The 53,830-nt window shown below is 72.9% G+C and carries 56 protein-coding genes and 1 riboswitch (1 of these 57 running past the window's edge); of the genes, 25 read left to right on the top strand and 31 right to left on the bottom strand.

Annotated elements, in window-relative coordinates:
• The 5 genes from PSEJ31_RS0114770 to PSEJ31_RS0114750 all read left to right on the top strand — a co-directional run.
• Positions 1-703 carry the 3' portion of a response regulator transcription factor gene (locus PSEJ31_RS0114770; protein WP_026010766.1) on the top strand. The gene continues 14 nt to the left of window position 1, outside the view, so the window shows 703 of its 717 coding nt (coding positions 15-717); its start codon lies off the left edge, out of view; it ends in the stop codon at positions 701-703.
• Between the two features lie 156 nt (positions 704-859).
• The gene (locus tag PSEJ31_RS0114765) at positions 860-2,170 is read left to right on the top strand and encodes a HAMP domain-containing sensor histidine kinase (protein ID WP_019399818.1); all 1,311 of its coding nucleotides are present in this window, start codon (positions 860-862) and stop codon (positions 2,168-2,170) included.
• 75 nt (positions 2,171-2,245) lie between these two features.
• Positions 2,246-3,769 (top strand): efflux RND transporter periplasmic adaptor subunit, encoded by a 1,524-nt coding sequence (locus PSEJ31_RS0114760; RefSeq protein ID WP_028915897.1) that lies wholly within the window; start codon positions 2,246-2,248, stop codon positions 3,767-3,769.
• On the top strand, positions 3,766-4,503 hold the full coding sequence (locus PSEJ31_RS0114755) for an ABC transporter ATP-binding protein (RefSeq protein WP_028915896.1): 738 nt from the start codon (positions 3,766-3,768) through the stop codon (positions 4,501-4,503). The genes PSEJ31_RS0114760 and PSEJ31_RS0114755 overlap by 4 nt, the downstream gene beginning before the upstream one ends.
• Positions 4,500-5,732 carry an ABC transporter permease gene (locus PSEJ31_RS0114750; RefSeq protein WP_019399821.1) on the top strand — a complete coding sequence of 411 codons (1,233 nt, stop codon included), beginning with the start codon at positions 4,500-4,502 and terminating at the stop codon, positions 5,730-5,732. Before PSEJ31_RS0114755 ends, PSEJ31_RS0114750 begins: the two co-directional genes overlap by 4 nt.
• 259 nt (positions 5,733-5,991) lie before the next feature.
• Here PSEJ31_RS0114750 and PSEJ31_RS0114745 read toward each other — a convergent pair whose 3' ends face one another.
• Positions 5,992-6,873 carry a hypothetical protein gene (locus tag PSEJ31_RS0114745; protein ID WP_019399822.1) on the bottom strand — a complete coding sequence of 294 codons (882 nt, stop codon included), beginning with the start codon at positions 6,871-6,873 and terminating at the stop codon, positions 5,992-5,994.
• A 137-nt stretch (positions 6,874-7,010) separates the two neighbouring features.
• Positions 7,011-7,934 carry an Hsp33 family molecular chaperone HslO gene (locus PSEJ31_RS0114740; protein WP_019399823.1) on the bottom strand — a complete coding sequence of 308 codons (924 nt, stop codon included), beginning with the start codon at positions 7,932-7,934 and terminating at the stop codon, positions 7,011-7,013.
• Between the two features lie 107 nt (positions 7,935-8,041).
• Between PSEJ31_RS0114740 and mtgA the strand changes: the two genes are divergently transcribed.
• The 3 genes from mtgA to PSEJ31_RS0114725 are packed head-to-tail and all read left to right on the top strand — an operon-like array spanning position 8,042 to position 10,219.
• A complete protein-coding gene (gene mtgA / locus PSEJ31_RS0114735) occupies positions 8,042-8,773 on the top strand; it encodes a monofunctional biosynthetic peptidoglycan transglycosylase (protein ID WP_026010770.1) in 732 nt (243 codons plus the stop codon).
• Between the two features lie 32 nt (positions 8,774-8,805).
• Complete coding sequence (locus PSEJ31_RS0114730) at positions 8,806-9,831, top strand: glycosyltransferase family 2 protein (RefSeq protein ID WP_028915895.1); 1,026 nt, start codon at positions 8,806-8,808, stop codon at positions 9,829-9,831.
• Positions 9,791-10,219, top strand: coding sequence for a CBS domain-containing protein (locus PSEJ31_RS0114725; RefSeq protein ID WP_028915894.1), 429 nt, complete (start codon positions 9,791-9,793; stop codon positions 10,217-10,219). The genes PSEJ31_RS0114730 and PSEJ31_RS0114725 overlap by 41 nt, the downstream gene beginning before the upstream one ends.
• A gap of 10 nt (positions 10,220-10,229) precedes the next feature.
• Here the strand turns inward: PSEJ31_RS0114725 and PSEJ31_RS0114720 are convergent, their stop codons facing one another.
• The 4 genes from PSEJ31_RS0114720 to PSEJ31_RS0114705 form a co-directional block, all read right to left on the bottom strand.
• Positions 10,230-12,200, bottom strand: coding sequence for an AsmA family protein (locus tag PSEJ31_RS0114720; RefSeq protein WP_028915893.1), 1,971 nt, complete (start codon positions 12,198-12,200; stop codon positions 10,230-10,232).
• 58 nt (positions 12,201-12,258) lie between these two features.
• Entirely contained in the window at positions 12,259-12,945 is a 687-nt protein-coding gene (locus tag PSEJ31_RS0114715) for a hemolysin III family protein (protein WP_037035345.1), read from the bottom strand.
• Between the two features lie 96 nt (positions 12,946-13,041).
• Positions 13,042-14,646: a peptide chain release factor 3 gene (locus PSEJ31_RS0114710; RefSeq protein WP_028915891.1), complete on the bottom strand. Its 1,605-nt coding sequence runs from the start codon at positions 14,644-14,646 to the stop codon at positions 13,042-13,044.
• 103 nt (positions 14,647-14,749) lie between these two features.
• Positions 14,750-14,965, bottom strand: a complete 216-nt coding sequence (locus PSEJ31_RS0114705; protein WP_028915890.1) for a hypothetical protein — start codon at positions 14,963-14,965, stop codon at positions 14,750-14,752.
• Positions 14,966-14,994: 29 nt separating this feature from the next.
• On the opposite strand from PSEJ31_RS0114705, the gene PSEJ31_RS0114700 reads away from it, so the two are divergent.
• Positions 14,995-15,432 carry a hypothetical protein gene (locus PSEJ31_RS0114700; protein WP_028915889.1) on the top strand — a complete coding sequence of 146 codons (438 nt, stop codon included), beginning with the start codon at positions 14,995-14,997 and terminating at the stop codon, positions 15,430-15,432.
• Here the strand turns inward: PSEJ31_RS0114700 and PSEJ31_RS0114695 are convergent.
• From PSEJ31_RS0114695 to PSEJ31_RS0114685, 3 genes are all read right to left on the bottom strand, one after another.
• A complete protein-coding gene (locus PSEJ31_RS0114695) occupies positions 15,413-16,315 on the bottom strand; it encodes an ABC transporter ATP-binding protein (protein WP_028915888.1) in 903 nt (300 codons plus the stop codon). The genes PSEJ31_RS0114700 and PSEJ31_RS0114695 overlap by 20 nt on opposite strands.
• Complete coding sequence (locus PSEJ31_RS0114690; protein ID WP_019399831.1) at positions 16,312-16,704, bottom strand: GntR family transcriptional regulator; 393 nt, start codon at positions 16,702-16,704, stop codon at positions 16,312-16,314. The genes PSEJ31_RS0114695 and PSEJ31_RS0114690 overlap by 4 nt, the downstream gene beginning before the upstream one ends.
• A gap of 99 nt (positions 16,705-16,803) precedes the next feature.
• The gene (locus PSEJ31_RS0114685; protein WP_232211036.1) at positions 16,804-17,739 is read right to left on the bottom strand and encodes a M23 family metallopeptidase; all 936 of its coding nucleotides are present in this window, start codon (positions 17,737-17,739) and stop codon (positions 16,804-16,806) included.
• A gap of 167 nt (positions 17,740-17,906) precedes the next feature.
• Positions 17,907-18,026: riboswitch (SAM riboswitch) on the top strand.
• A gap of 75 nt (positions 18,027-18,101) precedes the next feature.
• Between PSEJ31_RS0114685 and PSEJ31_RS0114680 the strand changes: the two genes are divergently transcribed.
• From PSEJ31_RS0114680 to PSEJ31_RS0114670, 3 genes are read left to right on the top strand one after another with little or no spacing between them, the layout of a single operon-like run.
• Positions 18,102-19,100, top strand: a complete 999-nt coding sequence (locus PSEJ31_RS0114680) for a homoserine O-succinyltransferase (protein WP_019399833.1) — start codon at positions 18,102-18,104, stop codon at positions 19,098-19,100.
• The gene (locus tag PSEJ31_RS0114675) at positions 19,097-20,317 is read left to right on the top strand and encodes an O-succinylhomoserine (thiol)-lyase (protein WP_028915886.1); all 1,221 of its coding nucleotides are present in this window, start codon (positions 19,097-19,099) and stop codon (positions 20,315-20,317) included. Before PSEJ31_RS0114680 ends, PSEJ31_RS0114675 begins: the two co-directional genes overlap by 4 nt.
• Positions 20,314-21,402 carry a homoserine dehydrogenase gene (locus PSEJ31_RS0114670; protein WP_028915885.1) on the top strand — a complete coding sequence of 363 codons (1,089 nt, stop codon included), beginning with the start codon at positions 20,314-20,316 and terminating at the stop codon, positions 21,400-21,402. The genes PSEJ31_RS0114675 and PSEJ31_RS0114670 overlap by 4 nt, the downstream gene beginning before the upstream one ends.
• 15 nt (positions 21,403-21,417) lie before the next feature.
• Here the strand turns inward: PSEJ31_RS0114670 and PSEJ31_RS0114665 are convergent, their stop codons facing one another.
• The gene (locus PSEJ31_RS0114665; RefSeq protein WP_019399836.1) at positions 21,418-22,800 is read right to left on the bottom strand and encodes an L-serine ammonia-lyase; all 1,383 of its coding nucleotides are present in this window, start codon (positions 22,798-22,800) and stop codon (positions 21,418-21,420) included.
• A gap of 114 nt (positions 22,801-22,914) precedes the next feature.
• On the opposite strand from PSEJ31_RS0114665, the gene PSEJ31_RS0114660 reads away from it, so the two are divergent.
• Complete coding sequence (locus PSEJ31_RS0114660; RefSeq protein ID WP_019399837.1) at positions 22,915-23,139, top strand: glutaredoxin family protein; 225 nt, start codon at positions 22,915-22,917, stop codon at positions 23,137-23,139.
• 19 nt (positions 23,140-23,158) lie between these two features.
• On the opposite strand, the gene PSEJ31_RS0114655 is transcribed toward PSEJ31_RS0114660, so the two are convergent.
• Genes PSEJ31_RS0114655 through PSEJ31_RS16215 form a run of 3 tightly spaced genes read right to left on the bottom strand, consistent with a single transcriptional unit; the run spans position 23,159 to position 25,022 of the window.
• On the bottom strand, positions 23,159-23,719 hold the full coding sequence (locus tag PSEJ31_RS0114655; protein WP_037035379.1) for a YceI family protein: 561 nt from the start codon (positions 23,717-23,719) through the stop codon (positions 23,159-23,161).
• Between the two features lie 5 nt (positions 23,720-23,724).
• The gene (locus PSEJ31_RS0114650; protein WP_028915883.1) at positions 23,725-24,303 is read right to left on the bottom strand and encodes a cytochrome b; all 579 of its coding nucleotides are present in this window, start codon (positions 24,301-24,303) and stop codon (positions 23,725-23,727) included.
• A complete protein-coding gene (locus tag PSEJ31_RS16215; RefSeq protein WP_051403776.1) occupies positions 24,300-25,022 on the bottom strand; it encodes a YceI family protein in 723 nt (240 codons plus the stop codon). Before PSEJ31_RS16215 ends, PSEJ31_RS0114650 begins: the two co-directional genes overlap by 4 nt.
• A gap of 93 nt (positions 25,023-25,115) precedes the next feature.
• Between PSEJ31_RS16215 and PSEJ31_RS0114640 the strand changes: the two genes are divergently transcribed.
• Together PSEJ31_RS0114640 and PSEJ31_RS0114635 are read left to right on the top strand one after the other, a co-directional pair.
• Positions 25,116-28,676 carry a hybrid sensor histidine kinase/response regulator gene (locus PSEJ31_RS0114640; RefSeq protein WP_028915882.1) on the top strand — a complete coding sequence of 1,187 codons (3,561 nt, stop codon included), beginning with the start codon at positions 25,116-25,118 and terminating at the stop codon, positions 28,674-28,676.
• 3 nt (positions 28,677-28,679) lie between these two features.
• Entirely contained in the window at positions 28,680-29,615 is a 936-nt protein-coding gene (locus PSEJ31_RS0114635; protein WP_125076071.1) for a hypothetical protein, read from the top strand.
• 6 nt (positions 29,616-29,621) lie between these two features.
• Here the strand turns inward: PSEJ31_RS0114635 and hemE are convergent, their stop codons facing one another.
• From hemE to PSEJ31_RS0114595, 8 genes are all read right to left on the bottom strand, one after another.
• Entirely contained in the window at positions 29,622-30,686 is a 1,065-nt protein-coding gene (hemE, locus tag PSEJ31_RS0114630; protein WP_028915880.1) for a uroporphyrinogen decarboxylase, read from the bottom strand.
• Between the two features lie 44 nt (positions 30,687-30,730).
• Positions 30,731-30,991, bottom strand: a complete 261-nt coding sequence (locus PSEJ31_RS0114625; RefSeq protein ID WP_019399844.1) for a WGR domain-containing protein — start codon at positions 30,989-30,991, stop codon at positions 30,731-30,733.
• Between the two features lie 57 nt (positions 30,992-31,048).
• Entirely contained in the window at positions 31,049-32,155 is a 1,107-nt protein-coding gene (aroB, locus tag PSEJ31_RS0114620) for a 3-dehydroquinate synthase (protein WP_028915879.1), read from the bottom strand.
• Entirely contained in the window at positions 32,152-32,694 is a 543-nt protein-coding gene (locus tag PSEJ31_RS0114615; protein ID WP_028915878.1) for a shikimate kinase, read from the bottom strand. The genes aroB and PSEJ31_RS0114615 overlap by 4 nt, the downstream gene beginning before the upstream one ends.
• Before the next feature lie 53 nt (positions 32,695-32,747).
• The gene (locus tag PSEJ31_RS17060; protein WP_125165057.1) at positions 32,748-32,945 is read right to left on the bottom strand and encodes a hypothetical protein; all 198 of its coding nucleotides are present in this window, start codon (positions 32,943-32,945) and stop codon (positions 32,748-32,750) included.
• Positions 32,946-33,261: 316 nt separating this feature from the next.
• Entirely contained in the window at positions 33,262-33,900 is a 639-nt protein-coding gene (locus PSEJ31_RS0114605; RefSeq protein WP_028915877.1) for a response regulator, read from the bottom strand.
• Between the two features lie 32 nt (positions 33,901-33,932).
• Positions 33,933-36,278: a PAS domain-containing sensor histidine kinase gene (locus PSEJ31_RS16385; RefSeq protein ID WP_028915876.1), complete on the bottom strand. Its 2,346-nt coding sequence runs from the start codon at positions 36,276-36,278 to the stop codon at positions 33,933-33,935.
• 295 nt (positions 36,279-36,573) lie between these two features.
• Positions 36,574-37,398 (bottom strand): kinase, encoded by an 825-nt coding sequence (locus tag PSEJ31_RS0114595; protein ID WP_028915875.1) that lies wholly within the window; start codon positions 37,396-37,398, stop codon positions 36,574-36,576.
• 39 nt (positions 37,399-37,437) lie between these two features.
• On the opposite strand from PSEJ31_RS0114595, the gene pdxH reads away from it, so the two are divergent.
• From pdxH to PSEJ31_RS0114580, 3 genes are read left to right on the top strand one after another with little or no spacing between them, the layout of a single operon-like run.
• Entirely contained in the window at positions 37,438-38,040 is a 603-nt protein-coding gene (gene pdxH, locus PSEJ31_RS0114590) for a pyridoxamine 5'-phosphate oxidase (RefSeq protein ID WP_028915874.1), read from the top strand.
• Positions 38,037-38,489, top strand: coding sequence for an aminoglycoside 6'-N-acetyltransferase (aac(6'), locus tag PSEJ31_RS0114585; protein ID WP_028915873.1), 453 nt, complete (start codon positions 38,037-38,039; stop codon positions 38,487-38,489). Before pdxH ends, aac(6') begins: the two co-directional genes overlap by 4 nt.
• Positions 38,489-39,286, top strand: coding sequence for a helical backbone metal receptor (locus tag PSEJ31_RS0114580; RefSeq protein ID WP_019399853.1), 798 nt, complete (start codon positions 38,489-38,491; stop codon positions 39,284-39,286). Before aac(6') ends, PSEJ31_RS0114580 begins: the two co-directional genes overlap by 1 nt.
• A 3-nt stretch (positions 39,287-39,289) precedes the next feature.
• On the opposite strand, the gene PSEJ31_RS0114575 is transcribed toward PSEJ31_RS0114580, so the two are convergent.
• Positions 39,290-39,880: a class I SAM-dependent methyltransferase gene (locus PSEJ31_RS0114575; protein ID WP_028915872.1), complete on the bottom strand. Its 591-nt coding sequence runs from the start codon at positions 39,878-39,880 to the stop codon at positions 39,290-39,292.
• A gap of 259 nt (positions 39,881-40,139) precedes the next feature.
• Between PSEJ31_RS0114575 and PSEJ31_RS0114570 the strand changes: the two genes are divergently transcribed.
• A complete protein-coding gene (locus PSEJ31_RS0114570) occupies positions 40,140-40,595 on the top strand; it encodes a CopD family protein (protein ID WP_028915871.1) in 456 nt (151 codons plus the stop codon).
• 72 nt (positions 40,596-40,667) lie between these two features.
• On the opposite strand, the gene PSEJ31_RS0114565 is transcribed toward PSEJ31_RS0114570, so the two are convergent.
• Positions 40,668-42,362: an alkaline phosphatase gene (locus tag PSEJ31_RS0114565; RefSeq protein ID WP_019399855.1), complete on the bottom strand. Its 1,695-nt coding sequence runs from the start codon at positions 42,360-42,362 to the stop codon at positions 40,668-40,670.
• 201 nt (positions 42,363-42,563) lie between these two features.
• Here PSEJ31_RS0114565 and PSEJ31_RS0114560 point away from each other — a divergent pair, with 201 nt between their 5' ends.
• A complete protein-coding gene (locus PSEJ31_RS0114560) occupies positions 42,564-43,838 on the top strand; it encodes a dicarboxylate/amino acid:cation symporter (protein ID WP_028915870.1) in 1,275 nt (424 codons plus the stop codon).
• A 141-nt stretch (positions 43,839-43,979) separates the two neighbouring features.
• On the opposite strand, the gene PSEJ31_RS0114555 is transcribed toward PSEJ31_RS0114560, so the two are convergent.
• Together PSEJ31_RS0114555 and PSEJ31_RS0114550 are read right to left on the bottom strand one after the other, a co-directional pair.
• The gene (locus PSEJ31_RS0114555; RefSeq protein ID WP_019399857.1) at positions 43,980-44,756 is read right to left on the bottom strand and encodes a C40 family peptidase; all 777 of its coding nucleotides are present in this window, start codon (positions 44,754-44,756) and stop codon (positions 43,980-43,982) included.
• Between the two features lie 105 nt (positions 44,757-44,861).
• The gene (locus PSEJ31_RS0114550) at positions 44,862-45,452 is read right to left on the bottom strand and encodes a C40 family peptidase (protein WP_186828164.1); all 591 of its coding nucleotides are present in this window, start codon (positions 45,450-45,452) and stop codon (positions 44,862-44,864) included.
• 43 nt (positions 45,453-45,495) lie between these two features.
• On the opposite strand from PSEJ31_RS0114550, the gene PSEJ31_RS0114545 reads away from it, so the two are divergent.
• Complete coding sequence (locus PSEJ31_RS0114545; RefSeq protein WP_028915868.1) at positions 45,496-45,975, top strand: peptidylprolyl isomerase; 480 nt, start codon at positions 45,496-45,498, stop codon at positions 45,973-45,975.
• 65 nt (positions 45,976-46,040) lie between these two features.
• Here PSEJ31_RS0114545 and PSEJ31_RS0114540 read toward each other — a convergent pair whose 3' ends face one another.
• Genes PSEJ31_RS0114540 through PSEJ31_RS0114515 form a run of 6 tightly spaced genes read right to left on the bottom strand, consistent with a single transcriptional unit; the run spans position 46,041 to position 50,805 of the window.
• Positions 46,041-46,706 (bottom strand): ribonuclease HII, encoded by a 666-nt coding sequence (locus PSEJ31_RS0114540; protein ID WP_232211041.1) that lies wholly within the window; start codon positions 46,704-46,706, stop codon positions 46,041-46,043.
• Between the two features lie 32 nt (positions 46,707-46,738).
• The gene (lpxB, locus tag PSEJ31_RS0114535) at positions 46,739-47,941 is read right to left on the bottom strand and encodes a lipid-A-disaccharide synthase (protein ID WP_232207945.1); all 1,203 of its coding nucleotides are present in this window, start codon (positions 47,939-47,941) and stop codon (positions 46,739-46,741) included.
• Between the two features lie 5 nt (positions 47,942-47,946).
• Positions 47,947-48,735 carry an acyl-ACP--UDP-N-acetylglucosamine O-acyltransferase gene (gene lpxA, locus PSEJ31_RS0114530; RefSeq protein ID WP_028915866.1) on the bottom strand — a complete coding sequence of 263 codons (789 nt, stop codon included), beginning with the start codon at positions 48,733-48,735 and terminating at the stop codon, positions 47,947-47,949.
• Positions 48,736-48,748: 13 nt separating this feature from the next.
• Positions 48,749-49,207, bottom strand: coding sequence for a 3-hydroxyacyl-ACP dehydratase FabZ (gene fabZ / locus PSEJ31_RS0114525; protein WP_019399863.1), 459 nt, complete (start codon positions 49,205-49,207; stop codon positions 48,749-48,751).
• Entirely contained in the window at positions 49,204-50,229 is a 1,026-nt protein-coding gene (lpxD, locus tag PSEJ31_RS0114520) for a UDP-3-O-(3-hydroxymyristoyl)glucosamine N-acyltransferase (RefSeq protein WP_028915865.1), read from the bottom strand. Before lpxD ends, fabZ begins: the two co-directional genes overlap by 4 nt.
• Positions 50,230-50,277: 48 nt before the next feature.
• Positions 50,278-50,805, bottom strand: a complete 528-nt coding sequence (locus PSEJ31_RS0114515) for a Smr/MutS family protein (protein ID WP_019399865.1) — start codon at positions 50,803-50,805, stop codon at positions 50,278-50,280.
• 90 nt (positions 50,806-50,895) lie between these two features.
• Between PSEJ31_RS0114515 and surE the strand changes: the two genes are divergently transcribed.
• Genes surE through PSEJ31_RS0114495 form a run of 4 tightly spaced genes read left to right on the top strand, consistent with a single transcriptional unit; the run spans position 50,896 to position 53,798 of the window.
• Positions 50,896-51,690, top strand: a complete 795-nt coding sequence (surE, locus tag PSEJ31_RS0114510; RefSeq protein ID WP_019399866.1) for a 5'/3'-nucleotidase SurE — start codon at positions 50,896-50,898, stop codon at positions 51,688-51,690.
• Positions 51,687-52,376 (top strand): protein-L-isoaspartate(D-aspartate) O-methyltransferase, encoded by a 690-nt coding sequence (locus tag PSEJ31_RS0114505; RefSeq protein ID WP_028915864.1) that lies wholly within the window; start codon positions 51,687-51,689, stop codon positions 52,374-52,376. The genes surE and PSEJ31_RS0114505 overlap by 4 nt, the downstream gene beginning before the upstream one ends.
• A gap of 4 nt (positions 52,377-52,380) precedes the next feature.
• Entirely contained in the window at positions 52,381-52,995 is a 615-nt protein-coding gene (locus tag PSEJ31_RS0114500; protein ID WP_019399868.1) for a YqaA family protein, read from the top strand.
• Between the two features lie 56 nt (positions 52,996-53,051).
• Entirely contained in the window at positions 53,052-53,798 is a 747-nt protein-coding gene (locus tag PSEJ31_RS0114495) for a peptidoglycan DD-metalloendopeptidase family protein (RefSeq protein WP_232211040.1), read from the top strand.
• Positions 53,799-53,830: the final 32 nt, after the last annotated feature.

The raw sequence follows: 53,830 nt of genomic DNA, 5'->3' as shown, positions 1-53,830 counted from the left end.
AGAAACCTCAGGGCTGGTGCTGGTCGTCGAGGACAACCGCAACATCTCCGAGATGATCGGGGAATACCTGGAAAGCCGTGGCTTCGAAGTCGACTACGCCGCCGACGGACTGGACGGCTACCGGCTGGCGGCCGAGAACAGCTACGACGCGGTGGTGCTTGACCTGATGCTGCCGCGCCTGGACGGCATCGAGGTCTGCCGCCGGCTGCGCAGCGATGCGCGCAAGTCGACGCCGGTGCTGATGCTGACCGCGCGCGACACCCTGGACGACAAGCTCACCGGCCTCGGCCACGGCGCCGACGACTACCTCACCAAGCCGTTCGCGATCCAGGAGCTGGAGGCGCGCCTGCGCGCGCTGATCCGGCGCGAGCGCCGCCAGGTGGGCTCGGAGGTGCTGACCGTGGCCGACCTGGTGCTGGATCCGGTCAGCATGCGCGTGACCCGCGGCGGCGTGGAGCTGCAGCTGTCGCCGATCGGCCTGAAGCTGCTGACCATCCTGATGCGCGAGTCGCCCAGGGTCGTCAGCCGCCAGGAGATCGAGCGCGAGATCTGGGGCAACAGCCTGCCCGATTCGGACACCCTGCGCAGCCACCTGTATAACCTGCGCAAGGTGATCGACAAGCCGTTCGACCGCCCGCTGCTGCATACCGTGCAGAGCGCCGGGTACCGGGTGGCGGACATCGCGCAGCCGGTCACCGCGTGACCAGGTAGCCGAAGGGGAAACAGGGGGAATGGAACGCAAGACGGCGGCCGGCTGTCCGGCCGCCTTGGCCACGGGGGCGCGGGTCCCGGTCCACCCACTCACGGAACGGCGATGCGCGCGGGCCTACACTCGCGCCGTCCCGTGTTGAATGCCCCCATGCCCCACGGCCTTTCCCGCAAGATCCGTATCGCCTTCATCCTGCAGGTGGTGATGGCGAGCCTGGCGATCGTGATCGCCTTCTTCGTGGTCGGCACGCTGTTCAAGTACAGCTTCATCCGCAGTTCGCTGCAGGAGGAGGCCCGCCACTACTGGGAACTGCGCGAATCCGCGGCCGCACAGCCGCCGCCCAATACCTTCTCGCTGCGCGCCTACCTGGTCGAGCCGGGTGGCTCGGCCGAAGCGTTGCCGGCCTACCTGCGCGGGCTCGCCCCGGGCTTCCACGAGCTCAAGTCCGAAGGCCAGATGGTCTGGGTCGAGCGCAAGCCGCAGGGCACGTTGTACGTCGCCTTCCTGCGCGAGCAGGCCAACCGCCTGGCCTGGTGGTTCGCGGTGCTGCCGGCGATGCTGGCGCTGTTCGCGATCTACGGCGCGACCTGGCTTACCTACAAATCGTCCAAGCGCCTGGTCTCGCCGGTGGCCTGGCTGGCGCGCCAGGTCTCGCGCTGGGATCCGCGGCGGCCGGACATCGCCGCGCTGGCGCCGGACCGGCTGCCGGCAGACATGCAGGGCGAGGCGCGGCAGCTGGCCGGGGCGCTGCACGCGCTGGGCGAGCGGGTCGAGGCGCAGCTGACCCGCGAGCGCAACTTCACCCGCGACGCCAGCCATGAGCTGCGCACCCCGCTGACCGTGATCCGGGTGGCCAGCGACATGGCCCTGGCCGACGAGACCCTGGAGCCGCGCCTGGCGCGCAGCCTGCGCCGGATCCAGCGCGCCGGGCGCGACATGGAGGCGGTGGTCGATGCCTTCCTGATCCTGGCCCGCGAGCCGGACGTGGTCCCGCAGAGCGAGTGGTTCGACGTGTGCGAGGTGGTCCACGAGGAGGCGCTCAAGGCGCGCATGCTGCTGGGCGACAAGCCGGTGGAGTTGCAGGTGGCCTGCGAGGGCGCGCCGCGCATCTACGCCCCGCCGCGGGTGCTGCACGTGGTGCTCGGCAACCTGCTGCGCAACGCCTGCAGCTATACCGACCGCGGCCTGGTCGAAGTCACCGTACACGAGGGCCTGGTACAGGTGCGCGACACCGGCATCGGCATGTCGGCCGAGGCCCTGGCGCGGGCGTTCGAGCCGTTCTACCGCGCCCGCCCCGAGTACCCGGTCGGCACCGGCCTGGGCCTGTCGATCGTGCGCCGGCTGTGCGAGCGCTTCGGCTGGACCATCGAGCTGGAGAGCACCCTGGACAGCGGCACCACTGCCCGGGTCCGCTTCAGCAGCCAGCCGCCACCGGGCACCGACCCGTACCTGCAGGGCTGAACGTTTCCCACCGGCGGGCGTCAACCGATCCCCGGGTCGTGCGTTAACCGGGGTAGTCCTCCCATCCATGCGCCCATGAGCCGAACCTCGCGTCCGAATTCCCGTCCCCGCTGGCTGCCGTTGGCCGGCGGCGTGCTCGTCCTGGCCCTCCTCGGAGGCGCTGCCTGGTACTGGGGGGGCGCGAGCCGCGACGCCGAAGCGGCGTGGCGCACCGCGCCGGTGGAGCGCGGCAACATCCGCGTGGCCATCTCCTCAACCGGCACCCTCAGCGCCACCTCGACCGTGACCGTGGGCAGCCAGATTTCCGGCCAGGTGCTGGAGGTGCTGGTCGACTACAACGACCGGGTGACCGAGGGCCAGGTGCTGGCCCGGATCGACCCGAAGACCTACGAGGCGCAGATCGCCCAGGGCAATGCCCAGGTCGCCAGCGCCCAGGCCAGCCTGCGCCAGGCCCAGGCCGCCCTGGCCAACGCCGAGGCCGACTACCAGCGCAAGGCCGCCCTGGTCGAGCGCCAGCTGATCGCGCGCAGCGACGTGGACCTGGCCAAGGCGGCGCTGGACCAGGCCCGGGCCCAGGTCGCCTCGGCCCAGGCCCAGATCCGGCAGCAGGCCGCCTCCACCGAGACCACCCGGGTCAACCTGGAGCGCACCGTGATCCGCTCGCCGGTCAATGGCGTGGTCCTGACCCGCAGCATCGAGCCCGGCCAGACCGTGGCCGCCAGCCTGCAGGCCCCGGAGCTGTTCACCATCGCCGAGGACCTGTCGAAGATGAAGATCGAGCTGTCGGTGGACGAGGCCGACATCGGCCAGGTCAAGCCCGGCCAGCGCGTGAGCTTCACCGTCGACGCCTTCCCCGACCGCCAGTTCCGTGGCGAGGTGCAGCAGGTGCGCCTGGCGGCGACCACCAACAACAACGTGGTGACCTACCCGGTGGTGGTGAGCGTGGACAACAGCGACGGCACCCTGCTGCCGGGCCTGACCGTCAACGCCGAGATCGAAGTCAGCCGCCGCGACGACGTGCTCAAGGTGTCCAACGCCGCGCTGCGCTACAAGCCGGCCGACCAGCCCGCCGCCGCCGCGGCCCCGGGACGCGGCCCGCGCGGCGCCGGCATGCTCGAGGACCTGGCAGCGTTCGTGGCCGGCATGGACCTGGCCCCGGCGCAGAAGAGCGCGTTCGAGGCCGACCTGGCCGCCGCGCGCCAGCGCCAGGAGGAAATGCGCAAAGCGATGGAGGCCTCGCGCCAGGCCACGCCGCAGCAGCGCCCGGGCGCCGGCGGCCCGCCGATGATGATGATGGGCGGCGCCCGCCAGCAGCAGGCCAACGCCGGCGGGCAGATGCGCCAGCGCATGCTCGAGCGCTTCCAGCAGGATTTCGCCGGCTTCTTCGCCACCCTGCAGCCCGCCCAGCGCGAGGCCGTGGAACGCGAACTGGCCAACCTCGCCGGCGCGCGCCGCGCCACCGTGTACCGCCTGGAGGGCGGCAAGCCGGTGCCGGTGATGGTGCGCCTGGGCGCCAGCGACGGCAGCATCACCGAGATCTCAGGCAACGTCACGGAAGGCGACCTGCTGGTCACCGGCGAACGGGCGGCGGCGCGATGAACGCCGTGAGCGCGAGCGCGGCCGCCGCCCCGGCGGCCACGCCGGTGATCCAGACCCGGGGCCTGCGCAAGGTGTACTCGCCCGGCACCGAAGCCGAGGTCGCGGCCCTGCGCGACGTGGACCTGGTGGTGATGCCCGGCGAGTTCCTGGCGATCATGGGACCGTCGGGCTCGGGCAAGTCCACGCTGATGAACCTGATCGGCTGCCTGGACACGCCCAGCGGCGGCCAGTACCTGTGCGACGGGGTGGACGTGTCCACCCTGGACGCGGAGGAACTGGCGACCCTGCGCCGGGAGAAGATCGGCTTCGTGTTCCAGGGCTTCCACCTGCTGCCGCGCATGACCGCGCTGGAGAACGTGGCCATGCCGCTGGGCTATGCCCGCGTGCCTGTGGCCGAACGCCACGAGCGGGCGCGCGCGGCGCTCGAGGCGGTGGGCCTGGGTACGCGCGTGGACCATCGTCCCAACGAGTTGTCCGGCGGCCAGCAGCAGCGCGTGGCGATCGCCCGCGCGCTGATCAACAACCCGCCGCTGCTGCTGGCCGACGAGCCCACCGGCGCGCTGGACAGCCGCACCGGCGAGGAAATCCTGGCCCTGTTCAAGCGCCTGCGCGACGAAGGCCACACCGTGGTCCTGATCACCCACGACGCGCACGTCGCCCGCCATGCCGACCGCATCTGCGTGATGCGCGACGGCCAGCTGCACGAGGCCACGCACGAGGAGGTGGGCCCATGACCTTCATGGACATCCTGCGCACCGCGGTCTTCGCGCTGCGCGGCAACTGGATGCGCAGCGCGCTGACCTCGCTGGGCGTGATCATCGGCATCGCCGCGGTGATCGTGATGGTGTCGGTCGGGCAGGGCACCCAGGCGGAGATCGAGCGCCAGCTCGCCGGCCTGGGCGCGCAGAAGCTGGACATCGGCCCGCAGGTGCAGCGCGCCATGGGCGGCGTGCGCATGAGCGCCAGCAGCTTCTACACCCTCACCGAGGGCGATGCCGAGGCGATCCGCGAGGAGATCCCCGAGGTGCAGCTGGTCTCCGCCTCGCTGCGCGGCAGCAGCCAGATCGTGTACGCGGAGAACAACTGGTCCACCAGCTGGCAGGGCATCCAGCCGGACTTCCTGCAGATCAACGGCTGGCAGGTCGCCAGCGGCAGCGCGTTCGAGCCGCAGCACTTCAACGGCGACAAGGTGGTGCTGCTGGGCGAGACCGTGCGCCGCGAGCTGTTCGGCGCCGGCACCGGCATCGGCGAGACGGTGCGCATCGGCCGCACCAACTTCACCGTGGTCGGCACCCTCAGGCCCAAGGGCATGAGCGGCTTCGGCCGCGACCAGGACGACGTGGTGATGGTGCCGCTGGAGACCGCGCGCCGCCGCCTGATGGGCGCCATGGGCCTGCCGCCAGGCGCGGTGATGGACATCTCGCTGACCGTGGCCCATGCCGACGACCTGGCCTACGTGCAGGGCGAGGTGGAGTCGCTGCTGCGCCAGCGCCACCGCATCGACCCGGGCGCGGCCGACGACTTCCAGGTGCGCAACGTGTCGCAGCTGGTGGCCACCCGCAACGAGACCACCCGGCAGATGTCCTGGCTGCTTGGCGCGGTGGCGACGATCTCGCTGGTCGTCGGCGGCATCGGCATCATGAACATCATGCTGGTGTCGGTGACCGAGCGGATCAAGGAAATCGGCCTGCGCCTGGCGGTGGGCGCCGGTCCTTCGGACGTGCGCCGGCAGTTCCTGGCCGAGGCCATGCTGCTGTCGCTGGGCGGCGGCCTGCTGGGCATCCTGTTCGGCATCGCCGGCGCGTTGCTGGTCGGGCACTTCAACACCGACCTGCCGATCCAGCTCAACGGCAAGGTGATCACCCTGGCCGCGGCGTTCTCGGTGGCCACCGGGCTGTTCTTCGGCTACTACCCGGCACGCAAGGCCTCGCAGCTGGACCCGATCGAGGCGCTGCGGCAGTAACCCGGAACGCAGTCCACAGCCGGCCATCGCAGCGCGATGGCCGGCTTCTTCCGTGAGGCGACCGGCGGACGCCGGGGCAGGGGCACGCATCGGCATGCGGATGCGCGCCGGGCACCCCGGACGTGCGTGCGGCAGGTCCGCAGCCGATCGCGCACGCGGACGTGCCGGTCATCCGGACAGGGAAGGAATGGATCGATGGTTGCGTGCGCCGGGAGCCTGCGCGCCGCGCCGCCGTGGCGCCAACTGCCCGCTCAGCAGGTCACAGGCCCTGCTCGTAGCGCACGTAGGGGACGGTGCCTTCCTCGGCGTCGAGGTTGGACGGGGCGAACGGGTTCTTGCCGCGGGTGACCACGTTCTCGGCGCCGACGGTGAGCTGGCCGCTCCATGGCGTGCGCCAGGTCAGGCCCAGGCCCAGGCCTTCCCACTTGTTGCCCGGCTGGCCGTTGACCTCGACCACGCGGCCGATGATGTTGGCGCTGAACGGGCCGTAGCCGCCGCCCACGCTCAGCGACTTGCTGTCCCAGCGATGGGCCAGGCCCGGCGCTTCGGTTACCGGTACCAGACGCGCGCGCGCATAAGTGCCGGCGATGGAGACGTAGGCCTCGCTGCCGATGTCCTTCTGGCCGAACACCTGCAGGTCGTTCTGCTCGAGCTTGCCGGCACCGGCCAGCGGGGTGCCGGAGGCTTCGGCCGACAGCCAGCCCGGCAGGGAGGCATCGCGCACGGTCCCGGCGGCCACGCCGAGGCGGTTGCCCTGGCGGCCGACGCTGGCGCTGGCCGACAGGCGGCGGCCACTGGCCTCGTGGTCGTTGCCCAGGGAGGCCAGCAGGCAGCTGCTGGCGAGGCTGTTCACGCTGGTGCCGCTGGTATTGCTGCACAGCAGGCCCAGCGAGTCGCCGGCGCCGAGGCCGAAGGCCGCGTCCAGCGACTCGCTGCCGAAGCGCCAGGTCGAACCCGGCGAACCGGGGCGGTTGCCACGCGCCGGCTCCAGCAGCAGCAGGGCCTCGACCTTGCCGCTGCCCTTGTTCCACACCGGCAGCACGGCCTGCTCGGAACCCGCCCGCACCTGGCCATGCGCGCCCGCCGCCGCGATCAGCGCGGACAGGGCAAGGGCCAGCAGGGGCGGACGGCGCAGGGACATGGCTTCCTTTCAGACCAGCGGACGGCACGGGAGTTCCCGTGCGGTCAGAGCCTGCATCGTATGGGCTTTACGAATGATTAACAAGCGCCGTTCCTCCCCGTGGACAGCCAGCTCGTCGGTGGAGCGGCGCCATGCCCTTACTGCAGGCGCTCCGGCGCCGGTGCGTTGGGCTGCGCCGGCGACCCAAACAATACCCCAATCCGGTCCAGGGGGAAGTGGTACTCGCGGCCGCAGAATTCGCAGCGGACGTCGACCTGGCCGGTGGCCGCGGCGGCCGCCCGGAACTCCTCCTCGCCCAGGCTGCGCAGCATGCCCTCCACCCGCTCCACCGAGCAGGAGCAGCCGAAGGCGACCGCGTGCTCCTCCAGCAGCTGGGGGTCTTCCTCGTGGAACAGGCGGTGCACCAGCAGCCGCGGCGGGGTCGCCAGCAGCTCGGCCTCGCCCAGGGTCTCGAACAGGGCGCCGACGCGGTTCCAGGCGTCGGCGTCGCCTTCCTCGCCGGGCAGCTTCTGCAGCATCAGGCCGGCGGCGTGCTCGCCGTCGGCGGCCAGCAGCAGGCGGGTGGGCAGCTGCTCGGACTGGCGGAAGTAGTCCTCGAAGGCCTCGGCCAGGGACTCGGCGCCGCCCAGGGCCACCAGGCTCTGGTAGCGCAGCGGTTCGCGCGGGTCCAGCCCGGGGTTCTCCACGGTGACTGCCAGCAGCGCGTCCTCGCCCAGCTGCGAGGGCGCGCGCGGGGCGTCGGCCCCATCCTCCAGGCGGGCGATGCCGCGCACGGTGCCGGCGGCGGTGCACTCGGCGAACAGTGAGCGCAGCGGGCCGCTGGCGCGCAGCTGCACCGACAGCCGGCCGTCGACCTTCACATGGCTGGTGAACAGCGCCGCGGCGGCCACCGCCTCGCCCAGCAGCGCGGTGGCGCCGGACGGGTAGGCGGCATGGGACAGCAGTTCGCGCCAGCTGCCGGCCAGGCGCACGTAGACGCCGCGAACGCCGGCGGCCGGCAGGAGGAAGCGGCCGCGCAGGTCGCCGGCGGCGGGGACGGGGGAGGGGCTGTTGGTATCCATCGCCACACAATGCGGCCGGCGGCCGCGGTTTCCAAGCGGTGCTGGACGCTCACGCCGGAGCCGCTACCATCGCGCCGCGCATCCACCGCGTCACCGGAACCGCCGCCATCGCCGAGCCCGCCTCCAATCCGCCCCGCCGCAGGCGCCGTCGCTGGCTGCGCGTGCTGCTGTGGCTGCCGGTGCTGTTCGTGGCCGCGACCACGGCCCAGGTGGCGCTGCTGCGCTTCATCGACCCGCCGGCCTCGGCCTTCATGCTGGCCCGCCAGGCCGAGGCCTGGCGCGCGGGCGAACGGGACTTCCGGGTGGCCTACGACTGGCGCGACCTGGAGCACATCGCCCCGGCGCTGCCGATGTCGGTGATCGCGGCCGAGGACCAGAACTTCGCCCGCCACCGGGGCTTCGACCTGGACGCGATCGAGAAGGCGATGGAGAACAACGCGCGCGGCCGCCGGGTGCGCGGCGCCAGCACCATCAGCCAGCAGGTGGCCAAGAACCTGTTCCTGTGGCAGGGCCGCAGCTGGGTGCGCAAGGGCCTGGAGGCCTGGTACACGGTGCTGATCGAGGCGCTGTGGCCCAAGCGCCGGATCCTGGAGGTCTACGTCAACATCGCCGAGTTCGGCGATGGCATCTACGGCGCCCAGGCCGCCGCGCGCAGCTACTGGCGCAAGGACGCCTCGCGCCTGTCGCCAGGCGAGTGCGCGCGCCTGGCCGCGGTGCTGCCCTCGCCGCGCCGCTACAACGCCGTGCGCCCCGGCCCCTACGTGCAGCGGCGCGCGGCGTGGATCCAGCGCCAGGTGCGCCAGCTCGGCGGCCCCGCCTACCTGGAACGGCTGGACTGAGCCACGCCGCGCGGGCCTGTACGATGGGCAGGATGGACAACCAGCGGCATGACCTGTTGACCGTGGTGGTGGCGTGCTTCAACGAAGCCGACTCGCTGCCGTTGCTGCACCCGCGCATCCGCCGTGCCCTGGACGGGCTGGAGGGCGTGGCCAGCCGCATCCTGTACGTGGACGACGGCAGCCGCGACGCCACCTGGCAGCGGCTGCAGGAGATCGCCGCCGCCGACCCGGAGGTGGCGCTGCTGCGGCTGTCGCGCAACTTCGGCAAGGAGATCGCGCTGACCGCCGGGCTGGACCAGGTCACCGAGGGCGCGGCCATGATCCTCGACGCCGACGGCCAGGATCCGCCGGAGCTGATCCCCGAGTTCGTCGCGCGCTGGCGCGAGGGCTACGACGACGTCTACGGCACCCGGGTCGCGCGCGAGGGCGACAGCTGGCTGCGGCGCGGCACCGCCGCCGCGTTCTACCGCGTGATCGGGCGCCTGTCGCACACCCCGGTGCCGGCCGACACCGGCGACTATCGCCTGCTGTCGCCGCGCGTGCTGGCCGCGCTGCGCCAGCTGCGCGAACGCCACCGCTTCATGAAGGGGCTGTTCGGCTGGGTCGGCTATCGCCGCGTGGCCCTGCCGTACCGGCGCGGCGCGCGCGTGGCCGGGCGCAGCAAGTTCGGGCTGTGGCGGCTGTGGAACTTCGCCCTGGAAGGCATCACCAGCTTCTCCACCGCGCCGCTGCGGATCGCCACCTACCTGGGCCTGCTCACCGCGCTGGTGGCGTTCTTCGCCGGGATCGTGGTGGTGTTCAAGACCCTGGTGTGGGGCGACCGGGTGGCCGGCTGGCCGACGATGATGGTGGTGATCCTGTTCCTCGGCGGCGTGCAGCTGATCGCGCTGGGCACCATCGGCGAGTACCTGGGCCGGCTGTACGAGGAGGCCAAGCAACGGCCGCTGTACCTGGTCGACGCCTGGCACGCGCCGGCGGGAGTATCCTCGGCCCCACAGTCCGCGGACGGAGGCGCCCATGCGCACGGTACGTCAACTGCTGGCGGAGAAGCCGGCTGAGGTATTCGCCGTAACCCCCGACGCGCCGGTGATCGAGGCGGTGCGGCTGATGGCGGAGAAGTCGATCGGCGCGGTGCTGGTGATGCGTGGCGACGAGCTGGCCGGGATCCTTTCCGAGCGCGACTACGCGCGCAAGATCGTGCTGCAGGGCCGTTCCTCGGCCGATACCCCGGTCAGCGCGATCATGACCGGCGACGTGGTCACGGTCAGGCCCGACACCCCGGTGCCGGCCTGCATGCAGCTGGTTACCGAGCGCCGCATCCGCCATCTGCCGGTGGTCGAGCAGGGCCGGGTGACCGGGGTGATCTCGATCGGCGACCTGGTCAAGGCGGTGATCGCCGACCAGCAGGTCGAACTGGAGCAGCTGCAGCGCTACATCGCAGGCTGAGCGCGCGGCTTCAGCGCGCGTACTTGCCGCCGCAGTCGCTGTCCTCGCCCGGGCCGGTCTCGAAGGTCGCCAGCAGCGCGGCCGGCGGGGTGATGCTGCCCAGCGCCAGGGCGATCGCGCCGCGCACGCCCAGCGCCTTCATGTCCGGGCGGAAGGAGGGATCCTTGAGCGTGCCGCCCAGCCGCAGCGGCGAGCGCAGGCTGAGGATGCTGCGGTCCTTGGGGCGCGGGCGCAGCAGCAGGTCCAGGCTTTCGTCCTTCAGGCTGATCGTGCCCTCGCCGACGATGATCGTGTCGGTGCTGTCGAACGCCAGCGCGCGCGAGGTCATCAGCCCGTCGTCCACGGCGAAGTCGGCGAAGGCGCAGCGGATCGGCACCTGGCGGTCGTCGGTGAGCAGGAACTTAAGCGATTCGGCGATGTCCAGCCCGGCCAGTTCCATCACCAGGTTGCTGACCCGGCCGCGGCCCATGCCCACGGCGACGTCGCCGTCCGCTTGCGCCAGCAGCGCAGCCACCGAGTTGCCGGCGCCGGCCAGCCGCACCTCGCCGCCGATGCGCCCGGCCGTGCCTTGCGCCAGTTCGGCATTGGCGAACAGCTTCGGCAGTTCCAGCCCGCGCAGGCTGGTCTGGAGGCGGGTGCGGATCGGTGCCTTGCGCGCGTCCATGCGGATGTCCGCGCGCACCTTGCCGCCGGCCACGCCGAAATCCAGCGGCTGCAGCCGCAACAGGCCGCCCTGCAGCACCAGGTGCGCGTCCATGTCCTCGATCATCGGCAGGCTGGGGGCGTGGATTGCCTGCGCGCGCCAGCGCACGTCCGCGTCCATGGCGTTGAGCTTGGCCAGGTCGTAGGGCTTGTCGGGGAACAGGCGCGGGCTGGCGGCGCGGCGTGCGGCTTCGGCCGCCTGCTCGGGGTTGGCGGTCTCGTCGCCGCCCGCGGACGGCGGCGCGCCGAGGAAGCCGGCCAGGTCGTCGAAATCAAGCTTGCGCGAGAGCAGCTGCGCGGTGAACAGCGGGCGCTCGCCGGAGGCGTCGATCCGCACGTCGCCGGACAGGTCGCTGTCGCCTACCGTGCCCTTGAAGCCCTCGTAGCGCCACAGCTCGCCGTCGCGGCGCAGGCGACCGTCCAGTGCGTACGGCGGCGAGGGCGGCAGGGCCAGGCCCAGCAGCGGGTACAGTTCCTCCAGGTCGGCGCCGGAGAGCTTCATGCGCAGGTCGAACGTACGGAAGCGGAACGGGTTGGTGAGCGTGCCGCTGGCACTGGCCCGGGTGCGGCCGGCGCGGGCGTCCAGGTCGATCCGGTAGGGGGTGTCGCTGTCGGCCAGTTCCAGCGGCGAGGCGGCCTGGCCCTGCAGCCGGAACGCGGCGCCGCGCCAGTGGCCCTTGCCGGCGACCGCGACCGGCGCCTGGCCGCGGTCGCCGCCTTCAACGCTGTCCAGGGTGATGTCGATGTCCGTGCGCGCGGCCGCGTCGGCAAAGCGCAGGCGGCCGTCCTCGATCCACAGCCGCTCCAGCCGCCAGCGCGGATCCGGATCGGGTTCGTCGTCGCCGTCGCCGAGCTCCCAGTTGCCGCCTTCGCCGTCCGGATCCGTTTCCAGCAGGATGTCCGGGCGCACCGCCCGGATCTCCTTCATCCGCAGGCGCAGCGCCAGCAGCGGCCAGGGCGCGATGTCGACTTCCACCCGTTCGGCCGCGGCCATGCGCGGCTGCTTGGACCAGGCCGCGTTGGACAGGCTCAGCCGGTCGGCGGAAACGGTGATGGTGCGGCCCAGGTCCACGTCCAGGTCGCCGCCGATGCGGAACTCGCGTCCGGTCGCCGCGCCCACCGCGCGCTCGAGCGGGCGCTTGAACCAGTTCCAGTCGAACAGCAGCACCAGCACCAGCAATGCCAGTGCCAGCGCGCCCAGCACGTAGCCGGCCGTGCGCGAGGGCCGCCAGCGGCGCAGGCGGGCGAAGCGCGACGGTGGGGGAGGCGCGCGTTCCATGCGGCCAGTATCGGCGCGCGCCGTGCACGGCACGCGAACGCGGGGGCCGCGCGGGACCTCAGAGCGCGTGCAGGCGCGGCGACAGCACCTGGGCGCTGACGGCGACGAAGTGGCAGACGCTGCCGGCGATCACGAACAGGTGCCAGATCGCATGCGAGTAGGGGATCGACTCGCGGTGGTAGAAGACCGTGCCCAGGGTGTAGGCGACGCCGCCGCCCAGCAGCCAGCCCAGGGTCCAGCCGTCGAGCGAGGACAGCATCGGCTTGGCCGCCACGACCACCAGCCAGCCCATGGCGATGTAGATCGCGGTGGACAGGCGCTTGAAGCGGCCGGTGAAGAACAGCTTGAACACCACCCCGGCCACGGCCAGGGTCCAGATCGCGGCGAACAGGCTCCAGCCCCACGGGCCGCGCAGCCCGATCAGGGTGAAGGGCGTGTAGGTGCCGGCAATCAGCAGGTAGATCGCGCAGTGGTCGAACACCTTCAGCCGGCCCTTGGCCACCGGGTGCTGGATCGCGTGGTAGAGGGTGGAGGCGGTGTACAGCAGCAGCAGCGCCAACCCGAACACGATCGCGCTGGCCAGCTGCCAGCCGTCGCCGTAGATTGCCGCCAGCGTGATCAGCACCGCGCCGGCGGCCAGGGCCGCGGCGGCGCCGAGCCCGTGGGTCAGCGCATTGGCGATCTCGTCGCGCAGCGACGTCGCGTCCTGGTTGGAGTCTGGCGCAGGCGAAGGGGCGACCGGCATGGCGCGCACGTTATAGCAAACGCAGCGCGTTTTGCACCCGTACGGTAAGGCGCGCCATCGAACGGCGGCCGGGAAGGCCGGCCGCCGTTGCCGTGGTCAGTCCACGCTCACGCTGTGCGCATGCTCGCGGGTGGCCAGGAAGCGCACCGAGGGCGCGCGTTCCTGCGCCAGCTGCAGGTTGACCCGGGTCGGGGCCAGGTAGACCAGCTCGCCGGCCGCGTCGATCGCCAGATTCATGGCGTTCTTCTCGCGGAACTCCTCCAGCTTCTTCGCGTCGTCGCACTGGATCCAGCGCGCGGTGGCCACGCCGACCTGCTCGAAGCTGGCGTCCACGCCGTACTCGTCCTTGAGGCGGTAGGCGACCACGTCGAACTGCAGCACGCCGACCGCGCCGAGGATCAGGTCGTTGCTCATCAGCGGACGGAAGAACTGGGTCGCGCCTTCCTCGGAAAGCTGGGCCAGGCCCTTCTGCAGCTGCTTGAGCTTGAGCGGGTCCTTCAGCCGCGCGCGGCGGAACAGCTCCGGGGCGAAGTTGGGGATGCCGGTGAACGACAGCGCCTCGCCCTCGGTGAAGGTGTCGCCGATGGAGATGGTGCCGTGGTTGTGGATGCCGATCACGTCGCCCGGCCAGGCCTCGGCGGCGATCTCGCGGTCGGAGGCCATGAAGGTCAGGGCGTTGGCCAGCTTCACTTCCTTGCCGCTGCGCACGTGGAAGGCCTTCATGCCGGCGGTGAAGCGGCCCGAGCACACGCGCATGAACGCGACGCGGTCGCGGTGCTGCGGGTCCATGTTGGCCTGGATCTTGAACACGAAGCCGGTCAGCTTCTCCTCCTGCGGGGCGACCTCGCGGCCGGTGGTGGCGCGCGGCTGCGGCGGCGGCGCGTGCTCGACGAAGAAGTCCAGCAGCGGCTGCACGCCGAAGTTGTTCACGCCCGAGCCGAAGAACACCGGGGTCTGTTCGCCGCGCAGGTACTTGTCCTTGTCGAACGGATCGGCCGCGCCCTGCACCAGCTCCAGCTCCTCGCGCAGGCTGGCGAGCATGTCCGCGCCGATCTTCTCCTCCAGGCCCGGTGCATCCAGCGACGGGAAGATGGTGGAGTCCTGGCGGGTGAAGTTGCGGCCCGGCTCGTACAGGTGGACCTCGCCGCTGACGAGGTGGACCACGCCCTTCAGGCGCTGGCCCATGCCGATCGGCCAGGTCACCGGCGCGCACTTGATGCCCAGCACGGTCTCGATCTCGTCGAGCAGCTCGATCGGGTCCTTGCCCTCGCGGTCGAGCTTGTTGACGAAGGTCATGATCGGCGTGTCGCGCAGGCGGCACACCTCCATCAGCTTGATCGTGCGTTCCTCCACGCCCTTGGCCACGTCGATCACCATCAGCGCCGAGTCCACCGCGGTGAGCACGCGGTAGGTGTCCTCGCCGAAGTCGGCGTGGCCGGGGGTGTCGAGCAGGTTGACGATGCGGCCCTCGTAGGGGAACTGCATCACCGAGGAGGTCACCGAGATGCCGCGCTCCTTCTCCAGCGCCATCCAGTCGGAGGTGGCGTGGCGGGCGGCCTTGCGGCCCTTGACCGAGCCGGCCATCTGGATCGCGCCCCCGAACAGCAGCAGCTTTTCGGTCAGCGTGGTCTTGCCGGCGTCGGGGTGCGAAATGATCGCGAAGGTGCGCCGGCGCGCGGCTTCGGTTGGGACATCGGACATGGGGGATGGCGCCGGGAGGCGCAGGGTCGGGCAGGAAGCCGGCAATTATACGGGCCGCCGCCGTCGCGGGCCGGGCGTCGCCGCCAGGCACGCGCGGACGGGTTCAGTTGCCCAGCCAGGGATGCGGCAGGGCGCGCAGGCGGCGGATGCCGAGCGCCTGCAGGACCAGGCCGGCGACCAGCGCGGCGGCGCAGAGCGGCGGTAGCCAGCGGATCGGCCCGGCCACCTCGTTGGCCACCAGCATGACCGGCTCGCCGAGGAGCAGCAGGATCGACAGCACCAGGACCGACCAGCGGCCGGCGTGGCTGTGCAGCGCCACCAGGGTCCAGCCCCATCGCCCACGGCGGCATGCTGGCCCACAGCAACCCGGTCGCCACGCCGATCGCCAGGATCGACGCGGCCATCGCGAAGCCGCCGCCGCTTGCCAGCGCCAGCACCGCGGCCGGCGGCAGCACTGCCAGCGCCATCATGGCCACGCCGGTGGCGATCGCATGGCGCAGCGCGTGCGGCAGGCGCAGCCGCGACGCCGCCACGGCCTGGGCGACCAGGCGGCCGCCGGCCAGGAACGACCAGAACGCGGTCAGGCACGCGGCCAGCATGACGGGCACCAGGAGCGCCCGGGGCGAGGGATCGCCCAGCAGCGCCAGCACCAGGCCGATGGCGCTGGCCGCGGCGATGATGGCCCAGGTCCAGCCGCCGGTGGCCACGGCGCTGCGCATCGGGCCGGGCACGCGCAAGACGGTGCGGGGGGTGATCGGGGCGGCGCTCATCCGGCCACCTCGATGAACAGGTCTTCCAGGCCCAGGCGGTCGACGCGCACGCCTTCCACCAGCAGCAGGTCCTGCCAGCCCTTGCGGCCGGCCACGACCAGCTGCAGCTCGCCGCCGGCGGTCTGGCGGCGCACCAGCTCGCCCGGGAGCGCGGCCGGCACGCGTGCGGCCGCGGCGGCCGGCACGTGGATGCGCACGACTTCGTCCTTGACCTCGTCCAGGGCGCGGTCGAGCAGCAGCCGGCCCTCCTGCAGGAAGGCCACCCGCGAGGCGACGCGTTCCAGGTCGCTGACGATGTGGCTGGAGAACAGCACCGTGGTGCCCGAGTCCATGGCCTGGGTCACCAGCTCGCGCAGCAGTTCGCGGCGCGCCCCCGGGTCCAGCGCCGAGGCCGGCTCTTCCAGCACCAGCAGCCACGGGCGCGGGGCCAGGGCACGCGCCATCGCCAGGCGCTGCGCCTGGCCGGGCGAGAGCTTGCCGATCGGCCGCGACGGGTCGATGTCCCAGCGGCGCAACAGGCCCGCGGCGTGCGCCGGATCCCAGTCCGGATACAGCTGCGACAGGTAGTCGAACAGCTGCCCGACCTTCATCCACGAGAACGCCTGCGGCTGCTGCGGCACGTAGCCCAGGCGCGCCTTGCGCACCTCGTCCAGGGCCAGCGCCGGGGCACCCATCACCCGCGCCTCGCCGGCCTGCGGCCGCAGCAGGCCCAGCAGGCAGCCGATCAGGCTGCTCTTGCCGGCGCCGTTGCGGCCGACCAGGGCCAGCACCTCGCCCTGCGGTACGTCCAGTTCGATCCCGCGCAGTACCTCGTGGCAGCCATAGGCCAGGTGGATGCCACGCGCGGAGAGCGGCATTCCGGTGTCCAGTACGGGTGCGGGCACGGCCAGGGCATTCATGCGTCGTCCTCTTCCAGGAGTTGGCGCAACCGCGCGAGCACACGGTCGACGGGGAGTTCCAGTTCTCGGCTGTGGCGGGCGGCCTCGCGCAGGGCGGGCTCGAGCTGCTGCATGCGTGCGGCCACGCTCCCGATGGGGCGGGCACCGTGGGCCACGACCATGCCCTTCCCGCGCAGGCGCTCCAGCACGCCTTCGGCCTCGAGCTGGCTGTAGGCGCGGGAGACCGTCATCGGGTTGATGGCATGGACCGCGGCGACCTCGCGCACGGAGGGCAGGGCATCGCCCGGGCGCAGGTGGCCGGCGCTGGCGAGGCGCCGGATCTGCTCGGCGATCTGCCGGTAGATCGGGTCCGGCAGCCCCGGGTTGATGTGCAGCGAGGAGGCATCCATGTGTATCAATGCAACAATACACGTGGCCCGTGTCAAGCCATGCAACGCGCGGTGGGCTCGATGGGGGATGCAGTGGGGCCGGGCAGGGCCCGCGCCGGATCAGTGGCCGTCGCTATCGGCGTCGCGGGCGAAACGCAGTTCCGAGGGGCCGGCGAACATGCGGAACGGCACCGATTCCAGGCGCATGCCGCGGTTGACCTGTACCGCGAAGTGCAGGTGCGGGGCGGTGCTGAAACCGGTATTGCCCGACAGGGCGATGCGCTGGCCCTGGCGCACCCGCTGCCCGACCCGCACCAGCACCCCGTCGGCCTTGAGGTGGGCATACAGGGCCATGCTCCCGTCCGCATGCAGGATGCGCACGTAGTTGGCGCGGCCGCCGTAGCGCCCGAGGTCCAGGCCGGTGCCGGCATGGTCCGATTCGACCTGCATCACCACGCCCTCGCGCGCGGCCAGCACCGGGGTGCCCTCGGGCATGGCGAAATCCACCGCGTAGCGGTTCTGCGCGTCGGCATGGCTGAAGCTGCCGCCGAAACCCTGGTCCACCCGCACCCGCGGGTGCTCGAACGGCAGGCGGTATTCGTAGTCCAGCGGGCGTGCGCGCGGGTCGCCCGGCATCTGTTCCAGTACCACGTCGAAGCTGCCGCCGTGGCGCGGGTCGCTGGCATAGAGGCGGGCGACCACCGCTTCGGCATGCGCCGGCACCACCGTGCGCACGGGCATCGCCGGCGCGCTGGTGACGTTCTCGCCCTCGCGCAGGCGCAACACCACCTCCACCGGTCCGGGCAGGCGGTTGCCGGCGCGCACCTCGTGGTGGCTGCCGCGGTCGACCAGACGCAGCTGCACCGGCGGGCCGTCCTCGCCGCGGTAGCGCGGCCCGGCCTCGTTGGCGGCGGCGTCGGCAGGCGGAACCTCGCGGTAATGTCCGGCGCCGCCCTGGTCGCCGCGCCAGAAGCGTGAAGCCCCGGCGGGGCTGGCGCCCAGGGCCAGGCCGGCCAGCACCAGCAACAGCCAGCGCCGTGCGCGTAGCCGCCTCACCGGCCGCCTCCGGCGTGCCGGCCGGCGAGCTGCGGGAGGAGCGGGGCGGGGCGGGCCGGGGGCATGGGCGTGATTATCCGCACGCTTCCGACGCGACGCGCAATTAGTTTCATCTCTGCATCAAGATGAAGCGATTGACACACCCGGGAGGGGGTGGCAATCTGGCCGCGCCATCGAGACCGGCGGAGGGACAGGCCCTTTGATGCCGGGGCAGCCAGCGGACGCGCAAGCGTTGCGCAACGGTGCCAAATCCTGCGGGGACCTCCGCGTCCACCGGAAGATGGTTCGAACGTGCCGCCAGGCATGTCGAACGCGGGCCGCGCAGGCTCGGTGGCGTGACCTTTCCCGGATCCGCCACGCCCGTGAACACCGCCTCCGCCGCCACCCGCGAACCTCCCTGTACCACCGCCCAGCGCGGCGAGATCGCCGTGGCCCTGCCGATGCGCCATGCCGGCGTGCAGGCGGTGGCGCTGCGCTACGAGCTGCAGGGACCGGCCGACGCACCGGTGGTGCTGGTGGCCGGTGGCATTTCCGCGCACCGCCATGTCTCGGCCAGCGCGCAGTTCCCGGAGAAGGGCTGGGCCAACGAGCTGGTGGCGCCGGGTCGCACCCTGGACCCGGCGCGCTTCCGCGTGCTGGCGTTCGATTACGTCGCCGCCGACGGCCGCCTGGACGTGCCGGTGGACACCGCCGACCAGGCCGATGCCGCGGCGTTGCTGCTGGACGCGCTGGAGATCGGGCGGCTGCACGCATTCGTCGGTTATTCCTACGGGGCGATGGTCGGCCTGCAGTTCGGCGCGCGGCATCCTGCGCGCCTGCGCCACCTGGTGGCGGTCAGCGGCGTGCACCGCCCGCATCCGTACGCCTGTGCCTGGCGCGCGCTGCAGCGGCGCGCGGTGGCGCTGGGCCAGCTGCAGTGCGCCGATGCCGCCGGCCTGGCCCTGGCGCGGCAGTTCGCCATGCTCAGCTACCGCACGCCGGAGGAGTTCGGCGAACGCTTCGACAGTGCGCCGGAAATCGTCAACGGCCGCGTGCGCTGCGCCGCCGAGGACTACCTCGATGCCGCCGGCGCGCAGTACGTGGCGCGTACCCCGGTCACCGCCTTCCTGCGCCTGTCCGAGTCCATCGACCTGCACCGGATCGATCCGGCCGCGGTGCAGGTGCCGGTCACCGTGGTCGCCGTGGAAGGCGACCGCCTGGTGCCGCTGACCGATTCGGTGAACCTGGTCGAGGGCCTGGCCGGGCGCGGCCAGCTGCGCGTGCTGCGCTCGCCGTACGGGCACGACGCCTTCCTCAAGGAAACCGACCGCATCGACCTCATTCTCGCCGCCGTCCTGCGCGGCACCGGAGCCGCCGCATGAGCACCCAGTCCTTCCCCGCCCCTTCCTCCCCCTGTCGTCCGGCCACCACCGCGGTGCGCGCCGGCATCGACCGCGACACCGCCTACGGCGCGGTGACCCCGCCGATCGTGCTGTCGAGCAACTTCAGCTTCGACGGCTTCGGCAACAAGCGCCAGTACGACTACACCCGCAGCGGCAATCCGACCCGCGACCTGCTGGCCGAGGCCCTGTCCGAACTGGAAGGCGGCACCGGCGGCGTGGTCACCGCCACCGGCATGGGCGCGATCTGCCTGGTGCTGCACGCGCTGCTGCAGCCGGGCGACCGCCTGGTGGTGCCGCACGACGCCTACGGCGGCAGCTGGCGCCTGTTCAACGCGCTGGCCGCCAAGGGCCATTTCGAGCTGGTCACCGCCGACCTCACCGATCCGTGCTCGCTGGCCGATGCGCTGGCGACCTCGCCGAAGCTGGTGCTGGTGGAGACCCCGTCCAATCCGCTGCTGCGCATCACCGACCTGCGCCTGGTGATCGACGCCGCGCACCGCGCCGGCGCGCGGGTGGTGGTCGACAACACCTTCCTGTCGCCGGCGCTGCAGAAGCCGCTGGCGCTGGGCGCGGACCTGGTGCTGCATTCGACCACCAAGTACGTCAACGGCCACAGCGACGTGGTCGGCGGCGCGGTGGTGGCGGCCGATGCGGAAACCCACCAGCAGCTGGTGTGGTGGGCCAATGCGCTGGGCCTGACCGGCTCGCCGTTCGACAGCTTCCTGACCCTGCGCGGCCTGCGCACGCTCGATGCGCGCATGCGCGTGCACCAGGAGAACGCGGCGGCGATCGTCGCCCTGCTGGACGGGCATCCGGCGGTGGAGAAGGTGTACTTCCCGGGCCTGGCCTCGCATCCGGGCCATGCCGTGGCCGCGCGCCAGCAGGCCGGCTTCGGCGCGATGCTCAGCTTCGAGCTGCGCGGCGGCGAGCCGGCGGTGCGTGCCTTCGTCGACAGCCTGCGCTGGTTCACCCTGGCCGAATCGCTGGGCGGGGTGGAGAGCCTGGTCGCGCATCCGGCCTCCATGACCCATGCGGCGATGACGCCCGAGGCGCGCGCCAAGGCCGGCATCTCCGACGGCCTGCTGCGGCTGTCGGTGGGCATCGAGGCCGAGGCCGACCTGGTTGCCGACGTGGCCGCCGCGCTGGCCGCGGCCGAGGCCGCGATCCCGGCGCAGCCGGAACGGGCCAGCGCATGAGCGCGCTGGCCGGTCCTGGCCTGCAGCCGCCGCGTCCGCGCGCCGCGCCTGCCACGCGGCGCCTGGCACTGCTGGGCACCGGCGCGGTCGGCAGCGCCTTCGTGGCCCGTTACCGGTTGCTGCAGCAGCGCGGCCTGGCGCTGCCGCCAGTGGCGTGGCTGGCGAATTCGCGCGCGGTGCTGAAGGCCGGGCGCGACCTGGAGGCTGCGCTGGCGGTGGCCAATGCCGCGCCGCCGCGCGCGGCCGAACTGCAGGGCTGGGCCGAGGCGGAGGCCCTGCGTCCCGGCGACGTGCTGGTCGACGCCACCGCCAGCGAGCTGGTGGCCAACTGGCATCCGGAGTGGCTGGCGCGCGGGGTCAACGTGGTCACCGCCAACAAGCTGGGCCATGGTGGCCTGCTGGCGCGCTCGCAGGCGATCTGCGAGGCGCAGGCGCGCACCGGTGCCAGCTACGGCGATAGCGCCACGGTCGGCGCCGGGCTGCCACTGCTGCGCAGCCTGCGCGGGCTGGTGGCCGGCGGCGACCATATCCATGCGGTGGAAGGCGTGCTGTCCGGCTCGCTGGCCTGGCTGTTCAACCGTTACGACGGCAGCCGGCCGTTCTCGGCGCTGGTGGCCGAGGCCGCCAGCGCCGGCTACACCGAGCCGGATCCGCGCGTGGACCTGTCCGGCGAGGACGTGCGCCGCAAGCTGCTGATCCTGGCGCGCGCCGCCGGCCTGGCGCTGGAGGTGCGCCAGGTGCAGGTGGAATCGCTGGTGCCGCCGGCGCTGGCGCAGTTGCCGGCCGATGCGGTGGCCGCGGCGCTGCCGCAGCTGGACGCGGCGCTGGCCGCGCGCCTGCAGCAGGCGCGCGCGCAGGGCGGGGTGCTGCGTTTCGTCGGCCGCTTCGACGCCGACGGCGCCCAGGCTTCGCTGCAGGTGTTGCCGGCCGCACATCCGCTGGCCGCCGGTGCCGGCACCGACAACCGCGTGGCGATCCGTTCGGACCGCTACCGTGAGCAGCCGCTGCTGATCCAGGGCCCGGGTGCGGGCGCGGAGATCACCGCGGCGGCGCTGCTGGACGACGTGCTGCGCATCGCCGCCTGAGCCGCCGCGCGCGGCTCAGCACTCGATGACGTTGACCGCCAGGCCGCCGCGGCTGGTTTCCTTGTACTTGTCCTGCATGTCGCGGCCGGTGTCGCGCATGGTGCGGATCACCTTGTCCAGCGAGACCTTGTGCTGGCCGTCGCCGCGCATGGCCATGCGCACGGCGTTGATCGCCTTCACCGCGCCCATCGCGTTGCGCTCGATGCAGGGGATCTGCACCAGGCCGCCGATCGGGTCGCAGGTCAGGCCGAGGTTGTGCTCCATGCCGATCTCGGCCGCGTTCTCGACCTGGTTGGGGGTGGCCCCCAGCGCCGCGGCCAGGCCGGCGGCGGCCATCGAGCAGGCCACCCCGACCTCGCCCTGGCAGCCGACCTCGGCGCCGGAGATCGAGGCGTTCTCCTTGTAGAGGATGCCGATCGCGGCGGCGGTGAGCAGGAAGTCGAACACGCCCTGCTCGCTGCTGCCGGGGCAGAAGCGGTCGTAGTAGTGCAGCACCGCGGGGATGATCCCGGCCGCGCCGTTGGTGGGCGCGGTGACCACGCGCCCGCCGGCGGCGTTCTCCTCGTTCACCGCCAGCGCGTACAGGTTGACCCAGTCCAGCGTGGTCAGCGGATCGCGCATGGCCGCCTCCGGCTTGGACGACAGTTCGCGGTACAGGCCCGGCGCGCGGCGGGCCACGTGCAGGCCGCCGGGCAGGGTGCCCTCGGCGCGGATGCCGCGAGCCACGCAGGCCTGCATCGCGTTCCAGATCGCGCGCAGGCCGTCGCGGATCTCTTCCTCGCCGCGCCAGGCCAGTTCGTTGGCGAACATCACCCGGGCGATGCTCAGGCCGCTGTCGGCGCAGCGCCGCAGCAGCTCCTCACCGCTGGAGAAGGGGTAGGGCAGGGCGGTGTCGTCCGGCACGATGCGGTCTTCGGCCGCCTCGTCCGGGTTGACCACGAAGCCGCCGCCGACCGAGTAGTAGTCGCGCGTGGCCAGCACCGCGCCATCGGCGTCGTAGGCGGTGAAGCGCATGCCATTGGTGTGGAACGGCAGCTTCTGGCGCTTGTTCATCACCAGGTCGCGCTTCTCGTCGAACGCCACCGCATGGCCGGGCGCCAGGCGCACCTTGCCTTCGCCGCGGATGCGCGCCAGCAGGCCGGGGATGGCGTCCGGGTCGACGGTGTCCGGCTGGTGGCCCTCCAGGCCCAGCAGCAGCGCCTTGTCGGTGCCATGGCCGCGGCCGGTCAGGGCCAGCGAGCCGAACACCTCCGCGCGTATCCGCGCCACCTCGGCCACCCGCCCCGGTTCCACCAGCCAGTGGCCGACGAAGCGCGCGGCGGCGCGCATCGGGCCGACGGTGTGCGAGGAGCTGGGACCGATGCCGATCTTGAACAGGTCGAAGGTGCTGACGGCCATCGCGGCAACCACGGGAACGGGCCGTCATTGTATTGGTTGCCGGAGAAACTGGCATGACGCGCCGCGGGCCAGCGGCTAAGGTAGCCGCCCAACGCAGCCTCACGGGGATCGGGAATGGGCCTGGTGCTCTACCAGCGCGACGACTGCCACCTCTGCGACCAGGCGCTGGCCGTGCTGGCCGCGGCGCGCGCGCCGGAGCCGCAGAGCGTGTTCATCGACGACGACGCCACGCTGGAGGCGCGCTACGGCACGCGCGTGCCGGTGCTGCGCGACGCCGGCGGGCGCGAGCTGGACTGGCCGTTCGACGTGGCCCGCCTGCGCCAGTGGCTGGCCGGCTGAGCGGCCGCGCGCGGGCCGGTCACGGCTGCTTGAACACCACCTTGGTGCTGACGTTGACCGCGTTGGGGATCAGGTCGGTGTCGGCCCAGTCGCCGCCGCCGACGCCGAAGTCCAGGCGCTGGACCACGGCGCGGCCGGTCAGCACCGGCTGCGGGCCCGAGGCATCCCAGCTGAAGGTCAGGGTCACCGGCTTGCTGACGCCGCGCAGTTCCAGGGTGCCATCGGCGGCGTACTGGCCGTCGGCCAGCTTGCGGAAGCCGCTGGCGGTGTAGCGCGCCTGGGCATGGCGGCCGATGTCGAAGAAGTCGGCGGTGCGCAGGGTCGAGTCGCGGTCGGTGTTGCCGGTGGCCGCGCTGGCCAGGTTGATGCTCACCTCCAGCTTGCCCTCGGCCGGCTTGGCCGGGTCGAAGCGCAGGCGGGTGTTGAACTCGTGGAAGCGGCCGGTAAACAGCTCGCCGTCGTAACGGCTGGCGAAGGCCAGGGTCGAGCCCTCGGCCTGGATGTATTCGCTGGCGATGGCCGGTGCGGCGGCCAGCATTCCGGCCAGCAGGGCGGCGACGGCGACAGGGGTGGTCAGCATCGGCTTCACGGGGCGTCCTCGCGCGGGGGTTGCGTGGTCATCCGGCGCGGCAGCATCCGCGCCAGGGTTGCATCATGCCTGACGAAATGGTGGTACAGCGCGGCCCCGGCGTGCACCAGCACCAGCAGGACCAGCAGCCAGAACAGCCACTCGTGCCAGCCGTGGGCGGCATCGGCCAGGGCCCGGTCCGGGGCCACCAGCTTGGGCACCTCGACCTGGCCGAACCAGCGGAACGGGCGCAGCCCGCTGGCCGAGTCGTAGAGCCAGCCGGACAGCGGCATGGCCAGGGCCATGCCATACAGCAGCAGGTGCACCACGCCGGCCAGCCAGGCCTGCCAGCGCGGCGTGCCGGGCACCGGGGCCGGGGCGCCTGCGTACAGGCGCCAGCCGATCCGCACCAGCACCAGGGCCAGCACGGTCAGGCCCAGCGACTTGTGCACGGTGTAGACCCAGAAGTACTTCGGCGAGCGCGGCAGCTCGCCCATCACCAGGCCGACCACGCCGATCAGCAGGATCAGCACGGCGATGGTCCAGTGCAGCAGCTGGCTGATGCCGCCCCAGCGGTCGGTGTTCTTCAGGCTCATGGCTGGACGGGTTCCTCGGGCTCGGGTGGGCGTTCGGGTGGCAGGGGCGACGGCGGCGGGGGCACACCAGCGTCCGCGGGCGGATCGGCTGCGCCTGCCTGGCCCGGCTCCGGCGCGCGGCTGCTGCGCACGGCCTCGGCCTCGATCCGCAGCTCGACCTCGTCGCCAATCATCGTCGGCCAGGCATCCACGCCGAATGCGCTGCGGCTGAGCGTGCCCCGCGCCGAGAACCCGGCGGTGCGCCGGAACGGCGGCATGGGGTGGCGGCGCAGCGCGTTGAAGCTGACCTCCAGCGCCAGCGGCCGGGTCACCCCGCGCAGGGTCAGCTGGCCGTGGACGACGAAGCGGTCGGGCCCCAGCGGCTCGACCCGCTCGGAGACGAAGTGCGCCTCGGGCCAGCGCCCGGCATCGAGCAGGTTGCGCGCCAGGGTGGCGCGGTTCCAGTCCGGGTCGCCCAGGTCCAGGCGCTGCAGCGGCACGCGCACGTCCAGGCGCGCGCTGCTCCAGTCCTCCGGATCGAACTCCAGCGTGCCCTCGCTGCCGGACACCGTGCCCAGCGCCTGCGAGAACCCGGCATGGGACACGGCGAACAGCACCCGGGTATGCACCGGGTCCAGGGCATAGCGCGCCGGCGCCGCCGCGGCGGCCGCGGCCAGCAGCCCGCAGGCCGCGAGCAGGGCGGCGGCGGAGCGGGCGACACGGGCGCGGATGGACGGCATCGGCCGCATTCTAGGTGCAGCGGGCGCGGCGTGGCTTGCGCCTGCCTGCCGCCATTGCGACGATTCGTTCCGGGGGTTGGCCTCGAGGACACCATGCGGCTGTTGTGGCTGTGCCTGTTGCTGGCGCTGTCCGGTGCCTTGCGCGCCGCGGTGCCCGAATTGCCGCGCTTCCGGGTCCTCGGGCCCGGGGACGGGCTGCCGTCGGCCATGGTCCCGGCGATCGCCCGCGACCACGATGGCTACCTGTGGGTCGCCACCTGGGATGGCCTGGCGCGCTACGACGGCGTCGGCTTCCGCGTCTGGCAGCACGATCCGGAGGATCCGGCCTCGTTGCCCGGCAACCTGATCCAGGCCCTGTACGTGGATGGCCGCAACCGCATCTGGGTGGCCAGCGAGGGCGGCGGCGTCAGCGTGATGGACACCAGCCGCAGCGGCTTCCGCCACTACCGCAGCGCGACCCACCCGGAGCTGGAGAGCGACGACGTCTTCACCATCACCGGGCGCGGCGACGAGGTCTGGCTGGGCACGTTCGGCGGCGGCCTGTACCGGATCGACGGCGAGGACCGGCTCAAGCGCATGCGCGCGCGCGATCCGGAGATCGACGCCTCGCTGGACCGTGCGGTCATGGGCATCTCCATGGACCCGCAGGGGGAAACCATCCTGGTGGCCACGCTCAACGGCCTGGCCTACTGCATGAACAAGGCCTCGCGGGTGCGGCGCCTGCCGCTGCCCGGGCCCGAGCCGTTCCCGCCGGTCACCGCGCTGTGGCGCGACGGCCAGGCCACCTGGATCGGTACCCCGCACGGCCTGCACCGGATGCGCGACGACGGCACCTGGGACACCCCGGCATGGGCCGAGGAGTTCCGCGGCCGGCGCGCGGTCAGCGCGATGAGCGGCGATGGCCAGGGCGGCTACTGGGTGGCGACCACCGTCGGGCTGTGGCACGTGCCGCGCGGCGGGCAGCCGGTGGCGGTGGGCCACGGCTTCGACGTGCCCGGGCCTAACAGCGTGATCCAGGCCATGCTGCACGACGTGGACGGCGGCCTGTGGGTGGGCCTGCCGGCCCAGGGCCTGGGCTACCTGCGCGCCGACTGGCGCCGCATCGCGGTGCTGGGGCCGGGGCAGGGTTTCGCCGGCGGCGCCTACCGGGTGGTGGCGTCGGCCGCCGGCGACGGCGTCTGGCTGACCGGCAACGCCGGTACCGGCGGACGCCTGGACACCTCGCGCGCCGAGTTCGCCGAGACCCTCGGCGCCCTCGGCACGGTCAGCCACGCCAGCGTGCGCAGCGCGCTGCAGGACAGCCGCGGCCGGTTGTGGCTGGGGCGCAGCGGCGCCCTGGTGCGGCTGGACGGAAGTGCGTCGCAGCTGTGGACGGCGCAAAGCCCGGTCGACGCGGTGATGGGCCGCGGTCCGCTGGAATGGATCCTCGAGGCGCCCGACGGCACCCTGTGGCTGGCCTTCACCGGCGCCGGCCTGCAGCAACGCAACCCGGAGGGCAAGGTGCTGGCCGAGCTGCGCCCAGGCCGCACCCCGGGTCTGGACAGCGCGGACTTCTCCGCCGTGGCGATCGGCCCGGAAGGCGTGCCGTGGATCGCCGAGGGCGCCTGGATCCTGCGCTGGGAGCCGCGCACCCAGGCCTTCGTGCCGCTGCCGGGGCTGAACCCGCCGGGCGAGGAGGAAACCATCTACGGCTTCGTCCTGGACGGGCCGGACCGGCTGTGGCTGCAGCGCCTGTCCGGGCTGGAGCTGTGGCAGCGCCGGCAGGGGCGCTGGACCCGGCAGGCGCGCCTGGGCGTGGCCGAGGGCATCCCGGCGACCGAGGCCACCGGCATGCGCGTGGACGCGCGCAGGCGGCTGTGGCTGGCCACCCGCCGCGGCCTGTTCCGGGTGGACCCGCCGGCCGGCGGGCAGCCGGCGCGGGTGCGCCCGTTCGGCGTGCGCGAGGGCCTGCCCAGCCAGGAGTTCGTCGAACGCGCGATCGCGATCGACGAGGACGGCGTGCTGGTGGCCTCCACCGGCGACGGCTCGCTGCTGCTGCTGGACACCACCCTGCCGGATCCGCCGCCGGTGTCGCCGCGGCTGGTGGTCGACGCCCTGCGCGTGCGCAGCGGCGAGGGCTGGATGGACCTGCCGCAGTCCGGCGGCTTCACCCTCGGCCCGTACGACCACGACCTGGAAGTGGTGCTGCGCCTGCTGTCCTACGACGACCCCGGCTCGCACCGCTACCGCTCGCGGCTGCTGGGCTACGACAGCGACTGGGTGGAGATGCGTGGCGGCGCGCGCCTGTTCTCGCAGCTGCCGCCGGGCCGCTACCGGCTGCAGCTGCAGGCCTCGCTGGGCCACCACAGCAGCTGGTCGGAAGTGCTGGAGTTCGGGTTCGCGGTGGCGCCGCCGTGGTGGCGCACCAGCTGGGCGCTGCTGGGCGCGCTGTTGCTGGTGCTGCTGGCGATCGTCGGCAGCGCCTGGCTGTACCGGCGCCGGGTGCGTTCACGCAGCCAGTGGCAGCTGGTCATGCACAAGCGCGAGCTGGCCGAGCAGGCGTCGATGGCCAAGAGCCGGTTCCTGGCCACCCTCAGCCACGAGGTGCGCACGCCGATGACCGGCGTGCTGGGCATGAGCGAACTGCTGCTGGAGACGCCGCTGGACGCGCGCCAGCGCAGCTACGTCGAATCCATCCGCCGCGCCGGCGACCACCTGCTGCGGCTGGTCAACGACGCCCTGGACCTGGCCCGGATCGAGGCCGGCAAGCTGCAGCTGGACTCGCAGGACTTCGATCCGCACGCGCTGGCCGCCGAGGTCGGCGGGCTGATGGCGCCGGTGGCCGAGCAGCGCGGCCTGGCCTTCCACCTGCGGGTGGCGCCGGACATGCCGCCGGCGGTGCGTGGCGACCCGGGCCGGGTACGCCAGATCCTGCTCAACCTGCTGGGCAACGCGGTCAAGTTCACCGACCGCGGCGAGGTGGTGCTGGAGCTGGGGCGGATCTCGCCGGAAGGCATCGTGTTCGTGGTCCGCGACACCGGCCCGGGCCTGAGCGAGGAGCAGAAGGCACGCCTGTTCCGGCGCTTCGAGCAGGCCGACGGCGCACGCACCGCCGCGCGCTACGGCGGCAGCGGCCTGGGCCTGGCGATCTGCAAGGAACTGGCGCTGGCCATGGGCGGTCGGATCGACGTCGACAGCGCGCCCGGGCGCGGCACCGCGTTCCGGGTGCAGCTGCCGCTGCCGAACGCGCCGGCGCCGGAGGCCCCGCCACGGCCGGCGCCGGCCCCGGAACGGACCCGGCAGCCGCTGGACCTGCTGCTGGTGGAGGACGACGCCACCGTGGCCGAGGTCATATGCAGCCTGCTGCGCGCGCGCGGGCACCGCGTCGCCCACGCCCCGCATGCCCTGGCGGCGCTGGCGGACGTGGCGGTGGCGCACTTCGACGCGGCCTTCCTGGACCTGGACCTGCCGGGCATGAACGGCATGGCCCTGGCCCGGCAGCTGCGCGCGCAGGGCTTCGCCTCGCCGCTGGTCGCGGTGACCGCGCGTACCGACGAGGAGGCGGAGCAGCTCGCCCGCGCGGCCGGTTTCGACGGCTTCCTGCGCAAGCCGGTGACCGGCGAGATGCTGGCCGCGGCGATCGCCGCGGTGCTGCCGGAACCGGCGGAGGCCTGAGCAATGCGCGGGCGCTGGCCGGCGCGGGGCGTGCTGGCGGCGCTGCTGGCCTGGGCGCCGGGCGCGGCCACCGCGGAAAGCGCACCGCCGCCGCTGCTGGGCGGGCTGATCACCCAGACCCGGGTGCTCTACCCGCTGCAGGTCGGGGAATGGAAGGCGAGCGGGGAAACCCGCTACCCGGACCAGGGGCTGGGGGTTTCGGTGCGCTACGTGTCCGCTGACTCCTGGCTGGACCTGTACGTCTACCCGGCCGGACCGGCCGCCGCCTACCGGCTGGACGAGCTGGCCGCGCACGAGCGTGGGCAGATGCTGCAGGCCGGCCACAGCCTGGGCTCGCCCGCGCACGCCGAAGCGCTGCAGGCGCTCGAACTGCCCGGCGAGGATGGCCGCGGGCGCGAGCCGGCACGGGCGGTAGCGGTGGCATACCCGCGCCAGCGGCTGGGTTCGGTGATGTTGCTGTTCGCCCGCAACCTTTACCTGGTCAAGGCGCGCGCCAGCGCCCCGGCGAGGGTGCCGCCGGAGCAGCTGCTGGAGCGGGTGCGGGAGTTCATGGGCGAGGTGTCGGCGCAGCTGCGCATCCGCAGCACCGGGGCCTGCTGGCTGCCACAGCGGGTGGAGCTGGTCGACGTGCTGCCGGATCCGGAAGCGCCGCCGGTACTGGCCAGCTATCGCGGCGACACAGCCGCGGCGCCGAGCGCGGTGGCGCTGGTCGACGCTGCGCAGGTCCTGCACCAGGAAGCGGCGCGTGCCGGCGAGCTGGCCGCCGCACTGGCCGCGGCCGTGTACCCGGGCTGCGTCGCGCCGGAGGCGATCGAGCCGCAGGTGCCGCCGCACCTGCGCGAGATCCGGATCGAGTACCTGGCGCCGGCCGACCGCCGCGCTGCGCCCAAGGCGCCGTCGTTGGGGCGGCCGCGGCTGCGCAGCCGCGGCACCGGCTGAGGCCGGTCAGCGTGCGCTGTGCGCGTGCACCGCCTCGACCAGGGCCAGCACGTGCTCCGGGTCCATGTCCGGCGACATGCCATGGCCGAGGTTGAACACGTGGCCCTCGCGCGAGCCGCCGTTGCCCTCGGCATAGCTGTCCAGCACGCGCGCGGCCTCGCGGGCGATGACCTCCGGACTGGCGTACAGGGTGGCCGGGTCGAGGTTGCCCTGCAGCGCGACCTGGCCGCCGGTGCGGCGCGCGGCCTCGCCCAGGTCCACGAGCCAGTCCACGCCCACCGCGTCGGTGCCGGTGGCGGCCAGCGCCTCCAGGTATGGCGCGTTGCCCTTGCCGAACAGGATCAGCGGGGTGCGGTCCTCGCCCACGCCGCGCTGCAGCTCGCGCGCGATGCGCTGCAGGTAGGGCAGGGAGAACTGGCGGTACAGCGTCGGCGAGAGCACGCCGCCCCAGGTGTCGAATACCTGCAGCGCCTGCGCGCCGGCGGCGCGCTGCGCGGCCAGGTAGGCGATGACCGCGTCGGTGACCACGCCCAGCAGCTTGTGCAGCAGCTCCGGGCGGTTGAAGGCCATGGCCTTGATCTTCGCGTAGTTGTCGCTGCCGCCGCCCTCGACCATGTAGCAGGCCAGGGTCCAGGGGCTGCCGGAGAAGCCGATCAGCGGCACCGCGCCGGCAAGCTCGCGGCGGATCACGCGCACCGCGTCCATCACGTAGCGCAGTTCGGTCTCCATGTCCGGCACCGCCAGGCGGGCCACGTCGGCCTCGTCGCGCACCGGCCGCTCGAACTTCGGGCCCTCGCCCTCGGCGAAGTACAGGCCCAGGCCCATGGCGTCGGGCACGGTGAGGATGTCCGAGAACAGGATCGCCGCGTCCAGCGGGAAGCGGCGCAGCGGCTGCAGGGTGACCTCGCAGGCCAGTTCCGGGGTCTTGGCCATGGCCAGGAAGCTGCCGGCGGCGGCGCGGGTGGCGCGGTACTCGGGCAGGTAGCGGCCGGCCTGGCGCATCAGCCACACGGGGGTGCGGTCCACGGGCTGCCGGCGCAGGGCGCGCAGCAGGCGGTCGTTGGCGAGGATTTCGGACACTTCGGAACCTTGGTGCGGGAAGGAGGGAGGCGCGCTCAGGCCCGCCGCGGGGCGTCGGCGCCGCTGACGAACATCACCTGGAAGCCGCGCTTGATCTGGGCGTCGCGGGCCTTCTCGAAGGCGGCGATGGCTTCGTCCTGGAGCAGGTACTGCTCGCGCCGCAGTTGCGACTTGCCGCCGATCTGGCCGCTTTCGCGCAGCAGTTCCCAGCCGCCGAACAGGTCCGGCTGCAGGGTCAGCTGCAGGTAACGGGGGGCTTCGCCCGGCGCCGGGCGCTGCTGCAGGAGGATGCGCATGGGACCGGATTGTAGCCGGTGCCGGGCCGGCGTCCGCGCAAGGCCCGGCAGCCGGCCTCAGCCGTCCCGCAGCAGGGCCAGGACCGCGGCCTCGTCCACCTCCGGGACCACCTCGGCGCGGCCGATCCCGCGCCACAGCACCAGGCGCAGGCGCCCGGCCACGTTCTTCTTGTCCAGGCGCATGCGCGCCAGCAGCGCTTCCGGCTCCAGCCCGGCCGGGATCCGGGTCGGCAGGCCCAGCGCCTCCAGCAGCCTTGCCAGGCGCGCGGTGTCCTCGTCCGGAGCCAGGCCCAGCGCCGCCGACATGCGCGCGGCCAGCACCATGCCGACCGCGACCGCCTCGCCGTGCACCAGCGCCGCGCTGCCGCCGCCGGAATAGCCCTGCTCGGCCTCGATCGCATGGCCGAAGGTGTGGCCCAGGTTGAGCAGGGCGCGCTCGCCCTTCTCCAGCGGATCGCGCTCGACGATCGCCGCCTTGTGCTCGCAGCTGCGGGCGATGGCCTCGGCCAGGGCATGGTCGTCGCCGGCCAGCAGGGCGTCGCGCTGCGCTTCCAGCCACTGGAAGAACAGCGGGTCGCCGAGGGCGCCGTACTTGACCACCTCGGCCAGCCCGGCACGCAGCTCGCGCGGCGGCAGGGTGCGCAGGGCGGCGGTGTCGGCCACCACCGCGCGCGGCGGATGGAAGGCGCCGACCAGGTTCTTGCCCTGCGGGATGTCGACCGCGGTCTTGCCGCCGACCGAGGAGTCGACCATCGACAGCAAGGTGGTCGGCAGCTGCACGCAGTCCACGCCGCGCATCCAGCAGGCCGCGGCGAAGCCGGCCAGGTCGCCGACCACGCCGCCGCCAAGTGCGAACACCGCCGCGTCGCGGGTCGCGCCCAGCGCGGCCAGTGCGTCGAACACGCCGGCGAGCGTGGCGAGGGTCTTGTGCGATTCGCCGGCCGGGATCACGTGGGTGGCGATCGCCAGCTCCGGGCGCGCGGCGCGCAGCGCCGCTTCCACGCCGGCCGCGTACAGCGGCGCGACCTGGCTGTCGCTGACCAGCAGCACGTGGCGGCCGCGCGCGTGCGTGGCCAGCGCCGTGCCGTCCTGCAGCAGGCCCGGGCCGATGCTGATCGCGTAGGGATGGCTGCCGCCGACCTGGACCGTGCGCGCGGCGCTCATGCGGCGACCCCGCTGATGGTCCACGACTCGGCCAGGCGCAGCGCCAGGCGGGTGGCGGCCTCGACCGCGGTGAGGCCGTCGGTGTCCATCACCAGGTCGGCGACTTCGCGGTACAGCGGCTCGCGCGCGGCCGCCAGCCCGCGCAGCACCTGCTCGCGGTCGCCGCGCTGCAGCAGCGGCCGGCTGCGATCGCGCGCCAGCCGCTTGAGCTGCGATTCCACGCCCGCGCACAGGTAGACCACGAAGCCGCGCTCGCGCATCAGCTGGCGGTTGCCGGCGGCGAGCACCGCGCCGCCGCCGGTGGCCACCAGCAGCCCGTTGCCGGCCAGCAGCTCGGCCAGCACCGCGCTTTCGCGCTCGCGGAAGCCGGCTTCGCCGACGTGGTCGAAGATCGCGCTGATGCTGGCGCCGGTGCGCTGTTCCAGGTAGCTGTCGGCGTCGACGAACTGCAGGCCGAAGCGGTCCGCCAGGCGGCGGCCGATCGACGACTTGCCGGCGCCCATCGGGCCGACGAGCACGAGGTTGGGGGCTGGATTCATGGCGACCGATGCTAGCAAAGGCGCTCGGTCACGGCTGAAACGAAGGCGCGCGGCTAGTCCGGGTAGCCGGCCAGTGCCTGCAGTTCCATTGCGATCATCAGGTGCAGTTCGTCCAGGGTGGTATCGAGGCTTTCGCCGTGGCCTGCCAGGTGCTGTGCCAGCAGCGCCGCCAGCAAGTGCCCCATCGTTTCAGGGTCGCGTTTCCAGGCGATCGCGACCGCTTCCGGAAGCAGGCTTTCCCAGTCGTGCACGGGGGGCACGCCTGGCGGGGCCGGCACGGAGTGGGGGCGAGGCCGCGACGCGAGCAGTGCAAGGGCCGAGTCCGTGTCCATGGCGGGAGGATGACTGGGAACTGCGTCGTCGTTCCATGCGAATCCTCGCAAAGGATGTTTGCGCGGCGCGAAGGCGGGGGCGGGGAAGCATTCGTCCATGTGGCTGTCCATTGCTCTGTGCATGCCCCGGGGGAGGGGCGGATCCGGTGTCGTCAGCGTCCGCGCGTGGGCCGCGGCGGGCGCGGGGCCACGCCGGGCGCGGTGGTGCGCACGGCTGCGGTGCCGCGGGCCTGGCTCAGGGGATCAGGCCGTTCTCGCGGGCGTAGGCGTAGATCTCCAGGTCGTTGTGCAGGCCCAGCTTGTTCATCGCGCCGACCTTCTGGTGGCTGATGGTCTTGACGCTGCGGTTGAGGTGGCGGGCGATCTCCGAGACCGTCATGCCCGAGGCGAACAGGCGCAGGACCTCGGTTTCGCGCCGCGACAGCGGCGTCGTGCCGGCGTCGCTGCGCAGGTGCGCGTCCAGGGCGGCGCGCACGCCGGCGCCGACGTAGCGGCGTCCGTTGGCCACCGCGCTGATCGCCACGGTCAGCTCGGACAGCGCGTCGGACTTGTCCAGCAGGCCGCGCACCCCGGTGCCGAGGATCGCCTGCAGCACGTTGCCGTTGTTGGCCATGGTCAGCACCACCACCGGCAGCTGCGGCCAGTGCGCGCGCAGGCGCGAGAGCATGGCCAGGCCGTCGGCACCGTCGCCGCCGGGCATGATGAAGTCGGTCAGCAGCAGGTCGGCCTCGGCCTGGCCGAGGGCCTGGAACAGCGCGCCCGGACTGCCGGCCTCGGCCACGACCTCGGCGCCCGCGCTGGATTCCAGCAGCAGGCGCAGTCCGGCGCGGACCACCGGATGGTCGTCGGCAAGGATGATGCGCAGCTTGTTCATTCGGGGCGGACCTTTCCGTGGTCGTGGCGCCTTCAGCGGCGCGCCGCGAGTGCGGGCCCGGGCGGGCCGAGGCTTTGCAGCAGTTCCTCCAGCCAGCGCACGTGGCGAAGCACCGCTTCGCGCCGCGCGGCCGGCGTGGCCGGCGCCGCCGGGGCGCCTCCCCCGGGCGGTTCGCCGACCAGCCGTAGCGATCCGGAAATGCGGTGCAGCAGTTCGGACTGGGTACGAGTGTCGCCGCGCGCGAGCGCCTGGTCCAGAGCCTCCAGGTCGGCGCGGCAGGTTTCCAGCAGCCCGTGCAGGATCTCGCGCACCTGGCGCACCGAGCCGAACGCGTCCATCAGCAGCGCCAGCTGGCGGTAGGCCGCGCTGCCGACGGCCGGCTGCGGCTCGGCCGCCGGTTCGGCCGGGACCGGGGCCACGTGCAGGTGGCGCGCCAGCTTCAGTTCCAGTTCGTGCAGCTGCACCGGCTTGGCCAGGAAATCGTCCATCCCGGCCTCCATGCACTTGCCCACGTGCCCGGGCAGGACGCTGGCGGACAGGGCGATGACCGGGATCCGCGCCAGGCCGCGCTCGCGCTCGTCCTGGCGCAACTGCCGGACCAGGGCGTAGCCGTCCACTTCCGGCATGTGGCAATCGGTGATCAGCAGGTCGTAGTGCCGCGCCGCCAGCGCCTCCAGCGCCGCGCGGCCGTCGTCGACCACCTCGTGCGGGTAGCCCAGGCGCTGCAGCTGGCGCGAGATCACCGCGCGGTTGATCGGGTGGTCCTCGGCAACCAGGATGCGCACCGCCGCCCGGCTCACCGGCGCGACCCCGGCCGCTTCCGGCTCCGGCAGCGCCAGCGCGGCGCGGCAGGCGCGTTCCAGGTTGCGCGACAGCAGCGGCGCCACCGGCAGCACCACGCAGCCTTCCGGGGCATTTGCCGGCTCGCGCGGATCCTGCAGGCAGACATGGGCCACGCCCGGCGGCAGGCGTCCGTCGCGTACCAGCGGCGCGTCGACCAGGAACAGGTCGGCATCGCCGGCATGCAGCTGCTCCACGCCCGAAGGGGTGGCCTCCAGCGGCTGCAGGCCCAGCGCGGCCAGGCCCTGGGCCAGGGCGTGGCCGGTGCGCGGATCGCGGGTGCAGGCCAGCGCCACCCGCCCGCTCAGCTCGGGCAGCGGCATGCGCGGGCGTTCCACCGGCAGTTCCAGTTCCAGGCAGGCCAGCCCGCCTTCGCCCTCGACCCGCGACAGCAGCAGTTCGCCGCGCATCAGCCGGACCAGGTGGTGGCAGATCGCCAGGCCCAGCGCCAGGCCGCCGGGACGCGCGGTGTCATCGCGGCGCGGAGCGCCGGTGGCGGGCATCGGCAGCGCGCCACCGCCATCGCCGGAGTCGGATACCGACAGGCGCAGGCGCTGGACGTCGCCGGCATCGGCCAGCACTTCGGCCTGCAGCTCCACCTGGCCGCCGCCGCTGGCGCGCACTGCGCTGGCCAGCAGGTAGGCCAATACCTGGCGCAGGCGCCCGGCGTCGCCGCGGTAGGCCGCGGCCAGGCGGCGGTCGGCGCTGGCATGCAGGCGCAGGCCCTTCTCGGCGGCGGGCGCGGCGGCCGCGGCGACCACGTCGTCCAGCAGGTCGCGCAGGTCGAACGTGCCCTGGTCCAGCTGCAGCTCGCCGGCCTGCAGGCGGGAGAAATCGAGGATGTCGCCCATGATCTCCAGCAGGCTTTCCACCGATTCCTCGAGCATGCCCAGCATGTGCACCTGCTCCTGGTTGAGCGGGGTGTGCGCGAGCAGTTCGACGATGCCCAGGGCGCCGGCGATCGGCGTGCGGATCTCGTGGCTGACCAGCGACAGGAAGGTGCCGGCGGTATGGGTGGCGGCCTCGGTGGCGCGGCGTGCCTCGTACAGGTCGGTGACGTCGGCCAGGGTGCCCAGCAGCGCGCTGACGCCGTGGCGGCCGCGCACCGGGTGCAGGCGCAGGCGCAGCTTGCGCGCCGCGTCGGGGCCGCTGTGGTCGATCTCGCAGGCGACCGGCTCGCCGGACTGGTGCAGGCGGCTCTCGGCCTGCATCAGCACCTCCGCGTCCTTGCCGTGCACCTGCCGCGAGGTGGCCAGGGTGCGGCCGAGCACGTCCTCGCGCCGGCAGTGGTAGTGGGCTTCGAAGGCCTGGTTCACGGCCAGGTAGCGACCGTCGCCATCCTTGAGGAAAGCCACGCAGGGCACGGCCTCCAGCAGCGCGGTCGCGTCCGGCAGTCCCGGCAGGCGCTGGCGCTGGCGGCGCCAGGCCAGCCAGCCGAGGGTCGCCAGCACGCCGGCAAGCAGGCCGGCGAGGACGCAGCCAAGGGCGAGGATGGGGGTATTGCTGGACGCCGTTGCCGCCAGCACCGGGCCGGGCATCAGGGCGGTGCCGGCGAGGGCCAGGCGGCAGCTGCGGGGAAAAGGCGTCCGGGCCCTCGGGCCCGGACGGGCCGCCATCGTGGATGCCCCGGGGGAGTGGGCGTTTCCGGCAGGGGGCGGCCAGGACAGTGGGGACGCGGGACGGCACGACGGACAGCCGGCACCGTGGCGCCCGACGGGCTGGCCCAGCTCCGTGCTACCGCTCCGTTCCCCCATGGGGCAGGAATGTCCCGCGCCCCGCGCATACGCGACCATCAGACGAATCCGAAATTGGACAGGCCGCCCGGTGGCCAATCTACGCTGCCGGCGCGGGCGCATCCTTAACGCGGCGGGCGTGGTCGAGCCGGAGCACCGCGTCGGCCAGGCCGGGCAGGGTGCGCAGGGCCTGGCGGCTGACCCGCTCGTAGTGCTGGACGAAGCGCTCCAGCGCCGGGCGGTCCATGCCGCGGCGGCCGCTGGTGGCCTGCAGCGCCTGTTCCTGCTGCCAGCGCCACGCGTACACGGCCTGGAAGTCCGGCGGCTGCAGGAACCACAGCCGGTCCAGCCGCGCCCACAGCGCCGGGTAGTCGCGTGCCAGCGCGGTGTTGCAGTAGCGGCGCCAGGTGCCGTCCGGGTCCTCGCGCGCCTCCAGCGCGTTGACCGGCTCCACCAGCGCGGCGTTGTCCTCGGCGGGCACGCCCAGGCACCAGCCCTCCAGCACCAGCAGGTCCAGCGGTCGTTGCGGGCGCGGCCAGCGCTCCGCCGGCAGGCGGTCGTCGGCCAGCTTGTCGAAGCGCGGCAGCGGCACCGTGCGACCGGCGCGCAGGGCGTCGATCGTGGCCAGCGCCAGGGCCAGGTCGTGGGTGCCGGGCGGGCCGCGGGTGGCCAGCAGCGGGTGTACCCCAGCCGCCAGGCGCTGGCGCGCGGCGCGGTCCAGGTAGACGTCGTCCAGCGACAGGCAGGCGGCGGACAGCCCGGCGGCGGCGGCCTCCGCCACCACCTGCGCGGCCAGGGTGGACTTGCCGCTGCCCTGCAGGCCGCTGATCCCCAGCACCTGCAGGCCCGGGCGCGCGGGCACCGAGGCCAGCACGGCGCGGACCCGGGCTGCGGGGAAGCCTGCGGTGTGCGCGTCGCTGTCCATGGCGCCACAATACCGGCCCCTGCCGCGCATGGAGCCGCCATGACCGATCCGCTGTACGCCGAGGCCCTGCAGACCTTCGGACAACTGCTGGAGGAGGCGCGCGCCAGCGGCATGGCCGATCCCAATGCGATGACCGTGGCCACCGCCGACGCCCAGGGCTGGCCCCACGCGCGCACGGTGCTGCTCAAGGCCCACGACGAGCGTGGCTTCGTGTTCTACACCCACCTGGACAGCCCCAAGGGCCGCGACCTGCGCGCCAACCCGCACGCCGCGCTGCTGTTCCTGTGGCGGCACCTGCGCGAGGCGGGCGTGCAGGTGCGCATCGAAGGCGAGGTCGGCCAGGTGGACGCTGCCGAGGCCGATGCCTATTTCGCCAGCCGCCCGCGCATGAGCCAGCTTGGCGCCTGGGCTTCGCGGCAGTCGCAGACCCTGGGCTCGCGCGCCGAGTTCGAGGCCGCGCTGGCCGAGGCCGAGGCGCGCTTCCGCGACGGCCCGGTGCCGCGCCCGCCGGGCTGGAGCGGGTTCCGGGTGGTGCCGCGTTCGTTCGAGTTCTGGTACGGCGCCGGCTTCCGCCTGCACGAGCGCTGGAGCTACGAGCGCGGCGGGGACGGCGCCTGGTCCAAGCGGATGCTGCAGCCATGAACCTGCAGCTGCGCGTGCGCCCGCCGCGCAAGGCCGACCTGCCGGCATGGGCGGGGATGCGCGCTGCGCTGTGGCCGGAGGTGGACCCGGAACTGCTGGCCAGCGAGGCCTCCGACCTGCTGCACGCGGCCGACGGCGGGATGTTCGTGGCCGAGGTCGGCGGCGAACTGGTGGGCCTGGCCGAGGCCTCGCTGCGGCACGACTACGTCAACGGCACCACCAGTTCACCGGTGGGCTTCCTCGAGGCCTGGTACGTGGCGCCGGCTTGGCGTGGCCGTGGCGTGGGCCGCGCCCTGCTGCGCGCGGTGGAAGGCTGGACGCGCGCGCTGGGCTGCACCGAGCTGGCTTCCGACGCGCTGCTGGACAACACCGCCAGCCACGCCGCACACCGCGCCTGCGGCTTCGTCGAGACCGAGCGGGTGGTGTACTTCCGCAAGCGGGTGGGGTGATGGGGCCGCGCCGCATCGTCTGCCTCACCGAGGAGCCGACGGAAACCCTTTACGCGCTGGGCGAGCAGGACCGCATCGTCGGCATCAGCGGCTTCACCGTGCGCCCGCCGCAGGCGCGGCGCGAGAAGCCCAAGGTCAGCGCATTCACCAGCGCCAGGGTCGAGGCGATCCTGGCGCTCAGGCCGGATCTTGCGATCGGCTTCTCCGACATCCAGGCCGACATCGCCGCCGAGCTGGTGCGGCGTGGCGTGGAAGTCTGGATCGCCAACCACCGCAGCGTCGACGGCATCCTCGACTACATCCGCCGCCTCGGTGCCCTGGTCGGTGCCGCGGCAAAGGCCGACGCCTGGGCCGGCGAGCTGCGGCGCGGCCTGGATGCGGCGCGCGAACGCGCGCAGCAGCGGGGCGTGCGGCCGCGCGTCTACTTCGAGGAATGGGACGAGCCGCTGATCACCGGCATCCAGTGGGTGGCGGAGCTGGTGCGCATCGCCGGCGGCGAGGACGTCTTCCCGGAGCTGTCCGCGCAGCCGCTGGCGCGCGACCGCATCCTGGCCGATCCGGCGGTGGTGGTGGCGCGCGCGCCGGACATCATCCTCGGCTCCTGGTGCGGCAAGAAGTTCCGTCCGGACAAGGTCGCCGCGCGCCCGGGCTGGGATGCGATCCCGGCGGTGCGCGACGGCGAGCTGCACGAGATCCGCTCGCCGCTGGTCCTGCAGCCGGGGCCGGCTGCGCTGACCGATGGCCTGGCGGCGATCGAGGCGGTGCTCGATGCCTGGGCGCGGCGCTGCGCCGGCTGAGCCTCAGCCGCGCTCCAGTGCGGCGGCAGTGGCCGCCATGCGCGGGCCCAGCCAGCAGTAGGAACCGACCGGGGTCAGTCCGGCCTGCTGGAACTTCCTGCGGTACCAGCTGGCCTTGCGCGGCTGGAAGCCCTCGGTATCGCCCTCGAACTCGTCCTCGGCGGTGAACGCCTCGAGGAAGGCCACGCCGCCGCACAGCTCGGCCAGGCCGGGCAGGCCCCGGCCGAGCTCGCGCGTGGGCAGGTAGTGGATCACGTCCGCGCACACCAGCAGGTCCACCGGCGCGCACGGGCGCAGCCATTCGAAATCGCCGAAGCGGGCCAGGTGCAGGTTGCGGCGTGCGCCGTGGCGGGCGACGGCGTACTCGCTGGAATCGAAGCCCAGGTAGCTGGCCTTCGGCCGCAGCTTCAGCAGCGGCGCGCGCCAGGCGCCTTCGCCGCAGCCGATGTCCAGCACCGTGCGGATGGGGCGCTCCAGGTAGTACTCGGCAGTGGCCACCGCCAGCGCCACCTTGCGCTCGAGCCGGCGCGGGTCCTGGATGTGGTGCTGCCGGTACCAGCGGTCGAAGTAGGCGCGGTCGTAGGTCTTGGTCATGGGTTCGGGAGCGTGGCGGGGAGGGGCGCAGGCGGAATCCGAAGCGACGGGACCGGGCGTGGCAGTCGCCGTCGCCGCTTGCGCCAGGCGCCGCAGTTTAGGGGTTCCGGTCCCGCGACACCCGCCGATGGCAGGTCCGGCGGCTTCCGGCAGGCGGATCCCCGGCAAGGCCGGAGCCCATATGCCGCGCCACGCACCGGGTTCGACGCCACGCGCGCGATGGCCGACAATCCGCGCATTCCAACCGCAGGTGACGCGCATGTATTCGGCCTATCTCTGGGTGAAGTCCTTCCACATCCTGTTCGTGGTGGCCTGGATGTCGTCGGTGTTCTACCTGCCGCGGATCCTGGTCAACGTGGCCGAGGCCGGCGACCAGGCGGCGGTGCGCGCGCGCCTGCTGCTGATGGGGCGCCGCCTGTACCGCTTCGGCCACAACATGTTCGGGCTGGCCTTCGTCGCCGGCCTGGTGTTGTGGCTGGGCCACCGCGTGGTCGGCGGCTTCCCCACCATGGTCGGTTCGCCGGCCGGCTGGCTGCACGCCAAGCTGGCCCTGGTCGTGCTGCTGGTGGTCTATTACGTGCTCACCGGGCGCTGGCTGAAGAACGCCGCCGCCGGCAAGCCGCTGGCCTCGGCGCGCGCGCTGCGGGTGTTCAACGAACTGCCGGTGCTGGTGCTGCTGGCCATCGTCTGGCTGGTGCTGGCCAAGCCGTTCTGAGCCGGTCCCGGACCGGACACCCGCAAAGCAGGCGGGCCGCTTCGCAGGAAGCGGCCCGTCGCGTTTTCCGGCTCAGTCCTTGCGGCGGAACTGCTCCGGCTGCGGCAGTTCCACCGGCACGCCGTTGGCGTCGCAGGTGCCGGCGGCGCACAGGCGCTCGCGCAGCTTCGGGGTGGCCTGCACGATCAGGTGGAAGATCGTGTTCTGCTCGAGGGTGCCGCGCACCGCCTCGCTGCCCGGGCCGCGTGCCCAGATGCCCACGTCTTCGCCGCCGTGCGATTCGGACTTCAGCGGCACCAGCGCCTCCTGCATGTAGTCCGGATGGGTGGTGTCGACCTGGGTCAGGTCGGGGCGGCCCTGCGCCGGCTGCGAGGACGAGGGGGTGTGCGGATAGGTCTTCGGACCGGCCGGCTGGCGGTTGCTGGCGCCGGTGTGGCCGGGGCCGTTGGCATAGCTGAGGGTGGTGTAGGGCAGGCCGGTGTTGTCCAGGGCGTAGGCGCCGGGCTTGCCGTCCTCGCCGGGCGCGTCGCGGACCTTGTCGAGGATCGGGTTGCCGCGGGCCGGGTAGCCGACGAAGTTCAGCGAGTGCGAATGGTCGGCGGTGACCAGGATCAGGGTGTCCTCGGGCGAGGTCATTTCCGCAGCCACGCGCACGGCCTCGGACAGGGCCACGGTCTCGTCCAGGGCGCGGAAGGCGTTGCCGTTGTGGTTGGCGTGGTCGATGCGCGCGCCCTCGACCATCAGCACGAAGCCGCCCGGCTCGCGCGACAGGCGCCGGATCGCCTCGGCGGTCAGCTCGGCCAGGGTGGGCTCGGCGGCGCGGTCCTTCTCGTGCTCGAACTGCATGTGGTCGTGCTCGAACAGGCCCAGCACCGCCGGGGCGTCGGCCGCGGCTTGCAGCTGCTGCCGGTTCCACACGTACACGCCGCCGGGGTGGGCGGCCTTCCATTCGGCGACCAGGTCGCGGCCGTCGCGGCGCAGGCCGGTCTTGTCCGGGTATTCGGGGTCGGGCGTGCCGGCCGGCAGGAACTGGCCGCGGCCGCCGCCGAGCATCACCTTCGGGCCGGGGCCGTACGGGGTGGAGACCATCTGCCGGGCGATGTCGATGCAGCCCTGGGCATGGGCCTCGGCCGGCATGGCCGCGTCGTTTTCCCAGTTGCGGTCGGGCGCGTGCGCCCAGGTCGCGGCCGGGGTGGCGTGGGTCAGGCGCGCGGTGCTGACGATGCCGGTGGCCATGCCCGCGGCGTCGGCCAGGTGCAGCCAGGTCAGGCGCTGCTTGCCGAGGCTGTCGGCGCAGTCGTTGCGCTTGCCGGCGGACACGCCGATCGCGCCCATGTGGGTCTTCACGCCGGTGGTGATGGCGGTCATGGTGCCGGCCGAGTCCGGCGTCTGCGCGTCGACGTTGTAGGTCTTGCTGAAGGCGGTGTGCGGGAAACGCTCCCAGCTCAGCAGGTTCTCCTCGCCCGGGCCGCCCTTGCGCTGGCCCTCGAGGATGCGCGCGGCGGCCACCGTGGTCAGGCTCATGCCGTCGCCGAGGAACAGGATGACGTTCTTCGCCTTGCCCGACATGGCGCCATTGGCCGCGGCGGCCGCGGCGCCGTTGCGGTACCACCACTGCGGGGTCTCGCCATCGGGATGGGCGATGGCCGGAACCTGCACCCGCGGTGCGCTGGCCGGCGCAGGAGCCGTGGGCGGGGTGCTGGCGCAGGCGGCGGGCAGCAGGGCGGAGAGCAGGGCCAGGGGCAGGGCGCGGGTATGACGGGGCATTGCGGGTCCGGAATCGGCGCAGGCGGCCGCGCCAGGTCCGCGCTGGCGCGGCCACGGCCACGGTGCGTGCGTGGTGGGTGGGGCGCGCATTATCGGACGTTGCCAATGTCGTGCCTATGACATATCGGCGTTCCAGTGGCAGCATCGCCAGCCCGGTTGCATCCGGGTATCGTTCCGCCATTGCAGCATCCCGGATTGCAGATGAACCTGGTCAAGGCCTGGCTGGCCATTCCCTTCTGGCAGCGCGTGCTCGGCGGCTTCGTGCTCGGCGCCCTGGCCGGCTGGCTGCTGGGCCCGGCGGCGCAGACCTGGCTGGGCCCGCTGGGCACGGTCTACGTCAACCTGATCCGCATGATCGCGGTGCCGCTGGTGCTGTTCGCGGTGGTCAACGCGGTGGCCTCGCTGCACGGCCAGAAGTCGGTGGCGGCGCTGGGGGGGCGCACCTTCGCCTGGTTCGCCGCCACCGCGGCGCTGGCGGTGTGCGTGGGCCTGGCGGTGGGCCTGGTGCTCAAGCCCGGCACCGGGCTGAGCGGGCTGGAGATGCCGGCCGACTACACCCCGCGCGAGGTGCCGACCCCGGTGCAGGTGCTGCTGGACGTGGTCCCGACCAACCCGTTCAAGGCCCTGGCCGAGGGCAAGATCCTGCAGGTGATCTTCTTCGCCGGCCTGCTGGGCTTCGCCCTGGTCAAGCTGGGCGAGAAGACCGCGCGCCTGCGCGCGCTGGTGGGCGAGGCCAGCGACGCCATGGTCCAGGTCACCCGCTTCGTGCTGGAGATGACCCCGCTGGGTACCTTCGGCCTGATCGCCGGACTGGTCGGCAGCTACGGGTTCGAGAAGCTGCTGCCGCTGGGCACCTTCGTGTTCGCCCTGTACCTGGCCTGCGCCCTGCACATCGTGCTGGGCTACGGCGGCCTGCTGCTGGCGCATGGACTCAATCCGCTGAAGTTCTTCCGCGGCGCGGCCGCGGGCATGCAGGTGGCCTTCGTCAGTTCCTCCAGCTTCGCCTCGATGCCGGTGGCGATGCGCTGCGCCACCCACAACCTGGGCGTGGACAAGGACTACGCCGCCTTCGCCGTGCCGCTGGGCGCGAGCATCAAGATGGACGGCTGCGGCGCGATCTACCCGGCCCTGACCAGCGTGTTCGTGGCCCAGTACTTCGGCCTGGACCTGAGCGCCAACCAGTACTTCGTGATCCTGCTGGCCTCGGTGCTGGGCAGCTTCGGCACCGCCGGGGTGCCGGGCACGGCGATCGTGATGGTGACCCTGGTGCTCAGCGCCGCCGGGCTGCCGCTGGAGGGCATCGCCCTGCTTGTGGCGATCGACCGGGTGCTGGACATGATGCGGACGATGACCAACGTCACCGGGCAGATGCTGGTGCCGGTGCTGGTGGCCAAGGAAACCGGGCTGCTGGACCGCCAGGTGTACGAACGGGCTTCCAGCAACGTCGGGATCGAGCCCACCGAGGTGCGCGACTAGCGCCCCGGGCCTGGCGGCGCTGCCGGCGCAGGCCGGGGATTGGTGCCGGGCGGTACCTGGCGCGCGCCAGGGCGGAACGGGTCCGGAAACGGCGAAGGCCGCCTTGCGGCGGCCTTCGCTGGAACGGCGGTGCGGGATGGGTCAGATCTCGACCCGGCGCGCCTGCACGAAGCGGCTGCCCCAGTAGCCGGAGGCCAGGCTGTCCACGCGCACGTCCTTGCCGCGGCTGGGCGCATGCAGGAACTGGCCGCTGCCGACGTAGATGCCGACGTGGTTGATGCGGCCGCGGGCGCCGAAGAACACCAGGTCGCCGGGGTTCAGTTCGTCGCGGCTGCGGATCAGCTTGCCGTCGGAGCGGGTCGCCATGTCGCGCGAGGCGCGCGGCAGTTCGATGCCCAGGGCGTTGCGGAACACGTAGCTGACCAGGCCGCTGCAGTCGAAGCCGTCCGGGCCGGAGCCGCCCCAGCGGTACGGGGTCCCTAGCAGGCCCATGGCCGCCTTGACCACCTGCTCCAGCTTGCCGCCGGCCTGTTCGCCCTCCTGGTTGAGCAGGCGGTTGACGTCGCCGGCGAAATTCGCCGAACGGTCCAGCAGCATGCCGTCGTTGCGCGACAGGTGCGGCAGCAGCACCGCCAGGGTGGCGCTGGCCGCGGCGTCGGCCTTGCCGCGCAGGCCGCCGGCCTGCGGCGCGGCCGCCACGGCAGGCACCGCCGCCGTGGCCGGTACGGCCTGGGGCACGGGGGCGGGCACTTCCAGGATCGTGGCCGGGGCCAGCGGCTCCGGCTCCACCGGCGCCGGCTCGGGCGCGGCCATGGCCGGCGCGACCGGCAGGACGGTGCACAGCAGGAACAGCAGGCGCGCGCGGGAGCGGGCCTGGGTGGCGGCAGGAGTGCGCAGGGCGCGGGCTTCGGTCGTCACGCGGTCGTTACGAAAAAAGGACCGGGGGGATGATGCCGGCTTCACGCCGGGTTGATGTTCACAAAAAGTTAAAATCCCGTGAATCGTTCCAATAGGCGTCACGTTTCAACGCAACACCCGCCGCGCACCGCTGTAGTGGTCGCGCCAGTAGTAGCCGTCCAGGTGGTCCAGGCGGACGGTGCCGCCGCTGGTGGGGGCGTGGACGAAGCGGCCTTCGCCGACGTAGATGCCCACGTGGTTGACCTGGCGCCCGCTGCCGAAGAACACCAGGTCGCCGGCGGCCAGCTTTTCCGGGGCGATCCGCGGGCCCTGGACCTCGGCCAGTTCGCGCGAGGTGCGCGGCAGGCGCAGGTCCAGCATGTCGCGGTAGACGTAGTTGACCAGCCCGCTGCAGTCGAAACCGCTCTCCGGGGTGTTGCCACCGTAGCGGTACGGGGTGCCGACCAGGCTCAGGGCGCGCAGGACCACGGCATTGGCCGCCGCCGGGTTGGCCGGGGCGACCTGCGGCCAGTGGCGGCTTTGCACCGGGGCCTGCGCGGAAGGGCGGGTGGTCTTGCCGCCGCCGCAGCCGGCGGCAAGCAGCACCACCGCCGCCAGGGCACCCCATGCCACGGCTGGCAACGAGGGGATGGGGACGGGATAATGCGGGGCTTTCCTCACGGCGGCCATCATGGCCGCGGTTCCCGCGGCCGGCAAGCCGCCCACCCCTGCTGCCGCCGGCAGCCACACCGAGTTCCGCATGAAGATCGAAAAAGACCGCGTCGTCCGTTTCCACTACACCGTCTCCGAGGTCGGCCAGGAGCCGCTGGAGAGCTCGAAGGAGCGTGAGCCGATCGCGATCCTCATCGGGCACGGCAACATCATCCCCGGCCTGGAGCAGGCGATGATGGACAAGCAGGCCGGCGACAGCTTCAGCGTCGACGTCCCGGCGGCCGAGGCCTACGGCGAGCGCCGCGAGGGCCTGACCCAGCGCATCCCGAAGAAGCACTTCGGCAATACCAGGCTGGCCCCGGGCATGCAGGTGGTGCTGCAGACCAACTTCGGCCCGCGCGCGGTGACCGTGCACAAGGTCGGCCACAGCGTGGTGGACGTGGACCTCAACCACCCGATGGCGGGCAAGGACCTGCACTTCGACGTGGAGATCGTCGAGGTGCGCGAGGCCAGCGCCGAGGAGGTCGAGCACGGGCACGTGCACGGCGACGGCGGCCACCACCACTAAGCGCCACATGCAAACGGCCCGCTCACGCGGGCCGTTTCGTTTGCCGCGCGGCCGGGCCGCAGGGGTCAGGCCAGCGCCAGGTCGCCGGGCTGGACGGCCTCGGCCGGGGCCGGGACCTGTTCGCCGGCCGCCTGCCGCACCGGCGCGAAGCTGCGGCGGTGGTGCACGCAGGGGCCGTGGCTGGCCAGCGCCGCCAGGTGCGCGGGGGTGGCGTAGCCCTTGTGCTCGTGGAAGCCGTAGACCGGGAATTCCTCGTGCAGCTGGCACATCAGCCGGTCGCGGCTGACCTTGGCCAGGATCGAGGCGGCCATGATCGCCGGCTCCAGGGCGTCGCCCCCGACGATCGCCTCGGCCATGCACGGCAGCGAGCGCGGCAGCATGTTGCCGTCGATCCGCGCCAGCTGCGCGTGTTCGCCCAGCGCCAGCACGCAGCGGCGCATGCCCTCCAGGGTCGCCTGCAGGATGTTCAGGCGGTCGATCTCCTCGACCGGGACCAGCTCCACGTGCCAGGCCAGGGCGCGCTCGACGATGCGCGGGTACAGGTCCTCGCGCTGGGCGTGGCTGAGCTTCTTGGAATCGTCCAGGCCGCGGATGCGCCGGCGCGGATCCAGCACCACCGCGGCCACCGCCACCGGGCCGGCCAGCGGGCCGCGCCCGGCCTCGTCCACGCCGGCCACGCGCAGCTGCCTGCGGTCGATCGGGAACAGCCCGCCGTCGGCCCCCTCGGGCATGAAGCTGCGGGCCACGCGCAGGGCGCGCCGGCTCATGCCGCGCCCCCGTGGCCGCCGAGCAGCTCGGCGATGGCGTCGGCCGCCGAGGCCGAGGCATCGCGGCGCAATTCCCGGTGCAGGCGTTCGTACTCCGGCAGCAGCGCCTGGATCGCGTCCGGCTGGTTGAACCAGTGCAGCACCGCCGCCGCCAGCGCGTCGGGGGTGCAGTCGTCCTGCATCAGTTCCGGGGCCAGGTCCTTGCCCGCCAGCACGTTGGGCAGGGCGTAGCGCTCGACCTTGAGCAGGCCCAGCGCCTTGACGATGCGGTAGGTCAGCGGCGAGACGCGATAGCCGACCACCATTGGCCGCTTGGACAGCATGGCCTCCAGGGTGGCGGTGCCGGAGGCCAGCAGGACCACGTCGGCGGCGGCGAGCACGTCGCGCGCGCGGCCGTCGAACAGGTGGGTGTGGCTGGAGCGCAGCGGCGAGCGCCGCAGCTGCTGCTGGAGCAGTTCGCGGCCGGCGGCGTTGGCGGCCGGGATCGCCACGTGCAGCGGCTTGAGCACCTCGCTGACCTGCCAGGCCGCGCGCAGGAAGGTGTCGCCCAGGCGGCCGATCTCCCCGAGGCGGCTGCCCGGCAGCACCGCCAGTACCGGCGCGTCCACTGGCAGGCCCAGGCGCGCGCGGGCGCCGGCACGGTCCGGGTGCAGCGGCATGGCGTCGGCCATCGGGTGGCCGACGAAGCGCGCGTCCACGCCATGGCGGGCGTAGATCGCCGGCTCCATCGGGAACAGGCACAGCACGCGGTCGGCGCTGGCGCCGATCTTCCCGGCGCGCTTCTCGCGCCAGGCCCAGACCGAGGGGCTGACGTAGTGCACGGCCGGTACGCCGCGCTGGCGGAACCAGCGCTCCAGGCCGAGGTTGAAGTCCGGGGCGTCGATGCCCACGACCACGTCCGGGCCCCAGGCCAGGCCGCGGCTGCGCAGCTCGCCACGCAGCTTCAGCAGCCGCGGCAGGTGGCGCAGCACCTCGGCCAGGCCCATCACCGCCAGCTCGCTGGCGTCGTACCAGGTCTCCACGCCGGCGCGGCGCATGGCGTCGCCGCCGATCCCGGCGAACCTGGCGTCCGGGTAGCGCCGGCGCAGGGCCTCGACCAGGCCGGCGCCGAGGCCGTCGCCGGAGGCTTCGCCGGCGACCAGCAGGATCCGCGGGGCCAGGCCGCCGCGGGTGCGGACTGCGGGGGCGGGCGCGGGCATGGCCATCAGCGCAGCAGGGGACGCTCGCCGCCGTCGATGAACTCAAGCAGCTGGCGCACGTCGTCGCTGGCCTGGGCCTGCACGCCGAGCTGCTCGCGGGCCTCGGCCAGCGGCAGCCCGGCCACGTACAGGGTGCGGTAGGCGCGCTTGATCGCGGCGATGCGCTCGGGCGCGAAGCCGCGGCGCTTGAGGCCCTCGCTGTTGATGCCGCGCGGGCGCCCCAGCGAGTTGCCGCCGACCATGGTGAACGGCGGCACGTCGCCGTTGACCAGCGCGCCCATGCCGAGGAAGGCGTGGGCGCCGATGCGGCAGAACTGGTGGGCACCGGCGAAGCCGCTGATGATCACCCAGTCGCCCACGGTGACGTGGCCGGCCAGGGTGGTGTTGTTGGAGAACACGCAGTTGTTGCCGACGATGCAGTCGTGGGCGACGTGGCTGTAGGCCAGCAGCCAGTTGTCGTTGCCGATGCGGGTGACGCCGCCGCCGCCGCCGGTGCCGCGGTTGACGGTGACGAACTCGCGGAACACGTTGCGGTCGCCGATCACCAGCTCGGTGCGCTCGCCGGCGAACTTCTTGTCCTGCGGTTCGCCGCCGATCGCGCAATGGCCGATGAAGCGGTTCTCGCGGCCGATCCGGGTGGGCCCGGTGAAGCTGCAGTGCGGGCCGATCTGGCAGCCGTCGCCGATTTCGACCTCCGGGCCGATCACGGTGTAGGCGCCGACGCTGACGCCCTCGCCCAGGCGGGCGGAGGGATCGATCACGGCGGTGGGATGGATCCGGGCCTTGTCGTTCATGGAAGTTCCCTGGTCACTCGCGGGTGCCGGCGCACAGCACCTCGGCGCATGCGACTACCTCGCCGTCGACCTTGGCTTCGCCGTAGTACACGGCCATGTTGCGGATCACGCGCTTGACGCACACGTGCAGCTCCAGCACGTCGCCGGGCACCACCTGCTTGCTGAAGCGGGCGTTCTCGACCTTGACCATGTAGAACAGCTTGGACTGCGCGTCGCGGCCCATGGACAGCTGGGTCAGCACGCCGCCGGCCTGGGCCAGGGCCTCGATGATCAGCACGCCGGGCATGATCGGCTGGCCTGGGAAGTGGCCCTGGAAGTAGGGCTCGTTGATCGAGACGTTCTTGCGGCAGACGATGCGCTTGCCCTCGATGTCCAGCTCGTCGACCCGGTCGACCAGGAGGAACGGATAGCGGTGCGGAATCAGCGTCCGGATGGTGGTGACGTCGATGGGCAACTGCACGGTTTCGTTCATTCGGGGCTTCTCTGGGAGGAGGCGATGACGCGGCGCGCCAGCGCGTCCAGTTGCTTGAACCGGGCGGCGTTCTTCCGCCAGGTGCGGTTGTCGGTTAGCGGGGTGCCGGAGGAGTACTCGCCCGGCTCGCGAATGGAATGGGTGACCAGCGACATGGCCGTGACCAGCACCTTGTCGGCCACCTCGAGGTGGCCGAGGATGCCGGCGCCGCCGCCGACCAGGCAATAGCGGCCGATCTTCGCGCTGCCGGCCGCGGCCGAGCAGCCGGCCATGGCGGTGTGCGCGCCGATGCGCACGTTGTGGCCGATCTGGACCAGGTTGTCGATGCGCACGTCCTCCTCGAGGACGGTGTCGTCCAGCGCGCCGCGGTCGATGCAGCTGTTGGCGCCGATCTCGCAGTCGTCGCCGACCACCACGCCGCCCAGCTGCGGCACGTTGACCCAGTGGCCGGCGTCCATGGCCAGGCCGAAGCCGGCCGCGCCCAGCACCGCGCCGGGGAGGATGCGCACGCGCTTGCCCAGGCGCACGCGGGTGTACAGCGTGACCCGGGCCTGCAGCTCGCAGCCTTCGCCCAGTTCGCAGTCGTCGCCGATCACGCAGCCGGGGCCGACCACGCAGCCGGCGGCGACCTTCGACCGGGCGCCGATGGAGACGAACGGGCCGATATGCGCGTCCGGCGAGACCTCGGCGGTCGGATCGACCACCGCGCTGGGATGGATGCCGGGCGCGCGCGCCGGCACCCGCTCGAACAGGGCGGAGATGCGGGCGAAGGCCACGTACGGGTCGCGCGCGATCAGCGCGGTGCCGCGTACGTCCCCGGCGTCCTCGGCGCGCACCACCACCACCGCGGCGGCGGTGGTGGCGAGCTGGCCGCGGTAGCGCGGGTTGGCGAGGAAGGCCAGCTGGCCGGGGCCGGCGCTGGCGAGGGTGGCGACGCCGCGCACGGGCGTGGCGCCGTCGCCCTGCAGCTGCAGCGAGAAGCGCTCGGCCAGGGCGGCGGCGGTGAATTCGGGATGGTCCATGGCGCGCATTCTAGCGTCCCCGGCAAGTGCCCCGGCTCCGCCCCGGGCTCAGCGCCGCGACAGCAGCACCAGCAGCGCGCCGGTGCCGCCCTGGGCCGGCGGCGCGGAATGGAAGGCCAGCACCTCGCCGCGCTGGCGCAGCAGGCGGTCGACCAGGTTCTTCAGCACCGGCACGCCGCCGGCGCCGCCCTTGCCGTGGACGATGCGCACGCAGCCGAAGCCGGCGTCCAGCGATTCGGCCAGGAAGCGCGCCACCAGCATCTCCGCCTCCAGCGCGCTGGCGCCGTGCAGGTCCAGTTCGTCCTGGGCGGCGAACTGGCCGCGGCGCAGGCGTTGCCAGTCGCGCGCGTTGACCCGCTCGCGGCGGAACGCGCTGGCATCGCCGCGCAACAGCACCGCATCCGGCGACCCGGCGAGCAGTCCGGCCATGCCGCGCGCGTCGCCGCCGTCGTCCTCGCGGCGCACGGCCGGACGCGGCCGCGGCCGTTCCGGCGGCGGCGCGGCGTCGGTCCGCAGCGGGTCCACCTTGCCGACCGCGGCGCGGAACAGGGCGGCATCGTCTTCATCCTCGTGCATTGGCGAAGGGTAGCGCAGCCGCACTGCGAACCGCTGCCGGGCGACGGGCGCGACGCTTCCGGTATCATCGGGTCGTTTTCGAGGAAGCCCATGCGCGTACTGGTTAGCAACGACGATGGCGTCGATGCCCCCGGCATCCACGCCCTGGCCCAGGGGCTGCGCGACGCGGGGCACGAGGTCTATGTGGTGGCGCCCGACCGCGACCGGTCCGGCGCGAGCAATTCGCTCACCCTGGACCTGCCGATCCGGGTCAAGCGGCTCGACCACTACACCTGCTCGGTGGCCGGTACGCCGACCGACTGCGTGCACCTGGCCCTGACCGGCATGTTCGAGTTCGAGCCGGACATCGTGGTCTCCGGGATCAACAACACCGCCAACCTGGGCGACGACGTCATCTATTCCGGCACCGTGTCGGCGGCGATGGAAGGCCGCTTCCTCGGCCTGCCGGCGGTGGCGGTGTCGCTGGACACGCGCAACCACGAGGCGAAGCACTACGAGACCGCGGCGCGCGCGGCGGTGGAGATCGTGGCGCGGCTGAAGGCCGACCCGCTGCCGGCCGACACCATCCTCAACGTCAACGTGCCGGACCTGGCCTGGGACGCGCTGCGCGGCTTCGAGGTCACCCGCCTGGGCAACCGCCACCGCGCCGAGGCCTGCGTGGCCCAGCCCGATCCGCGCGGCCGCACCGTGTACTGGATCGGCCCGGCCGGCCCGGAACAGGACGCCGGCCCCGGCACCGACTTCCACGCCGTGCGCACCGGGCACATCTCGATCACCCCGATCCACGTCGACCTGACCCGCTACCAGGCGCTGGAGAAGGTCGCCGGCTGGGTCGGCGGCCTGACCGCGGCGCTGGCAGGCAACGACCCGGAGGCCTCGGCGTGACCCCGCGCCTGCGCCTGCAGCCGGAGGCCGTCGGGGTCGGCATGACCTCCCAGCGCGTGCGCGACCGCCTGGTCCAGCGCCTGCGCGAGGGCGGCGTCAACGGCGGCATCACCGACGAGAACGTGCTCAACGCGGTGCGCGTGGTGCCGCGCCACCTGTTCGTGGACGAGGCCCTGGCCAGCCGCGCCTACGAGGACACCGCGCTGCCGATCGGCCACGGCCAGACCATCTCCCAGCCCTGGGTGGTGGCGCGCATGACCGAGGCGATCCTGGCGGCGCAGCCGAAGAGGGTGCTGGAGATCGGTACCGGTTCCGGCTACCAGGCGGCGATCCTGGCCGCGCTGGGGCTGGAGGTGTACACGGTCGAGCGCATCGGCGAACTGCTGCGGCAGGCGCGCCGGCGCTTCCGCGCCCTGGGCCTGAACGTGCGCAGCAAGCACGATGACGGCCGGGTGGGCTGGGCCGAGCACGGCCCGTACGATGCGATCCTGGTCACCGCTGCCGCCCCGGCCCTGGTCGAGGCGCTGCTGGACCAGCTGGCGGTAGGCGGCGTCCTGGTGGCGCCGGTGGGTGGCGCCTCGGCGCAGTCGCTGCTGCGGCTGGCCAAGCGGCCGGATGGATCGATCGAAGAACAGACGCTGGCGCCGGTGGTGTTCGTGCCGCTGCTGGCAGGAACCCTGGACTGAGCGCATGCAGGTATTCGGCCCCCTCTACGACCGCGCCCTGAGCTGGGCCGCCCATCCCCGCGCCCCGACCTATCTGACCGTCCTCAGCTTCATCGAGGCCATCTTCTTCCCGGTGATGCCGGAGGTGATGCTGGCGCCGATGTGCGTGGCCCAGCCGAAGCGGGGCTGGCGGTTCGCCAGCCTGAGCCTGGCCGGCTCGATGGCCGGCGCCATGGTCGGCTACGCCCTGGGCCACTTCGCCTTCGAGGCGGTCAAGCCGCTGCTGGAATGGATGGGCATGCTCTCGAAGATCGAGGAGGGCATCGCCACGATCCAGGCGAAGATGGTGGAGTCGCCCTGGGCGGTGTTCTGGTTCCTGGTGCTGGGCGGGTTCATGCCGATCCCGATGAAGGTCTTCACGTGGGCCTCGGGTATCGTCGGGGTGCCGTTGCTGCCGTATTTCCTGAGCATGCTGGTCGGGCGCGGCAAGCGCGTGTACCTGCTGGCGGCGGCGATCCGCTTCGGCGGCGCGCGCGCGGCCGAGGCGCTGCGGCGCTGGATCGAGCCGCTGGGGTGGGTCGCGACCGCGCTGGTCGCCGCCGCGGTGGCCGTGCTTGTGTGGAGGGCGAAGTTCGCATGAAACCCGAGGGTCTGACCCCGTTCGCGCGCCTGCTGGCCGCGCTGGTGCTGCTGGCCATGCTGGCCGCCTGCGCCAAGAGCACCGTGGTGCGCACGCCCCAGTCCGGAGGCACGAGCGCCGGGCAGGCCGCGGCCTCCTCGAAGGGCCAGCCCGGCAAGTCCGTGGTGGTCCAGCGCGGGGACACGCTTTATTCCATCGCCCGCCGCCACAACACCACGGTGGCGGACATGGCGCGCTGGAACAACCTGGCCCCGCCGTACACCATCTACCCAGGCCAGCGCCTGGCCCTGGGCGCCGGCAGCGGCAGCAGCAAGCCTGCCGCCTCCGGCACCACCGCCAGCAGCGGCGGGACGCGGACGCAGGCCCAGGCCCCGGCCGCCTCCACCGGCACCTCCGGCGCGCAGCGGCCGGCCGCGGCCCCGGTGGCCAGTGGCATCCGCTGGCAGTGGCCGGCGCAGGGCGTGGTCATCGCCACCTTCGTCGAGGGCAATGCCACCCGCCAGGGCATCGACATCGCCGGCAGCAGCGGCCAGGCGGTCAATGCCGCCGCCGACGGCGTGGTGGTGTATTCCGGCGCCGGCCTGGTCGGCTATGGCGAGCTGATCATCGTCAAGCACAACGAGCAGTGGCTGTCGGCCTACGGCCACAACCGCAAGCGCCTGGTGGCCGAAGGCCAGGCGGTGAAGGCCGGGCAGCAGATCGCGGAAATGGGCCGTACCGGCACCGACCGGGACAAGCTGCATTTCGAGATCCGCTACAACGGCAAGCCGGTCGATCCGCAGCTGTACCTGCCGAAGAGGTAACCGGCGCAGCTGGCACGCAGGGGCGGATCCCC

This window comes from Pseudoxanthomonas sp. J31 (assembly GCF_000510725.1).
In the GTDB taxonomy this organism is placed as follows: Bacteria; Pseudomonadota; Gammaproteobacteria; order Xanthomonadales; family Xanthomonadaceae; genus Pseudoxanthomonas.
This window is presented reverse-complemented; position numbering and strand designations above follow the sequence as displayed.

Bases quoted from the DNA above. Each gene is read 5' to 3' on its own strand.
- PSEJ31_RS0114575 (WP_028915872.1), bottom strand. From the start codon at position 39,880: ATGACCAAGACCTACGACCGCGCCTACTTCGACCGCTGGTACCGGCAG.
- PSEJ31_RS0114670 (WP_028915885.1), top strand. From the start codon at position 20,314: ATGAGCGCGCTGGCCGGTCCTGGCCTGCAGCCGCCGCGTCCGCGCGCC.
- PSEJ31_RS0114720 (WP_028915893.1), bottom strand. From the start codon at position 12,200: ATGGAACGCGCGCCTCCCCCACCGTCGCGCTTCGCCCGCCTGCGCCGC.
- PSEJ31_RS0114675 (WP_028915886.1), top strand. From the start codon at position 19,097: ATGAGCACCCAGTCCTTCCCCGCCCCTTCCTCCCCCTGTCGTCCGGCC.
- PSEJ31_RS0114765 (WP_019399818.1), top strand. From the start codon at position 860: ATGCCCCACGGCCTTTCCCGCAAGATCCGTATCGCCTTCATCCTGCAG.
- PSEJ31_RS0114655 (WP_037035379.1), bottom strand. From the start codon at position 23,719: ATGCTGACCACCCCTGTCGCCGTCGCCGCCCTGCTGGCCGGAATGCTG.
- PSEJ31_RS0114605 (WP_028915877.1), bottom strand. From the start codon at position 33,900: ATGAACAAGCTGCGCATCATCCTTGCCGACGACCATCCGGTGGTCCGC.
- PSEJ31_RS0114625 (WP_019399844.1), bottom strand. From the start codon at position 30,991: ATGCGCATCCTCCTGCAGCAGCGCCCGGCGCCGGGCGAAGCCCCCCGT.
- PSEJ31_RS0114515 (WP_019399865.1), bottom strand. From the start codon at position 50,805: ATGCACGAGGATGAAGACGATGCCGCCCTGTTCCGCGCCGCGGTCGGC.
- PSEJ31_RS0114715 (WP_037035345.1), bottom strand. From the start codon at position 12,945: ATGCCGGTCGCCCCTTCGCCTGCGCCAGACTCCAACCAGGACGCGACG.
- PSEJ31_RS0114710 (WP_028915891.1), bottom strand. From the start codon at position 14,646: ATGTCCGATGTCCCAACCGAAGCCGCGCGCCGGCGCACCTTCGCGATC.
- PSEJ31_RS0114690 (WP_019399831.1), bottom strand. From the start codon at position 16,704: ATGGATGCCTCCTCGCTGCACATCAACCCGGGGCTGCCGGACCCGATC.
- PSEJ31_RS0114495 (WP_232211040.1), top strand. From the start codon at position 53,052: ATGCTGGCCGCCTGCGCCAAGAGCACCGTGGTGCGCACGCCCCAGTCC.
- PSEJ31_RS0114700 (WP_028915889.1), top strand. From the start codon at position 14,995: ATGCTGGCCCACAGCAACCCGGTCGCCACGCCGATCGCCAGGATCGAC.
- PSEJ31_RS0114545 (WP_028915868.1), top strand. From the start codon at position 45,496: ATGAAGATCGAAAAAGACCGCGTCGTCCGTTTCCACTACACCGTCTCC.
- PSEJ31_RS0114615 (WP_028915878.1), bottom strand. From the start codon at position 32,694: ATGAATCCAGCCCCCAACCTCGTGCTCGTCGGCCCGATGGGCGCCGGC.
- PSEJ31_RS16215 (WP_051403776.1), bottom strand. From the start codon at position 25,022: ATGCCGTCCATCCGCGCCCGTGTCGCCCGCTCCGCCGCCGCCCTGCTC.
- aroB (WP_028915879.1), bottom strand. From the start codon at position 32,155: ATGAGCGCCGCGCGCACGGTCCAGGTCGGCGGCAGCCATCCCTACGCG.
- PSEJ31_RS0114745 (WP_019399822.1), bottom strand. From the start codon at position 6,873: ATGTCCCTGCGCCGTCCGCCCCTGCTGGCCCTTGCCCTGTCCGCGCTG.
- PSEJ31_RS16385 (WP_028915876.1), bottom strand. From the start codon at position 36,278: ATGCCCGGCCCGGTGCTGGCGGCAACGGCGTCCAGCAATACCCCCATC.
- pdxH (WP_028915874.1), top strand. From the start codon at position 37,438: ATGACCGATCCGCTGTACGCCGAGGCCCTGCAGACCTTCGGACAACTG.
- PSEJ31_RS0114565 (WP_019399855.1), bottom strand. From the start codon at position 42,362: ATGCCCCGTCATACCCGCGCCCTGCCCCTGGCCCTGCTCTCCGCCCTG.
- PSEJ31_RS0114500 (WP_019399868.1), top strand. From the start codon at position 52,381: ATGCAGGTATTCGGCCCCCTCTACGACCGCGCCCTGAGCTGGGCCGCC.
- PSEJ31_RS0114740 (WP_019399823.1), bottom strand. From the start codon at position 7,934: ATGGATACCAACAGCCCCTCCCCCGTCCCCGCCGCCGGCGACCTGCGC.
- PSEJ31_RS0114660 (WP_019399837.1), top strand. From the start codon at position 22,915: ATGGGCCTGGTGCTCTACCAGCGCGACGACTGCCACCTCTGCGACCAG.
- PSEJ31_RS0114635 (WP_125076071.1), top strand. From the start codon at position 28,680: ATGCGCGGGCGCTGGCCGGCGCGGGGCGTGCTGGCGGCGCTGCTGGCC.
- lpxB (WP_232207945.1), bottom strand. From the start codon at position 47,941: ATGCCCGCGCCCGCCCCCGCAGTCCGCACCCGCGGCGGCCTGGCCCCG.
- PSEJ31_RS0114695 (WP_028915888.1), bottom strand. From the start codon at position 16,315: ATGAATGCCCTGGCCGTGCCCGCACCCGTACTGGACACCGGAATGCCG.
- PSEJ31_RS0114540 (WP_232211041.1), bottom strand. From the start codon at position 46,706: ATGCCCGAGGGGGCCGACGGCGGGCTGTTCCCGATCGACCGCAGGCAG.
- lpxD (WP_028915865.1), bottom strand. From the start codon at position 50,229: ATGGACCATCCCGAATTCACCGCCGCCGCCCTGGCCGAGCGCTTCTCG.
- PSEJ31_RS0114570 (WP_028915871.1), top strand. From the start codon at position 40,140: ATGTATTCGGCCTATCTCTGGGTGAAGTCCTTCCACATCCTGTTCGTG.
- PSEJ31_RS0114665 (WP_019399836.1), bottom strand. From the start codon at position 22,800: ATGGCCGTCAGCACCTTCGACCTGTTCAAGATCGGCATCGGTCCCAGC.
- PSEJ31_RS0114560 (WP_028915870.1), top strand. From the start codon at position 42,564: ATGAACCTGGTCAAGGCCTGGCTGGCCATTCCCTTCTGGCAGCGCGTG.
- PSEJ31_RS0114580 (WP_019399853.1), top strand. From the start codon at position 38,489: ATGGGGCCGCGCCGCATCGTCTGCCTCACCGAGGAGCCGACGGAAACC.
- surE (WP_019399866.1), top strand. From the start codon at position 50,896: ATGCGCGTACTGGTTAGCAACGACGATGGCGTCGATGCCCCCGGCATC.
- lpxA (WP_028915866.1), bottom strand. From the start codon at position 48,735: ATGAACGACAAGGCCCGGATCCATCCCACCGCCGTGATCGATCCCTCC.
- PSEJ31_RS0114750 (WP_019399821.1), top strand. From the start codon at position 4,500: ATGACCTTCATGGACATCCTGCGCACCGCGGTCTTCGCGCTGCGCGGC.
- PSEJ31_RS0114640 (WP_028915882.1), top strand. From the start codon at position 25,116: ATGCGGCTGTTGTGGCTGTGCCTGTTGCTGGCGCTGTCCGGTGCCTTG.
- PSEJ31_RS0114760 (WP_028915897.1), top strand. From the start codon at position 2,246: ATGAGCCGAACCTCGCGTCCGAATTCCCGTCCCCGCTGGCTGCCGTTG.
- PSEJ31_RS0114755 (WP_028915896.1), top strand. From the start codon at position 3,766: ATGAACGCCGTGAGCGCGAGCGCGGCCGCCGCCCCGGCGGCCACGCCG.
- PSEJ31_RS0114595 (WP_028915875.1), bottom strand. From the start codon at position 37,398: ATGGACAGCGACGCGCACACCGCAGGCTTCCCCGCAGCCCGGGTCCGC.
- PSEJ31_RS0114730 (WP_028915895.1), top strand. From the start codon at position 8,806: ATGGACAACCAGCGGCATGACCTGTTGACCGTGGTGGTGGCGTGCTTC.
- PSEJ31_RS0114650 (WP_028915883.1), bottom strand. From the start codon at position 24,303: ATGAGCCTGAAGAACACCGACCGCTGGGGCGGCATCAGCCAGCTGCTG.
- PSEJ31_RS0114725 (WP_028915894.1), top strand. From the start codon at position 9,791: ATGCGCACGGTACGTCAACTGCTGGCGGAGAAGCCGGCTGAGGTATTC.
- fabZ (WP_019399863.1), bottom strand. From the start codon at position 49,207: ATGAACGAAACCGTGCAGTTGCCCATCGACGTCACCACCATCCGGACG.